This window comes from Cupriavidus gilardii, assembly GCF_017598945.1.
GTDB classification, from domain to species: domain Bacteria; phylum Pseudomonadota; class Gammaproteobacteria; order Burkholderiales; family Burkholderiaceae; genus Cupriavidus; species Cupriavidus gilardii_E.
Genome location: NZ_JAGFTW010000037.1, coordinates 1 through 53,404 on the forward strand (window position 1 = coordinate 1; position 53,404 = coordinate 53,404).

The following is a 53,404-nucleotide window of genomic DNA, read 5'->3' on the forward strand; positions in this document are numbered from 1 at the left end:
CAGAACCTTTCGCTTCTCGTCAACAGGTTTGTCAGCACTTTCTGCCGCGGCGCCAGCACCGCAGCGCCTTTGCCTTCCCTGCCAACCCCGCCGCCGTTCGGCTGCGAGGGGGCGAATATTAAGGGAGTGCGCGCCGCCTGGCAATACCTTTGTCATCTTTTTATGCAAGGCGGCGGCGCAGCTGCTTCAGCGGTGCTGGAAGTTCGGCGCGCGCTTCTCGACGAAGGCGGCCATGCCTTCCTTCTGATCCTCGGTGGCGAAGGTGGAGTGGAACAGCCGGCGCTCCAGGCGCACACCCTCGCTCAGGGACGTCTCGTACGCCGCGTTGACCGACTCCTTGATCATCATCACCACCGGTAGCGAGAAGCTGGCGATCGTTTCCGCGGTCGCGACCGCTTCGTCGACCAGCTTGTCAGCCGCCACGATGCGCGACACCAGGCCGGCGCGCTCGGCCTCGTTCGCATCCATCATCCGCGCGGTCAGGCACAGATCCATCGCCTTGGCCTTGGACACCGCGCGCGGCAACCGCTGGGTTCCACCGGCGCCAGGCATGGTGCCGAGCTTGATCTCGGGCTGGCCGAACTTCGCGGTGTCGGCGGCGATCACGATATCGCACATCATCGCCAGTTCGCAGCCGCCGCCCAGCGCGTAGCCCGCCACCGCGGCGATCACCGGCTTGCGGATGCTGCGGATCGTCTCCCAATTGCGGGTGATGTACTCGCCCTTGTAGACATCCATATAGCTGTACTTCGCCATCATGCCGATGTCCGCGCCCGCGGCGAAAGCGCGTTCGCTGCCGGTGATCACGATGCAGCCGATGCCCTCGTCCTGGTCGAAGGCCGTCAGCGCGGCGCCCAGTTCGTCCATCAGCGCGTCGTTGAGCGCGTTCAGCGCCTTCGGACGATTCAGCGTCACCAGCCCGACGCGGCCACGAGTTTCCACCAGAATGTTGTCGTACGCCATGGGTTTCCTCTGTCTCCAATGAAAAAGGGATGCCGGCAAAATGGCTGCAGCGCCGGTCAGCATCGTTGCGACCAGCAACGATACCCGGCCGTAGCAAACCGCGAAAGATTAATGCTAACATTTGCCGACCGACTGGTCGGTTAATTAAAACCGCTGTCTTAAAACCGCTCTAGCGCTTCCCTACAATGCCAGACGGAGCCGCCACCCGGCTTCGATCCAGAACAACCGTCCGGAGCGGCCACCAAAGCGTGCCGCAACCTGGATATGGCAGGAGACAAAACAATGCACGCCACGCCCACGCCGTCGCCCCGTACCGCCATCGACGCCGGCCCGGTCCTGCTGGCCTGGCACGGCGACGTCGCCGTCGTCACGCTGAACCGGCCGGACAAGCTCAACAGCTTCACCCGGGAGATGCACGCTGCGCTGGTGCAGGCACTGGACCACGCCGAAGCGGGCCACGCGCGCGTCCTGCTGCTCACCGGCGCCGGACGCGGCTTCTGCGCGGGCCAGGACTTGGCCGATCTGGATTTCACCCCGGGCCACATGACCGATCTCGGCGACCTGATCGACAGCGCCTTCAATCCGCTGGTGCGCCGGCTGCAGTCGATGCCGCTGCCGGTGATCGCCGCCGTCAACGGCACGGCCGCGGGCGCCGGCGCCAATCTCGCGCTGGCCTGCGACATCGTGCTGGCGGCCCGCTCGGCCAGCTTCATCCAGGCCTTCATCAAGATCGGACTGGTGCCCGATTCGGGCGGCACCTGGTTCCTGCCCAAGCGGCTCGGGATGGCGCGCGCGCTGGGGCTGGCGATGACCGGCGACAAGCTGTCGGCCGACGAGGCCGAGAAGTGGGGCCTGATCTGGGAGGCGATGGACGATCCGCTGCTGATGGAGCAGGCCCTGGCGCTGGCCACGCATCTGGCCGCGCAGCCGACGCGCGCGCTGGCGGCGATCAAGCGCGCGATGTACGCCAGCGCCACGCAAACGCTGGACGCCCAGCTCGACATGGAGCGCGACCTGCAGCGCGCCCTCGGCGGATCGCACGACTATGCGGAGGGCGTCAACGCCTTCCTCGAAAAGCGCGCGCCGCGCTTCACCGGCCAGTAGCCTGCCGGCCGCGGCCCTTCCCCGCCCTCCCCGACTCTTGAGCAGGAGATCCGCTTGACTCCCGATCCGCAAGCGCTGGCCGAAGCGGCCGCCGCCAGCATGTACGAGGCCGACAGCTGCAGCCGCTGGCTCGGCATGACCATCGACGCGATCGCCCCCGGCTATGCGCGGCTGTCGATGCCGGTGCGCGACGAGTTCCTGAACGGCCACGGCATCTGCCACGGCGGCCTGATGTTCACGCTGGCCGATTCGTGCTTCGCCTTCGCCTGCAACAGCCACAACATCAACACGGTGGCGGCCGGCTGCAGCATCGAATTTCTGAAGCCGGTCCGCGGCGGCGACGTGCTGACCGCCGAGGCGACCGAGCAGATCCTGTCCGGCCGGCACGGCATCTACGACATCCGCGTGACCAACCGCGACGGCGAGGTGGTGGCGATGTTCCGCGGCAAGTCGGCGCAGATCAAGGGCCATGTCGTGCCGCCGCCCGAAGCCGGCTGATCGAAGCGACACCCGCAGCAACACCCCATCGCAGGAGACAACAATGAGCACGCGCCTGACCGATCTGCCGCTGGAGCCGATCGAGACCGCCAGCCGCGACGAATTGCAGGCCTTGCAGCTGCAGCGCCTGAAGTGGTCGCTCGACCATGCCTATCGGAATTCGCCGGTCTATCGGCGCAAGTTCGACGAGGCGGGGGTGCATCCGGAGGACCTGAAATCGCTGGCCGACCTGGCGCGCTTTCCGTTCACCACCAAGCAGGACCTGCGCGACAACTACCCGTTCGGCATGTTCGCCGTGCCGCAGGACCAGGTCGCGCGCATCCATGCGTCATCGGGCACCACCGGCAAACCCACCGTGGTCGGCTACACGCTGCGCGACATCGACATCTGGGCCACGGTGATGGCGCGCTCGATCCGCGCGTCGGGGGCACGGCGCGGCGACAAGGTGCACATCAGCTACGGCTACGGCCTGTTCACCGGCGGCCTGGGCGCGCACTACGGCGTGGAGAAGGCGGGCCTGACCGCGATCCCGTTCGGCGGCGGCCAGACAGAACGCCAGGTCCAGCTGATCCAGGACTTCCGCCCCGAGATCATCATGGTGACGCCCAGCTATATGCTGGCGATCGCCGACGAATTCGAGCGTCAGGGGCTCGATCCCGCGAAGAGCTCGCTGCAGGTCGGCATCTTCGGCGCCGAACCGTGGACCCCGGAGATGCGCGTGGCCATCGAGCGGCGCATGGGCATTTCGGCGGTCGACATCTACGGCCTGTCCGAGGTGATGGGCCCCGGCGTCGCCAACGAATGCGCAGAGACCAAGGACGGGCCGACCATCTGGGAAGACCACTTCTACCCCGAGATCATCGACCCGAACACCGGCGAGGTGCTGCCCGACGGCAGCTTCGGCGAGCTGGTGTTCACCTCGCTGACCAAGGAGGCGCTGCCGATCGTCCGCTATCGCACGCGCGATCTGACCCGGCTGCTGCCGGGCACCGCGCGGCCGGCGTTCCGCCGGATGGAGAAGATCACCGGCCGCTCCGACGACATGATGATCATCCGCGGCGTCAACGTATTCCCTTCGCAGATCGAGGAACTGATCCTGAAGCACGCCGAGCTGGCGCCGCACTACCAGTGCGTGCTCGGCAAGGAAGGCCCGCTGGACACGCTGACCGTGCGCGTCGAATGCGCGCATGGCGTCGAGCCGGACACCGTGCGCCAGGCGCGCGAGACCTTGACCCACGAGATCAAGGCCTATATCGGCGTCACCGTCGCGCTCGAGATCCTGCCGTCGGGCGGGGTCGAACGCTCGGTCGGCAAGGCGCGGCGGATCGTCGATCAGCGTCCGCGCTGAGCCGCGCTCAGCTGCGCGGCATCAGCACCCACATCCGCCCGGCCTGCTTCATGCGGCCGGCGGTCTCGCCGGCGGCATCGCCCGCGCCCCAGAAGAAGTCGGCGCGCACGCCGCCCTTGATCGCGCTGCCGGTGTCCTGGGCAAAGACCAGCCGCTCGATCGGTTCGCTCGACAGCGGCCGCGTGGTGGAGAGGAAAACCGGCACGCCGAGCGGGATGGTGGCGGGATCCACCGCGATCGAACGTTCCGGCGTCAGCGGCACGCCCAGCGCGCCGATCGGGCCGTCGTTGTTGGGCGGCAGCTCGCGGAAGAACACATAGCGCGGATTGACGTTCAGCATCTCCTCGACCCGTGCCGGATTGGCACGCGCCCACGCCTTGATGCCCTGCATCGTGGCCTGCGCCGGCGTGATCTCGCCCCGGTCCAGCAGCCATTTGCCGAACGAGCGGAACGGCTGGTCGTTGGTGCCGCCGAAGCCGACCCGCATCATGGTGCCGTCGGCCAGGCGAATGCGGCCCGAGCCCTGGATCTGCAGGAAGGCGGCCTCGACCGCGTCGTCGACCCAGACCACCTCGTTGCCGCGCAGCGCCGGATCGCGCAGCAGCTCGGCACGCGGCGGCAGCGGCCGGTTGCCCCACTGCGGCGGCTTGCGGTGCAGCGGAATCTGGTAGGCGCCCTGGCGCGTGCGCGAGCCGTGCAGGATCGGCTCGTAGTAGCCGGTCACCAGTCCGCTGTCGGTACCGTCGCCGTTGACGACGCGATAGGGCTGGAAATGCTGCTCGAAGTAGCTGCGCAGCGCCTGCGGATCGCTGGCATCGACCATCAGCCCGGCCGTGCAGGGGCCGCGCCATTCGGCGCGCTTCTTCAGCGCCTGGCAGCTGGCCTGCAGCGCCGGCCACGCGGCCCGCACGTCGTCGCGCGTCCAGCCGCCGATCTCGCTCCAGCTTGCCGGCTGCAGCCGGCCCTTGCCGCCGACGCCCGTCACCGGAGGTGTCGGCTGCCCGGTCTCGATGCGCGGCGGCGGGCCGCTGACGCAACCGGCCAGCACCGCGGCCGCGCCGACGATGGCCCATAGCGCGCGGGCGCCCGGCAAGCGGCTGGCGACGGTAGTGACGCGAGTGGAAAGCAAGGGAAGACGGCGAACGGCGAAAGCGGAGTCGTGGTCAGTCATCGTTTTCGGTGGGTTGTCGCCGGGCGCGGCCGCGGCGGCAAGGACAGTGGCTCTGAGTGGCTGGCGGTGCTGGCGGTGCTGGCCGCAGCCATGACACAAGGGCCCGGCCGGCAGCCGATGCCCTACAATGCTCGGGCCGATCCGGGCGGGCTCCTCCATGCCGGATCGACGTTGGCTCGAACGCGGGAATCATCCATGAGCGAATTCTTTCAAGACCATCCCATGCTGCTGTTCGCCCTCGAGGCCGGCGTGGCGTTGTTTCTGCTGATCTTCATCGTGGTCTGGACCATGGGCACGGCGAAGAAGCATCCGCGTCCCAGCCGCGCCCCGGCGGATCACCCGTCGCGCGCGCCTTCCCAGCAGGCCGCTCAACCGAACCAAGCCGCGAGCCAGGCCGCGGGGCAGGCGCACAGCAAGGACAACGCGCCGGGCGCCTAGGTTCCGGCAGCCCTCAATGCAGCATGCGCGGCAGCACCAGCGCGAACTCCGGAATCGGCACCTCGAAGCGATGGCCGTCCTCGGCCACGCAGAAGTACTTGCCCTTCATCGAGCCGACCGGCGTGGAGATCGTCGCCCAGCTGGTGTATTCGAAGTGCTCGCCTGGCTTGAGCAGCGGCTGATGTCCGACCACGCCGAGCCCTGCCACTTCCTGCGTGGCGTTGTCGCTGTCGGTGATCTGCCAGTGCCGCGAGATCAGTTGGGCCGCGACCTCGCCGGTGTTCTGGATCGTGATGGTGTAGGCAAAGGCATGGCGTCCGTGTTCCGGGTCGGACTGATCGGGCAGATACTGCGTGCGCACGGAAACGGAAAAAGCATACTCGCTCATTGTCGGGGTGGCCGGTGGCAAGACAAGGTAGCGGCATTGTGCGGCAAGGGCAGGGGTGCGGCAAGTCGGGTTCGCGCCCCCGCCCGCCCGGCGCCCCGGCCTCGCGCGCCGCAAAGGCGGCGTAAAATGGCGCCCTTGCGCGCCGGCCGCACTGGCGGGACGCGCCCTTGCCGCATCCTTGCCACGTCACCCACGCCATCATGAGCACCCCGACCTTTCGCATCGCCCCGTCCATCCTGTCCGCCGACTTCGCCCGCCTGGGCGAGGAAGTGCGCCGCGTCACCGAGGCCGGCGCCGACTGGATCCACTTCGACGTGATGGACAACCACTACGTGCCGAACCTGACGGTCGGCCCGCTGGTCTGCGAGGCGATCCGCCCGCACGTGACCGCGCCGATCGACGTGCATCTGATGGTCCGTCCGGTCGACCGCATCATTCCGGACTTCGCCAAGGCCGGCGCCAACATCATCACGTTCCACCCCGAGGCGAGCGACCATGTCGACCGCTCGCTGGCGCTGATCCGCGATCACGGCTGCCAGGCCGGGCTGGTGTTCAACCCCGCCACGCCGCTGCACCATCTCGACCACGTGATGGACCGGCTCGACGTGATCCTGCTGATGTCGGTCAACCCGGGCTTCGGCGGCCAGGCCTTCATCCCCGAGACGCTGAACAAGCTGCGCGCGGTGCGCGAGCGCATCGATGCCTATGCCGCCCGTACCGGCCGCACGATCCTGCTCGAAGTCGACGGCGGCGTGAAGGTCGAGAACATCGCGCAGATTGCCGCGGCCGGGGCCGACACCTTCGTCGCCGGCTCGGCGGTATTCGGCAAGCCCGACGCCGACGGCGGCTATCGCGGCGTGCTGTCGGCCTTGCGCGCCGAACTGGCCAAGGTGGGCCAGTGATGGAAGGGGCGACGCTCAAGCGCACCGACTGGCGCGGCATTCGCGGCGCCATCATCGATCTGGACGGCACCATGGTCGATACCGCGGGCGACTTCCACGCGGCGGTCAACGCGATGCTGCAGGCCCTGTCGCATCTGCATCCGGCGCTTGGCGACATCGCCCCGCTGCCCCTGCCCGAGATCGTCAGCTTCGTCGGCAAGGGCTCCGAGAACCTGATCCGGCGTGTGCTGGACACCCGCCTGCCGCCCGCCGCCGCCAACGGCCTGTTCGCCGACGCGCTGGCGCTGTACAACCGCGAATACCTGCGCATCAACGGTCAGTTTTCGGCGCTCTACCCCGGCGTCGAGGCGGGGCTGGCGGCGCTGAAGGCGGCCGGCCTGCGGCTGGCCTGCGTCACCAACAAGCCGCACGACTTCACCGCGCCGCTGCTGGACAAGCTGGGTCTGGCGCCCGCTTTCGAACTGGTCTACGGCGGCGATGCCTTTCCGTTCCGCAAGCCGGACCCGCTGCCGCTGCTGAAGGTATGCGAGGCGTTCCGCCTGGAACCGGCGCAGATGGTGGCCATCGGCGACTCGGAAAACGACGCCATGGCGGCCCGCGCGGCCGGTATCGGCGTGCTGCTGGTGCCCTACGGCTACAACCATGGCAAGCCTGTACAAGGCGTCGACGCCGATGGTATAGTCGGCTCGCTTGTCAAGGCCGCTGAGGTCTTGGCAGCACACCGGTAGTCTCCGGCCACGGCCCGCCAGCCTCACCGCGCGCGCCCTGCCCAATTCCAGAGACCGCCCTCTCCGCATCCCGCGCAGACACCCGAGAACACGACCTTCATGTTCCTGAACCGCAAACGCATCTTTACTGACAGTGATCGGCAGGCCTGGCCCTGGCGTCGCTGGCGCGCCTCCCAACAGGCGTAAAGTGCGTTCGCGACTGGGCTGATCGCGTCGCGCCGATTCGATCGGCACGGCGCGTGGACCGGACCGGCGGTGCCGCCGGCCCGGTTTCCCTTCCCGGCAATCCCTGCTAGCGTTACCCGAACGCGCAATACGCCCCCTGGCTCGAGACGGAGCAACAGCGGAACGACCGATCGATCGGATCGTCCGCCTCCGTCCCACGAGCCGCCCGAACGGGGCCGGTGCTTCGGCCATCCTGCCCCTCCCAGAATCGCCCGCCGGGGACCACCTTGCCGCAGCGCCCCGGTGCGCCGTCCCAGAGGACCGTCATGACCGAACTCGAATTCAAATCGCTGGCCGACCAGGGCTACAACCGCATTCCGCTGATCGCCGAGGCCTTCGCCGATCTCGAGACGCCGCTGTCGCTGTACCTGAAGCTGGCGCAGTCGCAAACCCGCGGCGTCAACACCTTCCTGCTCGAATCGGTGGTCGGGGGCGAACGCTTCGGCCGCTATTCCTTCATCGGCCTGCATGCGCGCACGCTGCTGCGCGCCTACGGCCAGCGCACCGAGGTGGTGACCGACGGCAAGGTGGTCGAGACGCACGAGGGCAATCCGCTGGACTTCATCGCCGCCTTCGAGCGGCGCTTCAAGGTCGCGCTGCGCCCCGGCCTGCCGCGCTTCTGCGGCGGCCTGGCGGGCTACTTCGGCTACGACACGGTCCGCTATATCGAGAAGAAGCTGGCCGGCACCGAGAAACCGGACGACCTGGGCCTGCCCGATATCCAGCTGCTGCTGTGCGAGGAGCTGGCCGTGATCGACAACCTGTCGGGCAAGCTCTATCTGATCGTCTACGCCGATCCCGGCATGCCGGAAGCCTATTCGCGCGCGCGGCAGCGTCTGCGCGACCTGCGCATGAAGCTGCGCCAGCCGGTCGACGTGCCGGTCACCAGCCCGTCGGTGCAGACCGAGGTCTACCGCGAGTTCGACAAGGCCGACTATCTGGCCGCGGTGGCGAAGGCCAAGGAATACATCGTGGCGGGCGACATGATGCAGGTGCAGATCGGCCAGCGGCTGACCAAGCCCTATCGCGACGCGCCGCTGTCGCTGTACCGCGCGCTGCGCTCGCTGAACCCGTCGCCGTACATGTACTTCTACAACTTCGGCGACTTCCAGATCGTCGGCGCCTCGCCGGAGATCCTGGTGCGGCAGGAAACGCGCCGCACCAGCGAACAGGGCGAAGCGCGCTCGCGCCGCGTGGTGACGATCCGCCCGCTGGCCGGCACGCGCCCGCGCGGCAACACGCCCGAGCGCGACGCCGAGCTGGCCACCGAGCTGCTCAACGATCCGAAGGAGATTGCCGAGCACGTGATGCTGATCGACCTGGCCCGCAACGACATCGGCCGCATCGCCGAGACCGGCTCGGTCAAGGTCACGGACCAGATGGTGATCGAGAAGTACTCGCACGTGCAGCACATCGTCAGCTCGGTCGAAGGGACGCTGAAGGACGGCATCAGCAATCTGGACGTGCTGCGCGCCACCTTCCCCGCCGGCACGCTGAGCGGCGCGCCGAAGGTGCGGGCGATGGAGATCATCGACGAGCTGGAACCGCGCAAGCGCGGCATCTACGGCGGCGCGGTCGGCTATCTGTCGTTCGGCGGCGAGATGGATCTGGCGATCGCGATCCGCACCGGCATCGTCAAGGACGGCAATCTCTATGTGCAGGCCGCCGCCGGCATCGTCGCCGACTCCGATCCAGACGCCGAATGGCGCGAGACCGAGGCCAAGGCCCGCGCGGTGATCCGCGCCGCCGAGCAGGTGCAGGACGGGCTGGACTCGGACTTCGCGTAAGCCCGGCGAAAAAATCATCGTTCCCGCATCTGCGGGAACGACGGGATCAATTCACCGCAGACGTTTCCCGAGCCGGCACCTGCACCGGCTGCGGCAGATGCACGTCCGCAATGGTGCCGTCCCCCTCATGGTCGACCACCGCGACCTTGGCCTTCTGCAGCGCGCGCAGCTGCTCCCCCGACACCTTGAAGCTGCGCGCCAGTTCGTCGTCGCGCAGCGCCGGGATCGGCTTGCGCCGATCGAGGCCGGAGAAGCGGTACTGGTTGTACAGCGCCCAGGTCAGCAGCACCACGCCGTTGAACAGCCCCACCACCACGTAGATCGACAGCGTGCCCGCGGTCGGCAGCAGCGCCGACCAGAACGGCACATCAGGACCGGCGTTGGCGTGCCGCAGCACGGCCAGCAACCCGGTCACGCACAGGTAACCGAAGCCAATCCAGGCCAGCGCGGTCAGCAACGCATCGATCAGCCAGCCCACGCGGGTGCGTTTGGTGCGAATGATCATGTCATCGGGATTCATCACGACCTCATCGATTTGATGCCGCGATCCGGGCTGGTCCAACGGGCACGGCGCCGGGTCTTGAGCATGACTTTGGGGAAGGCCATCAGCGTGGTCAGCATGCCGATCATCCAGAAGGCCAGCGGATACCAGATCGTCCAGTACATCGAGCGGCCCAGCTTGGGCTCGTAGCGGCGGTCGATCGCCACGCTGATCGCGAACTGCAGCACGCAGACCACCGCCAGGACCATGCCGGTAAAGCCCGGCGGCACCAGCTTCTCGATGCGGATGTTGGCCGGCAGGTCGACGAAGTAGCCGAGCGCCCACAGGATGATCGACATCGCGAAGATGAAGGCCCAGCCCGCCGACAGGCAGTATTCGGCCATCAGCGGCCACAGCCGGCGATGGCGCCAGATCCAGATCGAGCGCACGTTCTTCAGGAACACCTCGGCGCCGCCCTGGGCCCAGCGCAGACGCTGCTTCCACAGCCCCCGCAGCGTCTCGGGCATCAGGATCCAGCACAGCGCGCGCGGCTCGTAGAAGATCGACCAGTGGTCGCGCTGCAGCTTCCAGCTGATGTCGATGTCCTCGGTGATCATGTCCAGGCTCCAGTAGCCGGCGCGATCGAGCGCGCGGCGGCGGAAGGCGGCCACCACGCCGGACACCGTGAACACCTGGCCGTAGACGCGCTGGGTGCGCTTGATCAGCCCGATGATCGACGAGAACTCGCCGACCTGGATGCGGCCGATCAGCGTCGAGCGGGTGCGGATGCGCGGGTTGCCGGTCACCGCGCCGACACGCGGGTTGTCGACCATCGGCGCGACCAGATAGGCTGCCGCATCCGGATCGAGCACCGCGTCGCCGTCGATGCAGACCAGATACTCGCCGCGCGCGGCCAGCGCCCCCATGCGCAGCGCCATCGCCTTGCCCTGGTTCTGGGCCAGGTGCACCACGCGCAGCCGGTCGTGCCTTGCCGCCATCGCATCGAGCAGCGCGCCGGTGCCGTCGCGCGAACCGTCGTTGATGGCGATCACCTCGAAGTTCGGATAGCGCTGCGCCAGCGCGGCACGCAGCGTTTCTTCACCGTTCTTCTCCTCGTTGAAGCAGGGCACCAGGATCGAGATGAAGGGCTCGCCTGCCACCTTGGGCGGCTGGCGGTCTTCGTCCCAGGACCACTTGCGTTCCCAGTGCCACCAGTAATAGACGCCGCCGGCCATCCACAGTCCCGACATGAACAGCGGATAGAAGAACACGAAGGCAAGCAGCAGGTCGCCGGTGGCGAGCACGGCCAGGCCGATCGGCATGCCGAGCGCGATGCACAGGACGATCAGGGCAAATAGACGTTCGATCATGGCGCGGGGTACCAGGCATTGGACAGCGCCGGCCGGATCACGTCGAGCCGAGGCTGGTTGTTATGGAAGTCGTCCGGGTAGTAGCCGAAATTGCGGGCGCCGCGGCGCTGCAGGCGCTGCATCCAGCCCGCCAGCACGGCACTGTCCACCGGCGGCGCATCGGCCTTGCGCCAATCGCGGCTCTGCAGCTCGAACACGGTGCGGCGCAGGGCGCCGGGCCGCCTGGCCACGGCATCGACCACAGAATCGAGCCACGCGTTTTCCTTGCCGGCCGGCACCTGCTCCATGTAGGGCATGGCCATCGGCGCTGTCCAGTCGTAGGCGCCAAGGAAATCGTCGAGGTTCTGCGCGAACCAGGCCTCGCTCTCCGGCTGCAGGATCGGCGCGGCGAAGATATTGCGCGCGGTCTTGATCGCCGGTCCGCGGATCGCGCGTACCTTGGCGGTCAGCTCGTGCGTGAAGTCGACCAGCGCACGGCTCTTGAACCGCGTCCAGCGCTGCATCGTCTCCGGATTGGCACGCAGCTCCTCGATCGCGTCGGGCAGCCCGGCCTTGCGATAGGCGGCCAGGGCCGGCGCGCTGGCATCCTCGAAGTCGCTCATCACGGCGTCGTCGTGGAACAGGATGCCGTCGAACACTGCATGGCGTGCCAGGTCCTCGTAGAGCTCGCCGATGCGCTGGCGGGCCGCCGGATCGAACGGCGACAGGCGCCGGTACTGCTTCGGATCGACGTCGACGCGGCCCGTCTTCGGATCCCAGCGGGACACGGGGGCGATCGACTTGTCGAGGTCGAGCGCGAGCACCGGCATCCACGCATAGAGCTTGACGTTGGTCCGGTTGCGCAGCTGCCAGGCGACGCGGTTGAACAGGTCGGCGCGCACCGGCAGCACGCGGTTGGGGAAGTACACCGACTTCACCAGGCCGCTGGCATCGGGGTCGGCAAACGCCTGCAGGAAGACCGTGTCGATCTGCAGGTCGTAGATGCGCTGCACCAGCTTGTCCAGATTGCGGTCGATCTGGGCGGGATCGGCGTCGTAGACATAGTCCAGGTCCACATGCGCGACGCGCATGTTCTGCTGCTGCTCCATCTCGACCACCGACTGCGCGAAGCCGCGCAGGCCCGGATCGTCGCCGATCAGCAGGCGCGCACCGGACATCAGCTTGTCCACGGTTGCCAGCCCGTCTTCCAGCGTCAGCGCCATCTGGTAGCCGTTCTCGCCGATGATGCGCAGCGCCGAGCCGCTTTCGGCGCCATACGGCCAGATCCACACGCGCACCGGCTTGCCGGTGATCCGGCGGACCTTCTCGGTGATCCGCTGCACGTCGTTGCGCACGCGCTTTTCATAGGCCGCGTCGCTCTCGTAGGTGCCAGTCTTGCTGTCGTAGGCATGCACCGCGGCCACCGGCTGCGTGTTGCCTTGCGGGTTGGCCAGCACGCCGTAGTGGTGCGCGTCGGTATGGGCGCCGATCTCGACCAGACCCGAGGCGGCGATCTCGCGCACCTGCTGCCAGGTCAGCATGCGGTCGCGCTCGGTCGGCGTGCCGCCGAAATCGACCGGCTTGTTCTCGGGCGTGTCGAGCCATACGCCGACCGGCGCCAGCACCGCTGGCCAGCGATAGGCCTTCAGGATCGGCAGCACGCGCGTATAGAAGCTGCGGTAGCCGTCGTCGAAGGTCAGCAGCACCGCGCGGTCGGGCAGCGCCGCGCCGCCGTTGCGTGCGGCGAGGATCTGGTCGACGGTGACGGGCCGATAGCCGTTCTCGCGCAGCCAGGCCAGCTGACGGATCAGCTGGTCGGTGCGTACGCTCAGATAGGCCTGGTCCGGGTCGCGGTCCTCCACGTCGTGGTACGCCAGCACCGCGACATGGTTGCGCGGCCAGGGCTGCTCGGCCTTCGGCACCGGCCGTTCGGCCGGCGGCGTGAAGCGCGGAATGTCCTTGGCGCAGGCGGCGAGCAGCAACGCCGCCACGGCGAGGAACAACATCAGAAAGGCGCGATAGGGGCGCATCAAGGTGGCTTCCATGGCATGCATCCCGTTCAGAATCGGTAGGTCAGGTCGAACACGATGCGCAGTTCGCGCTCGCGCTGGCCGTCGTACGGACGGCTGGTGCCGGTGATCGTGGCGCCGACGTCGAACACGTCGTTGGTGCGGAAGCGCTGCCCGTAGCCGATCATCATGATGGCGCCGGTACCGTAGCCGCGTTGCGCATACGCACCCGCGCCGGCGAGGAACTGCTGCTCCCAGACGGTCTCGTAGCGGCGATGCAGCGTGTGCGTCAGCCGCACCGACGGCAGCAGCGTCAGGTCCGAGCGCGGGTTGTAGTACGGCGTGTCCCGGCGCGTGTTGCGCGAGGCCCAGATGTCGACCAGCAGATCGCCCTTCAGATGCGGCGCGGTGTAGAAGCGCTGCACGCCGGCGACGCCGCCTTCGAGACGGTCGTTGCCATCGCTGAAGCGCGACGGCGCCACCGTGAACATCCACTCGCTGCGCTCGCTGGCGCGGTAGCGCGCGAATGCCGACAAGGTATCGGCGTAGATGCCCTGCTTGAGCGCGCGCAGCGGCGTGCCGGTCGAACGCAGCGCGCCCGAGGCGCCGATCTGCCAGCGATCGTCCAGGTCGTATTGCGCCGACAGCCGTCCGCCGGCACGGCCGTTGCCGCCGCCGCCATAGTCGTGCGCCGAGACTTCGCCTTCGACGGTCAGGTCGCGCACGCGGTACTGCACGCCCGTGCGTGCCCAGCGGTAGTCGACGCTGCCTTCCTGGAAACGGCCGGTGGCATAACCGATACCGCCGAAGGCGCGCCAGTCGTAGTGGATCGGCGGGGTGTACAGCACCGCCTCGATGCCGAAATTGCCGTTGCCGACCACGGCGCTGTCGTTGGCCAGACCCCGATAGCCCTCGATGCGCAGCTCGGACTTGTTATGGACCTGCCAGTCGCGATCGAGACGCCGGACCGCCAGGTCTTCGGGATAGCGCGCCATCGTGTCGTTGCGCAGCATCTCGGCCTGCCGCCATTCCTGCAGATCGAGCGCGGCATGGCCCTGCTGGACCTCCAGCGGCACGGCGCGCGGGTCCAGCGTTTCGGCCAGCTTCAGTTCGCTCTCGGCCTGACGCGGCCAGCCGCGGGCGCGATACAGCTCGGCCCTCAGCACGCGCAGCCGGGAATTGCCCGGCGCACGGCTGACCAGATCTTCGAGCCGCTGCTGCGCGTCGACGGTGTCGTCGGCCAGGCGGCGCGAACGCGCGCTGACCTCGGCGGCGTCGAGCCACAGGTCGTTCGGCTGGCGCGTCGGCTGGCCGCGCAGCCACCGCCAGCGCGGTTGCTCGGCGCTGGCCTGCTCCACCACCTCGCCGGCCGGCGGGAATTTCTCCGCCTCGGCATGCGCGTAATAGAGACCGGTCTGCGCGGCCAGCCGCGCCTCGGCGTCGGTGCCCGGCGGATACGCATCGCGGATCGCCTGGGCGTACAGCGTCTCGGCCTGTTCCGGATGGCGCAGATAGAGATAGGCCGCGGCGACGTCGGTCAGCGCGAAGGCCGGGACCTCGACGCCTTCGGCGCGCAGCGCCTCGTATTCGTCGACCAGGTCCTGCATCCGCACGCGGGCATGCAGCGCGGCGAGCCGATCGATGCGGGCGCGGCGCAGCTGGGCTTCGCCGCGCGGGCCGGTGCCGCGCAACTGCGGCAGCAGTTCCTCGTAGCGGGCCAGCGCGCGGTCGGCGATGGCGAAGCGCTCCGCTTCGGTGCGGGTCGGCATGTCGGCCATCCGCACCTGTTCGGCGGTCACATCCAGTTCCAGCTCGAGCCGGTCGGCGCGATCGAGCAGGCCCGGGTGTTCGTCGGCCACGCGCAGCGCGGCTTCGGGCAGCCCCGCATGCTCGAGCGCGCGCACGTATTCGCGCACCACGTCCTTGCGCTGCGACGCCAGGCCATGGGCCCGGTCGGCCTCGAACAGCGCCTCGTAAGGGTCGTTGGCGCGGGTGTGCGCGTAGGCCAGCGCGATGCGGGCATCGGGGTTGGACGGCTGCCGCTGGACCAGCGCCCGGCCCGCCGCGACGGCGTCGGCAGTGCGGCCGCTGTCGGCCAGCACCAGGATCTCGCCCAGCGCGAAGTCCTGCCGGGCGGGGAAGCGCTGGCGGCCTTCGCGGTACAGCGCCAGCGATGCGTCCCATTGGCGTTCGTCGCGTTGTGCGCGCGCCACCGCGGCCAGCACGTCGGCGGGCAGGTTGCCGGCGTCGACGCCCAGGGCACGATACGTGTCCAGGACCTCGGCCGGGCGGCCCGCCCAGCTGGCGATGATCATGCGGTCGTAGGCGGCGCGCCGATCGGTCGGCGCCTGCGCGAGCCGCTCGCGCAGCGCGGTCAGAGCCGGTTCGTAGTCGCCGGCCCGGGCGCGCTGGATCAGCGCATCGTATTGCTGGTCGGCCTGCGCCGGGGGCTGGTCGGCCTGCGCCGGCGCGGCGTGCGCCGGCAACGCCAGGCACGACATCGCCGCCGCCAGTCCGACGGCCAGCTGCACCGGCGTGCGCCGCCGCAACGTCGGCCCACGGCTGGCGTCGGCCACCGTACGGGCCGAAAAGCGGGCAGGAGAGCGCGAATGACGCGTCATCAATGACTCCATGGGAACTCCGCAGCCTGTCTCGCTGTGATGGTCAAGCGCCCGCGGCATGCCGCGACGGCACGCACGCGAAACGGTTTATCGGCTAGGGAAGGGCGGCACGAGGGCACGGAACCCGATCGGGTCTGTCCCGCCTGCGGAGATCGACGGGAGGAGACCTACGGGATCCGGCGGGCACCGAAGAACCGCGCCGGATGGCCATCCGCAGCAGGGATGGCGTCGTGCAACCGCAACCGATGCAGAAGCGCAAGGTGCGGAGCCGCAAAACTTCGCAAAGTGTAGTGAAGAAGCTGAAAATCGATTGTGAACGATGGAAAACGCGCCAAATTCCGCTTCCGCGGCCCCCCACCCTTGGTTGGGGATTGCGTCACGGGCCCGCCTCCGGGCGGCGCTCGCGCTCGACACCGGCATGCGAGGCAAGTTAAAGTAGCGACTTCGTTCCGGATGCGCGGTGCCCCACAAAGCGTCGCTTTCCGTGTAACCTCCGAACACACCCCCGATTCACCCGATCCTCCGATCACGCAATCGTCTGACGCAGAACCACGATGACCTTCCGGGCTCCGACCGTTTCGTCGCATCTGTCCCGTTGGTGGCGCTTCCACTAGGAAGCGGCACGTCGTTGCGTTCTTTCGCACCTTGCCGCCGTTCCGGTTGGCAAACGTGCGGTCCAACAGCTCACCGGTGCGGCGGCTCCTAAATACCCAGGAGATCTGCCGATGCCGTCGAATTCCTCCCCTCGATCTGCTCGATCCGAATACCGCCGCGCGCCCGCCTGGCCGACCACGCTCGCACGCGCCCTCGCCTTCCACCAACGCACCACCACCATTCAAGCCGGGTGAATCATGCTGCTGATGATCGACAACTACGACTCGTTCACCTACAACCTGGTGCAGTACTTCGGCGAGCTCGGCGCCGACGTGCGGACCTACCGCAACGACGAGATCACCGTCGAGGAAATCGAGGCGCTCTCGCCTGAGCGCATCTGCATCTCGCCCGGCCCGTGCAGCCCGGCCGAGGCCGGCATCTCGGTGGCCGTGCTCAAGCACTTCGCCGGCAAGCTGCCGATCCTGGGCGTATGCCTGGGCCATCAGGCGATCGGCGAAGCGTTCGGCGGCAAGGTGATCCGCGCCAAGCAGGTGATGCACGGCAAGGTCAGCCGCATCGAGACCACGCAGCAGGGCGTGTTCGCCGGCCTGCCGAAAACGTTCGACGTGACGCGCTATCATTCGCTGGCGATCGAGCGCGAGACCCTGCCCGACTGCCTCGAAGTCACCGCGTGGACGCCCGACGGCGAGATCATGGGCGTGCGGCACAAGCAGTTTGCGATCGAGGGCGTGCAGTTCCATCCCGAGTCGATCCTGTCCGAACACGGACACACGCTGCTGGACAACTTCCTGAAGGTGGCGCGATGAAACGGCTCGATGGCCCCCTCGCTCCTGCCCTTGCCCCTGCTCACGCCCCTGCTCCCTCACGCGCCCGATCGAACGAACCCCACGCCTGCGAGACCGCCATGCCCATCACGCCCCAGGAAGCGCTGACGCGCTGCATCGAACACCGCGAAATCTTTCACGACGAGATGCTGCATCTGATGCGGCAGATCATGCAGGCGCAGATCTCGCCGGTGATGGCCGCCGCGATCCTGACCGGCCTGCGCGTCAAGAAGGAGACCATCGGCGAGATCACGGCCGCCGCACAGGTGATGCGCGAATTCGCCAACAAGGTCACCGTGTCCGAGCGCGAGCATTTCGTCGACATCGTCGGCACCGGCGGTGACGGCTCGCATACGTTCAATATCTCGACCGCGTCGATGTTCGTCGCCGCCGCGGCCGGCGCACGCATCGCCAAGCACGGCAACCGCGGCGTCAGCTCGAAGTCGGGCAGCGCCGACGTGCTCGAGGCGCTCGGCGTCAACATCATGCTGACGCCCGAGCAGGTCGGCCAGTGCATCGCGCAGACCGGCATCGGCTTCATGTTCGCGCCGACCCACCACCCCGCGATGAAGAACGTCGCGCCGATCCGCAAGGAAATGGGCGTCCGCACGATCTTCAACATCCTCGGCCCGCTGACCAACCCGGCGGACGCGCCCAATATCCTGATGGGCGTGTTCCATCCCGATCTGGTCGGCATCCAGGTGCGCGTGATGCAGCGCCTGGGCGCGCGCCATGCACTGGTGGTCTACGGCAAGGACGGCATGGACGAGGTGTCGCTGGGCGCCGCCACGCTGGTGGGCGAACTGAAGGACGGCGAGGTGCGCGAGTACGAGATCCATCCGGAGGACTTCGGCCTGTCGATGATCTCCAACCGCGGCCTGAAGGTGGCCGACGCGGCCGAATCGAAGGAGATGCTGCTCGAGGCGCTGTCCAACGTGCCGGGCACCCCGCGCGAGATCGTGTCGCTGAACGCTGGCACCGCGCTGTACGCCGCCAATGTCGCCTCGTCGATCGAGGACGGCATCGCCCGCGCGCGCGAGGCGATCGCCAGCGGCGCGGCCCGCGCCAAGCTCGACGAGTTCGTGCAGGCGACGCGCCAGTTCCAGTAATCCGAGGCAAACAAGCATGTCCGACATCCTGCAGAAGATCCTTGCCGTCAAGGCCGACGAAGTCAGCGCCGCGCGCAAGCGCCGCGATTTGCCCAGCCTGCGCGCCGAAGCGGAGAGCCTGCGCGATGAGGCCGGCCTCGCCCCGCGCGGATTCGGTGCGGCGCTGCGCGCGAAGATCGATGCCGGCCACGCCGGCGTGATCGCCGAGATCAAGAAGGCCTCGCCGTCCAAGGGCGTGCTGCGCGAGCATTTCGTGCCCGAGGCGATCGCTGAAAGCTATGCCGGCCACGGCGCGGCCTGCCTGTCGGTACTGACCGACGAGCGCTTTTTCCAGGGCCATGCCGACTACCTGCGGCGCGCACGCGGCGCCTGCCCGCTGCCGGCGCTGCGCAAGGACTTCATGGTGGACCTGTACCAGGTGTACGAGGCGCGCACCTGGGGCGCCGATGCGATCCTGCTGATCGTCGCCGCGCTCGATCCGGGCCTGATGGCCGAGCTCGAGGCCTGCGCGCACGAGCTGGGCATGGACGTGCTGGTCGAAGTGCACGACGGCGCGGAGCTCGAAGCCGCACTGCGGCTGAAGACGCCGCTGGTCGGCGTCAACAACCGCAACCTGCGCACCTTCGAGGTCTCGCTGCAGAACACGCTGGACCTGCTGCCGGCGATGCCGGCGGACCGGCTGGTGGTCACCGAGTCGGGCATTCTCGGACCGGACGACGTGGCGCGGATGCGCGAGGCCAATGTGCACGCCTTCCTGGTCGGCGAAGCGTTCATGCGCGCCGACGATCCGGGCGCCGAACTGGCCCGGCTGTTCGCCTGAAGCCCTCGGCTCCCGCCCACCTGCTCCCGCCCCGACCGCTCCGATGGCCCAGGAAATCGAACTGAAACTGGCAGTACCCGATGCCGCCGCCGCGGCCACGCTGATCGCCTGGCTCGACGCCAATGCACAGGCGGTCGGCGAATCGCATCTGCTCAACGTCTATCTCGACACGCCGGCCCATGAGCTGGCGCAGGCGCGCGCTGCGCTGCGGCTGCGCCGCGACGGCGCGCGCTGGCTGCAGACGCTGAAGACCGCGGGACGCAGCGAGGCCGGGCTGGCCACGCGCAACGAATGGGAGACCGAGGTCGCGGGCGAGGCCCTGGAGCCGGCGCGGCTGCCGGCCGAGGCGCGTGCGCTGCTCGATCCGCTGGCGGGCCGGCTGCAACCGGTGTTCCGCACCGATTTCGTGCGGCGGACCTGGCGGCTGCGCTGTCCGCTGACTGGCGGTGGTGAGGGGCAGATGGAGGCGGAGATCGAAGCCGAGATCGAAGCGGCGCTGGACGCCGGCGAGATCGCCGCCGTCACGCAGGACGGCACTACGCGTACGTCCGCGCGCGAGACCATCCATGAGCTCGAACTGGAATGGCTGTCGGGCGACGCGTCGCAAGCGGCCGCGACGCTGCGCGCGCTCGGCGAGCGGCTCGGCACGGTCGCCGCGCTGACGCCGTCGGACCGCAGCAAGGCCGCGCGCGGTTATGCGCTGGCCAGCCAGGCCGGTCAAGCCGGATCGCCGGCGGGAGCCGCATGATGGGCCGCCGTTCGAGCCGAGCCGCCGGCGCCGACACCGGTCAAGGCCAGCTGTTTGCCGACGTGACGACAGGATCCGCGGCAGAAGCAGGGGCCAACGCGTCGACCGATGCCGCCACCGCTGTCCGTGCGCCGCAGCCCCAATGGACCCCGCTGGCGGCGCAGGCCGACGACCTGCCGCCCGCCTGGCGCGCGCTGCTGGCGCCCTGCCTGGCCACGCCGGCATGGCAGCGGCTGGCCGATTTCGTCGACGGCGAGCGCGCCGCCGGCAAGCCGGTGTTCCCGCGCGACGTCTTCCACGCGCTGCATCTGACGCCGCCCGAGGCGGTCAAGGTCGTGATCCTGGGGCAGGACCCGTACCACGGCGTCGGCATGGTCGACGGCGTCGAGGTGCCGCAGGCGCATGGACTGGCCTTCTCGGTGCCGGACGGCGTGCGGGTGCCGCCGAGCCTGCGCAACATCTTCAAGGAGATTGCCGCGGAATTTGGCGACCCGGCGGTGGCGCGGCCCACGGCCTCCGGCAATCTCGAAGGCTGGGCGCGCCAGGGCGTGCTGCTGCTGAACACCGTGCTGACGGTCGAGCAAGGACAGGCCGCGAGTCACGCCAAACGCGGCTGGGAAGCGGTCACCGACTGCCTGATCGCGGCGCTGGCAGCCAGCCGCCCGCATCTGGTGTTCCTGCTGTGGGGCAGCCACGCGCAGGCCAAGAAGGACCTGCTGGCCGGCGAGCACTGCATCCTGGAGGCGCCGCACCCGTCGCCGCTGTCGGCGCATCGCGGCTTTCTCGGGTGCGGACATTTCCGGCTCGCCAACGACTGGCTGGTCGGGCACCAGCGCGAGCCGATCGACTGGAGCGCGCACTAGGTTCGGCCCGCTACTACGTCGAGCACTACGTCGAGCGCCACTCGAACAGCTCGAACTCGCCCTCGCCCGGCTCGACGTCCAGCTTTTCGACCTTCGCCGCCGGCGGTCCCTGCTCCATCCATTCGCGCAACTGGGCCAGCCGCTCCGGCGGTCCGTAGGCCATCACCTCGACCGTGCCATCGTCGCGGTTGCGCACCCAGCCGCCCAGCCCGAGCTGGATCGCCAGATCCTCGCAGGCCGCGCGATAGCCGACCCCCTGCACCTTGCCGTGCGCCACCATGTGCCAGGTTTCCATCGCCGCTCCTCCTTGCGAGTCCGCACATCCGTACAACCGTAGACTAGTGCGATGACGCGGGCATGACCACCCCCGCGCGGGGCGGGAGGGTCCCTAGGCGCGCTGGCGGATCGCGCGGCCGATCGCGCCGGTGCGCAGCGCGATCTTGGCGGCGTCCGCCCGCAGCGCCCGCAGCCGCCGTTCCAGCACGGCATTGGCGGCGCGGCCGGTCGAGCTGGCGGTGCCGCCCGGTTCCGGCGCGCCGGCCGTCTGCACCAGCGTTTCCGTATGCCAGCGGTCGGCCGAATCGGCCAGCCGGGCGCGGCGTTCGGTGGCATCGGCGAGCGCGGCATCGGCTGCCGCTTCGCTAGCCGTTCCGGCCGCCACGATGGCTTCCGCGGGCTCGTTGTCGGCTTCGGCCTGCGCCGCCTCGTTCGCGTCGGCATGCCCGCCTTGTGCTTCGGCTCTCTCAACTGTCTCGGCTGTCCTTGCCTCGGCCCCGGCCGCCTGGATCGTCGCGGCAGCGCCCTGACCCGCCTCGGTGGCCGAAGCCGGCACTGGCTCCGCCTCCGGCGCCGGCGCCCGCCGGCGGATGAAACCGGCTCCCCTGCCCTCGCCGCGGTCGCCTTCGAGCAGCCGCTCGCTGGCGAGCCGCAGGCTGCGCGTCGCGGCCTCGGTGGCTTCCTCGATCGCGGCGCGGGCGGCCGGCAGGTCCAGCTCGTCGGCGTGCTGGCGCACCTGGATCCGGGCCGCCGCGACATGAGCGGCGACCAGATAGTTCTGCACGATGAAGCGGTTCAGGTTGTCGACCGCGCGGTGCCGGCTCTTCGGTTCGTCCAGCATCCGCTGGAACGAGCCGATCAGCGCCGACAGGCTGTCCATGAACTGCTTGCGCTCGACCCGATAGGCGAAGTCGTCGCGCGTCAGGCCCAGCAGCAGGTCGCGCGTGGCGGCGATATAGCGGCGGTTGGCGTTCAGCACGTTCTCGACCAGCGCCGGAATCGCGCGATATTCCCAGCTCGGCAGCACGAAACTGAAGATCGAGGCGATCACGCCGCCGATCACCGTATCGACCAGCCGCTCGCCGACCACCGTCGAGCCCGGCATCAGCAGGTTGATCTGCACCAGCACCTGCACGCAGGCCGCGATCGCGGTGTAGCGGTACTTGATGGTGACGAAGGTCGCGCTGGCCACCAGCGAGACGAACAGCACCGCCAGCAGCACCAGCGGTTCGTGCACCACGCGCAGGATCGCCAGCGCGATGATGCAGCCGATCAGCGTGCCGATCAGGCGGTCGTTGTAGCGCTGCTTGGTCATGCTGAAGTTGGGCTTCAGGATGACGACGATGGTCAGCAGGATCCAGTAGCTGTGCGAGGCATAGGGCAGATAGCCCGCGACCACCAGCCCTGCGGCCACCGCCATCGTGACCCGCAGCGAGAAGCGGAACACCGGCGCGCGCCAGTGCAGGTTGTCGCGCAGCACGCGCCATTCGTAGCGCTGGCGCGTCAGGAACGGCGTCATGTCGGGGCCGGGCAGCACCTGGCGCGGCTCGACCGGCGTGCGCGAGGCCACGTGCAGCTGCTCGACGAGCGCGATCGCGCCCTTGATCATGTCCAGCGTCTCGCCCAGCGCGGTCATCGCCGCCGGATCGATATGGTGGTGCCGCAGCATTGCGATCTCGTCGGCGACCGCGCGCAGCGCCTCGCGATAATCGACCTCGGCATACGACGGCCGGCCGCGCGTCACGTCGTAGGCGATCGCCTCGACGTCCTGGCACATCAGCCGGATCAGCCGGCGCAGCGCGTCGAGCACCGGCGTGCCGGCGAAGGTCTGGCGCAGCAGCGGGTAATCGGTATTGGTCGACAGGATGTATTCGTACAGGTCCAGCATCCGCAGATGGACCTGCACCAGCAGCCCGTCGTGCGGCGTGCGGTTGCCGCGCAGCACCAGATCGCGCGCCGCCTGCTGGCGCTCCGCGACGATGATCTGCTGCCGCACCAGCGCGTTGAACTGCTCGTCGTAGTCGTTGCCGGCATCGTAGAAGCCGGCCTTGATCTCGAGGTAGGCGGCCAGCTCGTACAGCGACTCGGCCAGGATCTGCTGCTTGGTGCGCCGCTCCATCAGCCAGCTGACCGCCATCGCGTAGGCCATGTACGCCGCGGCGCCGGCGCCGAACAGCAGCGCGTGCTCGATCGCACGCCGCACGACGAAGTCCTCGCTCAAGGTCAGCGTCATCACGAACAGCGTCGAGAACTGCAACGGCATCGTCTTGTTGCCGTAGACCGTCATCATGCCGGCCAGGAAGGTGACCAGCACCAGCACCACCGGCAGCACGCGCGGGAACGGCGTGACCAGCGCGACGATCAGCGTCACCGCCGTGCACAGCAGCACGCTGGCCAGCATCTCGTTGAACTTGTGGTTCACCGGGCTGGGCAGGTCCATCAGGCTGGTGCACAGCGCGCCCATCGACACCACCATCGCGGTCGGCAGGTCGGCCAGCTGCAGCGCGATCAGCGTCGCGCCGATGACGCCGGTCGCCGAGCGCAGGCCGCGATAGACGTAGTGCGAAAAAACGAAGGTGCGAGGATCGTGGGCGTATTGCATGCGGGCGCGGCGGACGGGCTACGGCAGACGGCGGAGGCCGGTAGCTTACTGGCCCAGCCAGCGCGCGCGCAATGGATGGCGGCCGCGCTGGCGCCGATCGTCGCCTTCCTCCAGCTGCAGCCGATATTCCGTCGCCGGCTCCGGCGCGAAGGTCACCGGCAGCACGTGCAGTTCGTCGCGGCGGAACAGGTGGCATGGTACGGTGTCGCCGGCGCGATAGCGCGCCAGCAGCTTGTCGAGCTGCCCTGCCCCATTGGGGGTGACGCGCAGCCCGTCCACCGCGGCCAGCAGATCGCCGGCCGACCAGCCGGCCGCCTGCGCCGCGCCGCCGTCGAGCACCTGCGTCACGCGCACCCAGCCGTCCTCGCTCCTGGTCTTGATGCCGAGCGCCGCGCCACGGGCGGGCTTGCGCGGTTCGGCGCGGATGCCGAAGGGCTTGAACAGGGCCGGCAGCGGCAGCTCGCCGGTGCCCTCGGTCCAGGTCCGCAGCTGCGTGGACACGCGTACGCCGGCCACCTCGTCGATCAGCGCATGCACCTCGTCCTCGGTGACGCCGCGCTGCACCGCGCCGGGCGTGTAGAAATCGCGTCCATAGCGCCGCCACAGCATCCGCATCACGTCGTCGAGCGAGCGGCGCCCATGGGTTCGGCTGCGGATGGTCAGGTCCAGCGCCAGCCCGATCAGCGAGCCCTTGGTGTAGTAGCTGACGATCGCGTTGGGCGCGTTCTCGTCCTGGCGGTAGTACTTGGTCCAGGCATCGAAGGAGCTGTCGGCCACGCTCTGCTTGGTACGCCCGCTGCCGCGCAGCACGCCGTTCCAGGTCTTGGCCAGCAGTTCGACGTATTGCTGCTCCGTGATGCAGCCGCTGCGCACCAGGATCAGATCGTCGTAATAGCTGGTGAAGCCCTCGAACAGCCACAGCAGCGGCGTATGCGTTTCGGCCTGCAGCCGGTACGGCACGAAGGCCGCCGGCTTGATCCGCTTGACGTTCCAGGTATGGAAATACTCGTGGCTGCACAGGCCAAGGAAGCCGCGATAGCCTTCGCTGCTTTCCGGATTGCCGCGCACCGGCAGATCGCCGCGCGCACACATCAGCGCGGTGCTGGCGCGATGCTCGAGCCCGCCATAGCCGTCGCCGGTGATCATCGTCATGAAGACATAGCGGCGATTGCTGTCGAGGAACGGCGCGCGTTCGCTGCGCGGCTCGAACAGCCGGATCTGCGCCTCGCAGATGCGCTTGAGGTCGCGGCAGACGCGCTCGATGTCGAGCTGCGGCACGCGGCCGGTGAAGACGACGTCGTGCTGGGCGCCGCAGGCCTTGAACGTGCCCATCGTGAACTCGCCCATCTCGACCGGGTGGTCGATCAGCTCGTCGTAGTCTGCGGCCCGATAGCGGCCGAAGCCGTAGCGCTTCGCGCCGCCGCGGCCAGGCGCCTCGGGCAGCGCCGTGGCGACGCGCCAGTTGCGATATTCCTCGCCCTGCGGCGGATGGATGTCGACGGTGCACGGCCGGTCCGCCTTGCCGTCGACGCACAGGAACACCGAGGTCCCGTTGAAGAAGCCGTGGGTCCGGTCCAGATGCGCCGCGCGTACCGACAGATCCCAGGCGTAGACCTCGTACGACAACGTCAGCGGACCGCGCGCCGGGTCGATCGGCTCGGCTTGCCAGGTGTGCTTGTCGAGCTTGGTCAGCGCCACCGGCTCGCGGTCGGCATCGCCTCCGACATCGGCTCGAATGCGCACGATGTTCCGTGCGAACTCGCGAATCATGTAGCTGCCGGGAATCCACGCCGGCAGGAAGAAACGTTGGCCGGCGGGATCGGGATCGTCCACCGTGACGGTGACCGCGAACAGATGCGCTTCGGGCTGAAGCGGGGCAATGGCGTAGTGGATCGGCTTCATGGCCACGATTGTAGCGTCACGGGCACGCGGGCCCGGCGCTGGGTCGGTGCCACGCGGTGTCGCCCCTGCGCGCGGCACCGCCTTCCACGTCAGCGATTGACGTCGACCACCACCCGTCCGCGCATGCCGCCGGCGATGATGCGCTGGCCCGCTTCGATCGCCTCTGCCAGACCGATCTCCTGCGTGATCGCCGCCAGCCGATCCGGCTCGAGGTCCTGCGCAAGGCGCGCCCACGCCTGCTCGCGGCGTGCCATCGGTGCCATCACGCTGTCGATGCCGTGCAGCGTCACGCCGCGCAGGATGAACGGCGCTACCGAGCCGGGAAAATCCATGCCCTGCGCCAATCCGCAGGCGGTGACCACGCCGCCGTAGCGGACCTGCGCGATGGCATTGACCAGCGTGTGCGAACCGACGGCGTCGACCACAGCGGCCCAGCGTTCCTTCTGCAGCGGCTTGCCGGGCGCCGACAATTCGGCGCGATCGATGACGTCGGCCGCGCCGAGCGCCTTCAGGAAGTCCGCTTCGCCGGTCTTGCCGGTCGAGGCCACCACGCGATAACCGAGTTTGCCCAGCAGCGCGATCGCGACGGTGCCCACGCCGCCCGACGCCCCGGTCACCAGCACCTCGCCCTGTTCCGGCCGCACGCCCGAGGCTTCGAGCGCCAGCACCGACAGCATCGCGGTATAGCCCGCGGTGCCGATCGCCATCGCCTGCTTCGTCGTCAACGACTCGGGCAGGCGCACCAGCCAATCGCCCTTCAGGCGCGCGCGCTGCGCCAGGCAGCCCCAGTGCGTCTCGCCGACGCCGTAGCCGTTCAGCACCACCTTGTCGCCGGCGCGCCAGCGCGGATTCGACGACTCCAGCACGGTGCCCGCGCCGTCGATGCCGGCCACCATCGGCCATTTGCGCACGACCGGACTGCGCCCGGTGATCGCCAGGCCGTCCTTGTAATTGATGGTCGAGTAATCGATCTCGACCAGCACGTCGCCGTCGGCGGGCAACTGCTCGTCCTGCAACGTCGCGATCTCCGCGTGGGTCGACGGCTTGTCGCCATCGGCCTGGGTCAGCAGCAGGGCTCGGAAGGTCATGGTGGTGTCTCCTCTCGTTATGCGTTCCTTACTTCTTCAGGCTCGACAGCTTGCGCTCCAGCGTGGCGACATCGGCCGCGCCCGGAATGCGTGTGCCGTCGGTGAAGAACACCGCCGGCGTTCCGGTGACATTGAGGCTGTGGCCGAGCGCCAGGTTCTCTTCCAGCGGCGTCTTGCAATTGCCGGCACCGCTCGGCGCCACCTTCGACAGCATCCAGTCGCGCCACGCCTTGGTCCGATCGGCCGCGCACCAGACCTGTTTGGCCTTGGCGGTCGAATCCGGCGACAGCACCGGATAGAGGAAGGTGTAGACCGTGATGTTGTCCATCTGCTGGAAGGTCTGCTCGATCTGCTTGCAATAGCCGCAGTTCGGATCCGAGAACACCGCGACCTGGCGGCTGCCGTCGCCCTTGCTCCATTTGATCGCGCGCGACAGCGGCAGGTCGGACCACTTGATGCGATTGACTTCGGCGAGCCGCTGCTCGGTCAGATTGGTGCCGCTGCGCGTGTCGAGCAGCTCGCCATTGAGGATGTAGCGCCCGCTGGCATCGGCGTAGACCAGCTGGCCGCCGATATTGACCTCGTAGAGGCCCGCGATCGGCGTCTTCTCGACGCTCTTGATCTCGGCCCGGCCGCCGAGCATCTTCTGCACGTTGGCCTTGATGCGCTCCGCGGTCGGATCGCCTGCGGCAAGCGCCGGATGCGCGAACGCGGCGGTGGCGAGCGCCAGCGTCAGCACGGCCACCGCGCGTGAGGCGCGCTGGGTCAGCACGTTGGACAGCGGGTTCGGGCGGGCGGGACGCCCGAGGGAATACGACATGTTGACTCCGGGTTCTGGTTGGCTCGGATGTGGGTGGACCGGGCGGATGGGCGGCAGTTGGGGTTGGATGCGTGGGACCGTACGATGGCGCCGGCGCTCAGCCGAGCGCCCGGCCGATCAGGAACCGCTTCAGCAGCGCCTGGCCCCCGACGGCACGCATGCCGGTATTGCGGACCATCTTTGCCAGCCCGCCCTGCAGCGAAAACAGCCGATGTAGACCATCGGTGGCGGCCATCAGCGACAGCAGATCGGTGGCGCGCGCGCGCTCGTAGCGGCGCAGCAGGCGCAGATCGCCCTCGTCGCGGAACGACTCTTTGGCGGCCATCACGCGGCCAAGTTCCGCGACATCGCGCAAGCCAAGGTTCATGCCCTGCCCGGCCAGCGGGTGCACCACGTGGGCGGCGTCGCCCACCAGCACCACATGCGGCTGCACGACGCATTCGGCATGCTGCAGCACCAGCGGGAAGGCCTGCGCGGGCGTCACGCAGCGCAGCGCGCCGAACTGGCGACCGACCGCACCGCTGGCCGCATCCATCGCCGCCTGCGCCAGCTGCTCCGGCGTCAGCGCGGTCAATTCGCGCGCATGGGCCTCGTCGGCCGACCACACCATCGACAGGTAATGGCCCGGCAGCGGGAGCATCGCCAGGATTTCGCAGTTGCACGACTCCTCGTCGGCCAGCAGCTTCGGCGGCGCGCCCAGGAACCACTGCCACGCAGTGGCGTGATGCGGCAGCTCGCAGGCGAAGTTCGCCACCACGCCCGATTGCCGGTAGCGCCGCGTGCTGACCCCGATATGGCACTGCGTACGGACCCACGACCGCGCGCCATCGGCGCCGACCACACAATTGGCGCGCACCCGCGCGCCGTCGGCCAGCGTCAGCGTGACGCCGAGCTCGTCGCGCTCGAAGCCGGTGGCGGCCTGCTGATACCAATGGACCTGATGCTGGAAGCGCAGCGCGGTATCGAGCACGCGCTCGACATGGCTCGATTCGATGATCCAGGCCAGCTCCGGCACCGCGGCCGCGTAGGCGGAGAAATGCAGATCGCCGGTCAGGCCGGCATCGTCGCGCGCGGCGGTGTCGTCGCCGAACACACGCATGTCGCGCACCGGCTGCATCCGCGCCGGGTCCAGCGCCTCCCAGATCCGCAGCCGGCTCAGCAGCGCCTGGGAACTGGCGGAGAACGCGTAGACGCGGCTGTCCCACTGGCCCTGGCCTGCCGCCGATGCGGGCGCTGACGCGGGTGCCGACGAATCGCCCGGCCGCGGCGCGATCAGCGCGACCTGCATGCCCTGCTGCGCCAGCAGCAACGCGCAAGTCTTGCCGACGATGCCGCCGCCGACCACGGCAATCTGGAAATGGGAAAACGAGGTCCGCGTGGACGCGCTGGCTCTGGTCATGGGGCGATTATAGCCAGCGGCTTTGATGGGTCACCGGCGATGCGGACGAGCCCCTTGGCGCGGGCCGTCCGGCCGGCCGGGCGGCGGGACGGCCATCCGCTAGAATACCGGCTTTGCTATCGCTTACCGCCCGGAACACCATGAGCCTCAAATGCGGCATCGTCGGCCTGCCCAACGTCGGCAAGTCCACGCTGTTCAACGCCCTGACCAAGGCCGGCATCGCCGCCGAAAACTATCCGTTCTGCACCATCGAGCCCAATGTCGGCGTGGTCGAAGTGCCGGATCCGAGGCTTAAGGCCCTCGCCGAGATCGTCAAACCCGAGCGCGTGGTGCCGGCGACGGTCGAGTTCGTCGACATCGCCGGCCTGGTGGCCGGGGCGTCCAAGGGCGAAGGCCTGGGCAACCAGTTCCTCGCCAATATCCGCGAGACCGACGCCATCACGCACGTCGTGCGCTGCTTCGAGGATCCCAACGTGATCCACGTGGCCGGCAAGGTCGATCCGCTGTCGGACATCGAGGTCATCAATACCGAACTGGCGCTGGCCGACCTCGCCACCGTCGACAAGGCGCTGGCCCGCTACGTCAAGCCGGCCCGCGCCGGCGACAAGGAAGCGCAGCGCCTGGTCGCCGTGCTGGAAAAGGCCCAGGCAGTGCTCGACCAGGCCAAGGCCGTGCGCACGCTGGACCTGGCGCCCGAGGAATGGGACGCGCTGCGCCCGTTCTGCCTGATCACCGCCAAGCCGACGATGTACGTCGCCAACGTGCGGGAAGATGGCTTCGAGAACAATCCGCACCTGGATGCCGTGCGCAAGTACGCCGAAACCACCAAGTCGCCGGTGGTCGCCGTCTGCGCCGCGATCGAGGCCGAGATCGCCGACCTCGAGGACGAGGACAAGGCCGTGTTCCTCGCCGACCTCGGCATGGAAGAACCGGGCCTGGACCGCGTGATCCGCGCCGGCTTCAGCCTGCTGGGCCTGCAGACCTACTTCACCGCGGGTGTCAAGGAAGTGCGCGCCTGGACCATCCACGTCGGCGACACCGCCCCCAAGGCGGCCGGCGTGATCCACACCGATTTCGAGCGCGGCTTCATCCGCGCCCAGACCATCGCCTTCGAGGACTTCATCGCCTTCAAGGGCGAACAGGGCGCCAAGGAAGCCGGCAAGATGCGGGCGGAAGGGAAGGAATATGTGGTCAAGGATGGGGATGTGATGAACTTCCTGTTCAACGTCTGAGGACGGCGAACGGATTCGCACATTCGCTTTCGCGACCCTGCTCGACAGCCCGGCCTTGGCCGGGCTGTCTTGTTTCGGCGTTCGCAGGAATGGTCGGCGAGGCCGCTCACGCAACCGGCTTGAACCGCCGCACATGCAGTCCATCGCGCCGCTGATCGACCTGCCACAAGTCATACGCGGCCTGATGAGCCAGCCATGATTCCGCACTCTTGCCGAAGGCCATTTCGAGCCGCACCGCCATTTCGGGCGTGATCGAAGCACGGCGGTTGACGATCTCGGACACCGTTTTCCGCGACACGTCCAGGGCGGCGGCCGCTTCGGTGATGGTCAGCTTCATCGGTTCCAGCCACAGTTGATGCAGGAGCTGGCCAGGATGCGGGGGGGTATGCATGCGCATGGTGCCTCTCGTTCAGGAATAGCCGACGGATTCGAAGCGAAGGAGCTTGCCCGAACGCGCTGCGCATCTCTTCCGAAAAACGTCCTTCAAACCCTCACCACCACCTTCCCGAACTGCTCGTTCGACTCCAGAAACCGGTGCGCCTCGACGATCTGGTCGAACGCAAATGTTCTGGCAATGATCGGCCGCAGTCCGCCCTCATCCAGTCCGCGCAGGATGAACGCCTTCGCCGCCGCGAGCCGCGCCGGATCGCCAATGGTTTCGTGCACCAGATACCCCCGCAGCGTCAGCGACTTGCTCAGCACGGTGAACAGCGGGAAAGGCGTCGGCGCCGGACTCAGGCCGCCGTACTCGATCAGCATGCCGCCGCGCGACATCGCTGCCGTCAGCGGTTCGAAGATGGGACCGCCGATCGCGTCGAGCACGACTCGCACGCCCTGCCCTCCCGCGATTTCCTTTAGTCGCGCTTCGAGGTCTTCCTCCTCCGAAGCGACCACATGCCGGGCACCGGCATCGAGCAAGGCCGCCCGCTTCGCCGACGATCGCGTGATCGCGATCGGCATGGCGCCGACCAGATTGGCGATCTGGATCGCGGCCAGGCCGACGCTGCTGGATGCCGCCGTGATTGCCACGACGTCGCCCTTGCCGAGCCCGGCGATATCGATCAGCGCGCCATAAGCGGTCAGATACGGCATCCACAGCGCGGCGGCAGCTTCCCAGGTCAACGAGCGCGGATGCTTGACGACGAGCTCGGCCGGAAAGCGGACCAACTCCCCATAGGCCGGCCACTGAACCATCGACTTCGGCGGCACGATGCTGACGGCGTCCCCCGGCGCCAAGCCCTCCACACCAGGGCCGACGGATTCGATCACGCCCGCCGCTTCGAGCCCGAGCCCCGAAGGAAAGGTCGGCGTCTCGATATAGCGGCCGGTCCGCAGCAACGCCTCGGCGCGATTCAGTCCGAGCGCCTTGACGTGAATTCGCACCTCGCCGGCACCGGGTTCCGGTACCTGGACCTGTTCGATGCGCAGGACTTCGGGCCCGCCGAACTGATGGAAACGGACGACGCGAGCGGTTTGCATGGCTGGACTCACTCCAAATGAATTGCGATGAATCCAGTATGATCCGCGGCAATAAACCGATAAATAGCCTCTTCGGCACAACGGCAGAAACCAACACTTTCGAATCATGGACCGTCTGACCAGCATGGCCGTGTTCGTCAAAGCCGTCGATCTGGGTTCCTTTGCGGCAGCCGCGGACACGCTGGGCATCACCGGTCCGATGGTCGGCAAGCACGTCCGCTTTCTGGAGGAGCGCCTCGGCACCCGGCTGCTGAACCGGACCACCCGCCGCCAGAGCCTGACCGACTTCGGGCGCGCCTATTACGAACGCTGCCGCTTGATATTGGCCGAGGCAGAGGCCGCCGATGCCTTGGCCGCAGACCAACTGGCCGAGCCGCGCGGCAAGCTGCGAGTCACGATGCCGGTGCATTTCGGCCGGCATTGCGCGATGCCGATCCTGCTTGCGGTGGCGCGGCAATATCCAGCGCTGGAGCTCGAACTGTCCTTCAGCGACCGCCTGATCGATCTCGCTGAAGACGGCTACGACCTGGCGATCCGCACCGGCAGTCTGCAGGACCGTGCGGACACTGTCGCGCGGCGGGTGGGACGTCAGCGCATGATCGTCTGCGCATCGCCTGACTACCTCGATCGACACGGCCAGCCGCGACAGATCGACGACTTGCGGCAGCATCATGCGATCGTCTATCGCCGCTCCGGGCCCGTCGCGCCATGGCTGTTTCCCCGAGAGGGAGGGCCGCCGCCAGAGCCGCCGCTCGAACTGCATCCCACGGGCCGACTGTGGCTCGACGACCTCGATGCGATTGCGGACGCGGCCACCGAGGGCATGGGAGTCGCATGGCTGCCCTACTGGCTCGTCCGCGCACGGATCCAAGCCGGCGCGCTGGTCCAGCTGTTGCCGAACGACCCGGCGTTCCTGTACGACGCCTATGCGCTATGGCTGCGCACGCCGCATCTCGCCCGCAAGGTCAGGCTTGCCGTCGACGCGCTGGCGGCGGAGCTGCCGAAGCGGATGGAATAGCGTCGGGCGGTCAGGTCCTGGCATTCCGCCCCGCGCGCGGAAACAGCGGCCACGCCATCGCCGCACACGCTCCCGCAACCAGCCAGACACCCGTCCAGCCGCTGCGGTCGAGCAGTTGCGGGATCGCCGACGGTGCCGCGAAGTACGCGACAAAGACCAGCGTATTGGCCAGGCCGAGCGCCGTGCCGGCACGCTCGGCGCCGGCCTGCGTCGCCAGTTCCGTGTAGGCGACCCCATGCCACGCGGACACGGCGATGCCAGCGAGCACGACGGCGACCATCGTCACCGCCGCCGGCACGCTGGTCCCCATCGCCGCGCAAAGCGCCAGCGGCACGAACATCAGGGCCGCGACGATCGTGCAATGACGCAGCCACGCACGGCGGTTGCCGCGCCGATCGGTATGACGGCCGCTCCAGATCCGCATTGCCATCGCGCCGACCTGCACTGCGCAGAGGGTGGCGGCGATACCGGACACGCCGACGTGCGCGGCATCGTGCAGGAATACCGAAGCAAAGCTGAGGATGGCGAATTGCGGCGCGCACAGGATGCCGATCGCTGCCGCGATGCGCCAGACCCGCATGCTGCGCAGCGGCCCGCGATCGCCTTGCGCAAGATGGCGCACGGTCGCAGGCTCGCTAGCCTGCGGCGGTTCGTGCAGCCACCTCCATGTCAGCCAGACCGACACCACACAGAAGGCCGCGAGCACCGCGTACACCCAGCGAAACCCGGCCGCGACCGCCAGCCACGGCAGTATCAGCGCCCCTAGCCCGCCGCCGAGCGGGACGGCGGTCTGGCGAATGCTCATCGCCAGGCCGCGCTCGCCCTCGGCGAACCATCGCATCACCGCGCGCCCGCTGGCGCCGTTGACGCTGCCGCCTGCCAGCCCGAGCAGCGCCATGCAGATCATCGCCAACCACAAAGGCGGCACGCGATCCGCTGCCGGTGCCAGAAACAGCGCCATCAGCGCCAGCGTCAGCGCCGTTGCGCCGAGCCCGTACAGCAGCACGCGGCGGTCGCCCCAGCGGTCGGCCGCCGCGCCCCAGGGCAATTCCGACAGGGCGGCGCCGACGCCCAACGCGCCGAGCAGCAGGCCAAGCCCTCCGTTATCGAGCCGATAAGCGCTGCGCAGCCATACCGCGGTGGCCGGCAGCCCGTTGGCTGCGGCGATGAAGCTCGCATTGGCGGCCACGCCGACGCCCAGCACTTTCCAGCGATGCGACGCGGCGAAGGTGGCAATGGGTTCGGCACCGGCGCAGGAAGGGCGGGAAGGAGGGGACAAGCAGACGGACTCGGCCACGACGGCTCTCCGATAAGGCAGTTGACGGAGCGCCAGTATTCCAACGACCATTCGTCGTGAAAATCGGAAAGTTTTGAACCGATTGTTTTGAATTTCCGGACGATTCTCATGGCGCTCAATCTCGATATCGCCGCGCTTCGCAGCCTCGTTGCGGGCATTGACCTCGGCAGCTTTGCCCGCGCCGCCGATCAGGTAGGCCGTTCCACTTCGGCCGTCAGCGCACAGATTCACAAGCTCGAGGACATGGCCGGCACGCCGCTGTTTCGCAAGGCGGGCAGGACGCTCGAGCTGACCGAGGCCGGGAATCTGCTGCTCGGCTATGCGCGCCGGATCGTCGCGCTGAACGACGAGGCGGCCGCAGCCGTGCGTGGTGTCGACCTGTCCGGCGGCGTGCGATTGGGGCTGCAGGAAGAATTCGGCGAGGCGACGCTGCCCGAGGTGTTGGGCCGGTTTGCGCGCGCATCCGAAGGTCCGCGTCGAGGCGATGGTGGCGCGCAATCACGATCTGTTCGCCCGCATCCAGGCACGGACGCTGGATCTGGCGCTGGTGTGGGGCGGTGCGAATGGCGCTGCCGCGGCAAGAGCGTCCGGCGCCGATATCACGCTGGTCGGCGAACCGCAGATGTGCTGGGTTGGGCCGGCTACGCTGCCCTGGCGCCTCGCCCCCGGCGAACCCGTACCGCTGGCCGTGTTCGACCGGCCCTGCCATTTCCACGACGCCGCTACCGCCGCGCTCGATCGCGCCGGCATTCCGTGGCGCGTCTCGTTCACCAGTCCAAACCTGGGCGGTCTATGGGCCGCCGCCGCGGCCGGTCTTGGTCTGGTCGTGCGTACACCTTACGGCTTGCCCGCATCGCTGCGTCAATTCGGCGCTGCCGATGGTCTGCCGCCCCTGGGCAAGATGCCGCTGATGCTGCTGCGCGCGCCGGGTCCCGCGTCCGAGGTATCGCAGCGGCTGGCGGACATCATGCTGGAGGCGTTGCGTCCGGTCTGAGCCCAGTGAATAGCTCATCTGCTCCTACGATGTGACCACGCGATCGGCTCGCTCGCTTCACCGACCACCGCGATGACGCGGCACTGATATCAATTCAAGGCGCGGACGCGCTAGGCCTGCAAATGCCCAACGTGTCGCTCAACTCGGCTTGCATCAATGCGCTGACCAGGTAATTCGGCCACGAGAAATGGGGCGAATTTCTACAGGACCGGACGTATTTTGCTGCATCCCAGTGTCCTCATCTCACTAAGCTTGCGGCTGGCCGACACGGGCCCTCCGGCCAATCTGCTTTCACACGCTTCCGCCATTTCGCTAGCACTCCAGACTGCACCGACCGCGCCTACGGTCAAGCCTTATGCAATGTTCGCTGGATCCCTCGTAAAGACCGGCATCGCGTGAAAAAGCACGTCCTTTTTCATCAACATCGCAAAGGTTGAGCATGAGTATTGAGCGCGATATTGCGCTAGTCGATGAGCTGCGCGCCCACACGAGCGAGACGCCGTGGCTCGAATTCAAGCGCAACAATGTCGATCCGGAAGTAATCGGGAAACTTTGTTCGGCTCTCTCCAACTCCGCGCGTATGGAAGGTAAGGACTGCGCGTTTGTGGTGTGGGGTGTCGAGAACGATGATCACACAGTGGCTGGTACGCATTTCGATCCAGAAGCGCAAACAGTCGGTGGTACAGCGCTACAACTTTGGCTTGCGAATCGCTTGCAGCCGAGCATTACGTTCACCTTCCGCGAGATTGCGCATCCCCAGGGGCGAATCGTATTGCTTGAGATTCCCGCAGCAACCGGCACTCCAGTTTGCTTCGGAAGCGTTCCGTACATTCGCATCGGAAGTGCTACGCCGAAGCTAACGGACTACCCCGGACGGTATCAAAAGCTGATCGAGTGCATGCAGCCCTATCACTGGGAGCACAGTATCGCGAAACGATATGCAAGCGGCGACGATGTGCTCGCACTCCTGGATTACGGCCAGTATTTCCGCCTAACAAAGCAGCCAATACCGGACAACCGCATAGGCATCCTCGAAAGGCTTGAATCCGAGCGAGCCATCGTCCGGGACGTCGGGGAGCGATGGAACATCACGAATCTTGGGGCGATTCTGTTCGCTACGCGCCTGAGCGACTTCTCACCCAGCCTCGCGCGCAAAGCCGTTCGATTTACCGCGTATGCGGGAAAAAACCGAGCGGCGATGGTGACGCATCGTTTCGATGGATGCAGCGGATACGCTGTCGGATTTTCACGTTTGCTCAGCTACTTGCATGACTTGATGCCGAAGAACGAACACATTGGCATCGCTCTACGAGAAGCGCATCCGCTGTTTCCCGAGGTGGCGATCCGCGAGTTGACAGCGAATGCGCTGATTCATCAGGACATGACCGTAACCGGCGCCGGCCCTCAAATCGAACTGTTCGAAGATCGCGTTGAGATCAGCAACCCCGGGGCGCCATTGGTGAAACCGGATCGCATGATCGATCTTCCCCCACGATCGCGCAATGAATGCCTGGCGGCATTGATGCGCCGCATGGGGATCTGCGAAGAGCAAGGCAGCGGACTTGATAAGGTAGTGAAAGCCGTTGAGGTCTTTCAGTTACCACCGCCGCTGTTTCGGGCGGAAGCGAATTCGACGCAAGCCGTTCTCTATGGACCTCGAAGCCTCGCGGAGATGACGCCGGACGAGCGGGTACGGGCCTGCTATTTTCATGCCGTGCTGAGGTTCTTGAGTGGCGACAAAATGAAAAACTCGACGTTATGCGAACGGCTGGGGATAGCACCGAAGAACGCCGCCCAGGCCACCACGGTAATCAATCGAACCTTGGAGGCCGGGCTGATCCGGGCCGCCGATCCCGCCCATCCTCGCGCCGGATATGTGCCTCATTGGGCATAAATTTCTTGATTGGGTTTTGATTCTGCGCAACCAAACACCCGCGCAAGCCACGTCGTCCCTTTAAAAATCAATGAGTTGGCGCTCGTAACGCCATCGAATTTTTCTTGATTGGGTTTTGATTCGAACGCCACCGCGACGCCGCAGATAGACGACGCAGAGCCTCACCCCGCCGCCCGCCGATACGCCATCCCCACCGCCACCCCACCGAGAACCGCGACCGACGCCACCACCAACCGCAACGTCACCGCCTCCCCCAACAGCACCACCCCACCCGCCGCCGCGATAACCGGCACGCTGAGCTGCACCAGTCCCGCGGTAGTCACCGCCAAACCGCGCAGCGCGACATACCAGATCGCATAGCCGAGCGCCGAGGCGATCGCGCCGGACAGCACCGCATACAGCATGCCTGCCGCATCGTGGCTCGCGCACGGCAGCGCGGCCAGATAGAGCGGCACGCAGCAGGCCGCAGCGCGCAGGAAGTTGCCGGCATTGGCGCGCACCGGATCGCGCGCGCCCTTGGCGCGGATCGAATAGATGCCCCATGCCGCGCCCGACGCCAGCATCAGCAATGCGCCGAGCAACGGCGGTGCCGACAGGCCGGGCAGCAGCATGCCGATCAGTCCTGCGACGGCAATCAGATAGCCGGCCGTCTGCACAGCATGAGGCCGTTCGCCGAGCCACAGGCCGCGGCCGATCATGGTGACCTGCACCGCGCCGAACAGCAGCAGTGCGCCGGTCGCAGCCGACAGTTGGACGTAGGCGTACGAGAAAAAAGTCGCGTAGGCGAACAGCGCCAGCGCCGAGCGCCAGTTGCCGGTCGACGCATCGGACGCCGGTTCCAAGCGGTGCAATACACGATGACGCAGCCGGATCAGCACCCACAGTGTGATGGCGCCCGACACCAGACGCACGGTCGTGAAGCTCGCCGCATCGATGGTGGTGTCCCGCAGCGCAAGCCGGCACAGCAGCGAGTTGCCCGCAAAGGCCAGCATCGACAGCGCGGTGCAACCGACCACCAGCGTGGCAGACGGCCGCGTGCTCACAGCGGATGCCCAGCCGCGTCGCGCAGTTCCACCAGCAGCGCCTGTCCGTCGGCATCGACGCGGAAGGCGCCGAATTGCGCGCCCTCGTAGCGGCGCGCCTGCCCTTCCTGGAAGAAGTAGGCGTCGGTCGAGATGCGGATCTGGTCCGTGCCCCAGCGTGACGGCCCCAACTGAAAGCGCAGCAGATGCTCGCCGACGACGAGCGGCTCGCCGCGATGCAACCGCACGAAGCTCGCCTCGCCGCGCGCATCGAGCCGGACCACCGCCGTGCGGATACGGTCGTCGGTGGTCTCGAGCGCGCGCAGGATGGGCGCGCCGATGGCGAAGTTCAGCGCCATATAGTCGCCCTGCATCAGCGAACGGGGGTCGACCGGTGCCAGCCGCAACAGCACCACGTCGCCGCGCGCAAGCAGCCTTTCCTTGCCGACCACGCCAGCGCCAGCGACCGCCAGCGTCAGCGCCCAAGCAATCAGGGTCCAGCGTTTCATCGGCCGCCCTCCTCTGCGATGTCGGCCACACCGAGCGCGGATCGCGGCCGCGACAGCCACGCGCGTGCCGCCAGCACGACGATGCCGGCCAATACCAACGTTGCGGACTTGATCGCCAGCGTCCAGTGCAGCGCGCTGTAGTACCAGATGAAACCCAGACCGATCGCGGTCAGGCCCAGCCCGAGCCAGGCAAGCGAGGCGCGCCGCAAGGCCAGTCCGGCCGCGAGCGCGCCGGCCACGACCGCGGGGGCGCCGATCATCGATGCAGCGCATACCGCGAGCACCGTTGCAAGCGCGGCACGCAAGCGAAAGGAAAGGCCGAGCCGGGCCGCTTCGACGATGCCAAAGCCGACCAGCAGCACCGCGAACAACGTGCCTGCGAGCCAATGCGGGACGCCCTGCAATGCCGGCTCTGCGACGGGTCCGAGCGGATGGCCGATGCCCGTCACGATCAAGGCGCCAAGCAGCCCGCAGAACAACAAGGCGTCCGCAGCCGGGCCTGGCCAGTGATGGCGTCCGAGTGCGGCGAGCCGTCCCTCGACTCCGGCGAACAGCGCGGCCTTCGCCAAGGCGATGGGCGCCAGCCAGGCCAGCGCCCAGCCCACCGCCTGCCAAGGCTTGGCCGGCCCCATCGCGATGGCGATGATCAAGGCGATCGCGACGGACACCATCGCCGCGAGGGCCGACAACAAGCGATGCAGCCGGTTGCCGATCGCCGCATAGACCAGCATCTCGCAGGCCGCGACCCCGCACCAGAATGCCGCGGTCTCGACCGCGCGGGCGCGGCCGAGCAGATCGGCAGCGGCATAGAACGCGAGCCCTTGTCCGGTCAGGCTGCTGGCCAGCGCGAATTGCTCGAAGCCGGTATGGCCGGCGCGCCGCCGGTAGAGCAGCGCGGCCAGCGCGATCAATGCCAGGCCGCAGCCGAGGATGGCGACGCTGTTCTCGCGCGCCGCCACAAAGACGGTGCCGAGCAGGAACAACTGGAAGAACACCGCGCCGAGCCAACCGGCCAAGCCGGTCAACAGGCGCACGGACCATGGCGTTTCGGTCTCGGCGGGCGGCGGCTGGCCTTCGACCGAGCCCTCGTCAGCCAGCTTGTGCCACAGCGTCTGCACCGCCGCCACCGGGCTCGCCGTCTCGATCCGCTGACGCGGCAGCGGCCCCTCGGCGGACGTGTCGGCAGACGTGTCGGCATGACCGCGATGCAGGCGCATCAACCACGCCGCAAACACTGCCGACAGGCCGAGGGTCAGCAGGCCCAGCAGCAGAAAGCCGCCGAATTCTGCGCCCGCCTTGAAGAGCAGGCGTCCGAGTCCCGCGACGATCAGCGCGATCAGGGACAGCGCAGTCAGGCTCAATACGAGCAGATCGACGTTGCGCCGCAGGAACCACGCGCCGAGTCCGAGCACGGCGGCCAGCGCGACGATCAGCATCGCGCCATCGAAGCGGTCGCCGAACAAGGCGCCAAGGCCAAGCCAGACCGCATGCGCGCAAGCCAGCGTCGCCAGCAGCCGCACGCCGCCCTGGCCACGCACGCCAAGGCGGGGCGCGCGAGCGGAAAGCCACAGCCACAGGGCCAACTGCAGCAAGGCGGCGGCAAGCAGCCACAGGCCCACCAGCTTGCCGGCCTCCATGCCGAACAGCAGCGTGAACGGCAGGCCGGCGCCAAGTTCGACGCTGAAGAAGCGCAACAGCGCGACATTGGCCAGCACCACGACCAGCCACCAATGCGGCGGAGCGTGCGCGGCCAGCGCCCAGGGCACGGCGAGAACCGTCCACCAGGCAAACAGTTGCCACGGGTCGGCGCCGGTCTGATAGACCTGTCCGATCACGGCCAGCAGCGCGCCCGTGACCATTTGCGCGCCGAACAACGCCGCGCGGCCGGGCGCGTCGCCGTCGGGCCGCCGCCAGGCGAAGGCCGCCAATGCGGTGATCAGCAAGGCCAGCACGCCGAAGCGGGTGAACTTGTGCAGGGCCTGCCAGTTGAAGGCGAAAAAGACGATCACGCCGGAGCCAAGCAGCGCCACGCCAAGCGCCAGCAGCGCCCGGTCCAGCCAGCGATGCCAATCGGCGAGCCCGGGCTCGGTAGCGGCCCAGGCCCGCCGCGCGGGCTGCGCCGCCAATCGCCCTTGCGTGCACCAGTCCGCCAGGGCGCGACGCTGTGCTTGCCGGAGGGTCAGACGAAAAGCTTGGCGATCAGTGGGCATGGAAGGGACGGCGCTCCGGAAAGGCGTTGGCTGCACTCTAGCAAAGCACCGTGGCGACCGCACGGCCAAAGGCGGCGCAACACGAAGCAGCGCGCCCCCGTGGCGCTGCCGGTATGCTGTCGGCGTTTCCGGCTCAGGCCGGCCCGTTGTCCATCCCGTTTCGATACCGCACGCCATGACTCTCGGCATCCTCGCCGCCCTGCACGACGAAATCGATGGCCTGATCGCCGCCATGCGCCACGACGACGCGCGTGCCACCGTCCACCGGATCGGCATGCGCGACTACTACGTCGGCGAGCTGTACGGCCAGCGCTGCGTGGTGGTGCTGGCGCGGGTCGGCAAGGTCGCGGCGGCGGCAACCACGGTGACGCTGATCCGCGAATTCGCGGTCGATGGCATCGTCTTCACCGGCCTGGCGGGCGGCATCGGCGCAGGCGTACAGGTTGGCGATCTGGTGATTGCCGACCGCACCGTGCAGCACGATATGGACGCGCGCCCGCTGTTTCCGCGCCATCAGGTGCCGCTGCTGGGCCTCGAAGCATTCCCGACCGATCGGGCGCTGACGGCCGCGCTGCGCGAGGCGGCACAGGCCTTCCTGACAGAGGATCTCGCCAGCGCGGTGCCGGCGCCGGTGCGCGCCCGCTTCGGCGTCACGGCACCGAATCTGCATCTGGGCATGATCGCCAGCGGCGACCAGTTCATCGGCGCGCCGACCACGGTGGCGGAACTGCGGGCGCGTCTTCCGGGGCTACTGGCGGTGGAAATGGAAGGCGCGGCGGTCGGGCAGGTCTGTCACGAATACGGCGTGCCGCACGCGGTCATGCGGACCGTGTCGGACCGGGCGGACGACAGCGCCCATGTCGATTTCCCGGCGTTCCTGGCCGACGTGGCCAGCCACTATTCGGAAGGGGTGATTCGGCGCTTTCTGGCGGCCCAGCGCTGAAGGCGGGGCGAGTTGCCGGCTCAGCGCCCGCGGCGCGCGAACAGCCCGGCCACCCCTACCAGCAGCGCGGCGCCCAGAATCGCGGCGGTCCAGCCGCTGAGCTGGCCGTCGATGAACCAGCGCAGCGCGCGCCCCAGATAGAAGCTGGCCAGCGCGCCGACGGCGCCCAGCAGCAGCGCCATCGGCACGGTCAGCATCGGCCCGCGCGGGTGCATCGCCCGCGCCACCAGTCCGACCACCATGCCCACCAAGAACGTCCCCAGCATCGCCCGCTTCCGTTGTCAGATTGCCGCGCTTGCCTGCCGCGCAGCGGCGTAACGATAACTCAACTCGGACCGGACGCGCACAAGCACAAGGCCCGGCCGGGCCGCGAACGCAAGGATCGCGCCCGGGCGGTATAATGCAAGCCGTCCCGGCGGCGCCCGGCACGGCCTGAACAGCCGGTGTGCGCGCCGCCATGCCCAGTGCAGGCAACGCTGCCGTGAGGCCGGAATGGCCCGCCAGCCGGACAGCGAAAGTCCCCAAACCATGCAACTGCTCGCGATCGGAATCAATCACAACACGGCACCCGTCTCGCTTCGCGAACGGGTGGCGTTTCCGCTCGAGCAGATCAAGCCGGCGCTGGGGGCGCTGCGCACCCAACTGGCCGGCAAGCGCGGTACCGAGGCGGCGATCCTGTCGACCTGCAACCGGACCGAGATCTACTGCGCCACCGACCTGGTGCTGTCCGGCTCCGAGGGCTTCGAACACACGCTGCGCTGGCTGGCGCAGCACCACAACATCCCGGCCGGCGAACTGGCCCCGCACCTGTACGCGCTGCCGCAATCCGAGGCGGTGCGCCATGCCTTCCGCGTCGCCAGCGGCCTCGATTCGATGGTGCTGGGCGAGACCCAGATCCTGGGCCAGATGAAGGACGCGGTGCGCACCGCCGGCGAGGCCGGCACGCTGGGCACCTATCTGAACCAGCTGTTCCAGCGCACCTTCGCCGTGGCCAAGGAAGTGCGCGGCCAGACCGAGATCGGCGCGCATTCGGTGTCGATGGCGGCGGCGGCGGTACGGCTGGGGCAACGGATCTTCGAAAGCATCTCGGGCCAGCGCGTGCTGTTCATCGGCGCCGGCGAGATGATCGAACTTTGCGCGACGCATTTCGCCGCGCAAAGCCCGCGCCAGATCGTCGTCGCGAACCGCACGGTAGAGCGCGGCGAGAAGCTGGCGGAGCAACTGGCCGCGCAGGGGCTCAATACCGAAGCGATCCGCCTGTCCGACCTGGGCTCGCGGCTGCACGAATTCGACATCGTCGTCTCCAGCACCGCCAGCTCGCTGCCGATCATCGGGCTGGGCGCGGTCGAACGGGCGGTCAAGCAGCGCAAGCACCGGCCGATCATGATGGTCGACCTCGCCGTGCCGCGCGATGTCGAGCCTGAAGTGGCGCGGCTCGACGACGTCTTCCTCTATACCGTCGACGACCTCGGCGCGATCGTGCGCGAAGGCAACGCGATGCGGCAGGCCGCGGTCGCGCAGGCCGAAGCGATCATCGAAACGCGGGTCCAGCATTTCATGCACTGGCTGGAAACGCGCAGCGTGGTGCCGGTGATTCGCGAACTGCAGGCCAACGGTGAGGCGATGCGCCAGGCCGAGCTCGAACGCGCGCGCAAGATGCTGGCGCGCGGCGACGATCCCGAGGCCGTGCTCGAGGCGCTGTCCGGCGCGCTGACCCGCAAGTTCCTGCACGGCCCGACCCATGCGCTGAACCACACGCAGGGCGAAGACCGCGAGGCGCTGCTGCGCCTGGTCCCCGGCCTGTTCCGCCACAGCAGCCACTCGGAGCGTTAGCCGCGCTCGCGGCGAGCGCCGGCGCCCCGCGCCGTCTGCAGCTCCGCTCCATCGCCGCCGCCTCGCCCGCGGCATCCGCCTCACAGGCGACGCTCCACCGACGGCCCCCCCCCGACGCCTCACCCGGATTCCCATGAAAGCCAGCATGCAAGCCAAGCTCGACCAACTGGCCGAGCGCCTCGACGAAGTCAACGCCCTGCTCGCGCGCGAAGACGCCACCGCGAACATGGAGCAGTACCGCAAGCTGACGCGCGAGCATGCCGAGCTGTCGCCCGTGGCCGAGCAATATGCGCTTTATCGTCAGGCACAGGACGATCTGGCCACCGCACAGGCTCTGCTCGACGATCCCGAGATGAAAGCCTTTGCCAGCGACGAGATCGACGCCGCTCGCGCCCAGCTGGAAGAACTCGAAGCCAGCCTGCAGACGTTGCTGCTGCCGAAGGACCCCAACGACGACCGCAACCTGATCCTCGAAATCCGCGCCGGCACCGGCGGCGAGGAAAGCGCGCTGTTCGCCGGCGATCTGCTGCGCATGTACACACGCTATGCGGAACGGCAGCGCTGGCAGGTCGAGGTCATGAGCGAATCGCCGTCGGACCTGGGCGGCTACAAGGAAGTGATCGTGCGCATTGCCGGCGATGCGGCGTTCTCGAAGCTGAAGTTCGAATCGGGCGGCCATCGCGTGCAGCGCGTGCCCGCCACCGAGGCGCAGGGCCGCATCCATACCTCGGCCTGCACGGTCGCCGTGATGCCCGAGGCCGACGAACTGGGCGAGATCGAGATCAATGCGGGCGATCTGCGCGTGGACACCTTCCGCGCCTCGGGCGCCGGCGGCCAGCACATCAACAAGACCGACTCGGCGGTGCGGCTGACTCACCTGCCGACCGGCATCGTGGTCGAATGCCAGGACGATCGCAGCCAGCACCGCAACAAGGACAAGGCGATGAAGGTGCTGGCCGCGCGGCTCAAGGACATGCAGCTGCGCGCGGCGCAGGCGAAGGAAGCCCACACGCGCCGCAATCTGATCGGCTCCGGGGATCGCAGCGACCGCATTCGCACGTACAACTTTCCGCAGGGCCGGGTCACCGACCACCGCATCAATCTGACGCTATACAAGATCGACATGATCATGGATGGCGATCTCGATGAATTGATCGGCGCGCTTTCGGCCGAACATCAGGCCGACCAATTGGCCGCGCTGGGCGACGACGTGTAAATGGCGGGCGAGATATTCGCTACGGTTGTTTTCCGCGGGCAAAATACTTGTATTTCTTGTAAATGCCTGAAACAGCCATGGTAACGACATGGTTGGTCGCTATAATCGGAAACGGCTAACCCGGCACAAATACCGGGCAAGTCTTTTCTCGATAACGGACAAAAGGACGAAATCATGAAGAAACTGCTTGCGTTGTTGATGGTCACCGCTGCAGTGGCTGCTTGCGGCAAGAAGGATGAAGCCCCCGCCTCGTCGAACGTCGAAAGCGCGATGGCCAGCGCGGCCGAATCGGCCAAGTCGGCGGCCAGCGACGCCGCCGCGGCTGCGGAATCCGCTGCCGACGCCGCCAAGGCCGCGGCCAGCAACGCAGCTTCGGACGTGTCCGCCGCCGCCGAGCGCGCCAAGGACGAAGCCGCCTCGGCCATGGCAAACGCCAAGGACGCCGCCAGCAACGCGGTCAACGAGACCGCCGACAAGGCCAAGGAAGCGACCAAGAACTAAGCCGTCGCCCGCGCCGTACCGAGCCCCGCCACGGCAGTGTGCCGGCGGGGCTTTTTCATGGCGCGGCGGTCATTCCCCGCTCGCCCGACCTTTCTCAGTTCCGATGACCGATTCCCCGTCCTCCGCACCGCTGCCGCGCGACACACTGCCGGCGCAGGCGACGCTGCGCGAGGCGCTCGCAGCGATGGCCCGGGCCGGACTGCCGGCCCTCGAAGCGCGCATGCTGCTGACGCATGTGACGGGCCTCACCCGCACGCAGCTGATCACGCGCGATACGCAGCCGCTCGATGCTGCCCAGCATGGCGCGCTGCTGACGCTGATGAACCGGCGACTGGCCGGCGAACCGATGGCCTATCTGCTCGGCGAGCGCGAGTTCTACGGCCGTCCGTTCCGCGTCAGTCCGGCGGTGCTGATCCCGCGCCCGGACACCGAGATCGCGGTGCAGGCCGCGCTGGCCCGATTGACGGGCACGCAGGCGCCGCGGGTGCTGGACCTCGGCACCGGCTCCGGCATCCTCGCGGTCACGCTGGCCTGCGAACGGCCCGATGCGCAGGTGTGGGCCACCGACATCTCGCCGGCCGCGCTCGACATTGCGCGCGCCAACGCGGCGGCGCTGGGCGCCGACAACGTTCGCTTCCTGGAATCCGACTGGTATGCGGCGGTGCCGGCCGAGGCCCGCTTCACGCTGATCGTCAGCAACCCGCCCTACATCGCAGCCGGCGATCCGCATCTGTCCAGCGGCGACCTGCGCTTCGAACCGGTCGACGCGTTGACCGACCATGGCGACGGACTGTCCGACCTCGCCACCATCGTTGCCGGCGCCGCTGCGCATCTCGAAGCGGGCGGATGGCTGCTGATGGAACACGGCTTCGACCAGGGCGAGGCGGCCCGGCGGCTGCTGCGCGAGGCGGGCTTTGCCGAGGTCTTCACCGAGCGCGACCTGGGCGGCAACGAGCGCTGCAGCGGCGGGCGCTGGCCGGGCGGCAGCGCCGGCGTATCGCCCCCGCAGCCCCGGTCCGAGGCCTGAAGCGGCGGCCCGAATCCGGTAGAATCGACCCGTTCCCGCGCGCCGCCCCTTCGGTTTTTCACACCATCGGCCGGCGCGCGTCTCCGACTCCATGGCGCGCGGTTCGCCTCAGCGCCAATCTTCCGAAGCGAAAATCATGAGTGACGTGCAACAAAAGATCGACCAGATCGTCAAGGGCCATCCCGTCGTGCTGTTCATGAAGGGCACGGCACAGTTTCCGATGTGCGGTTTCTCCGGCCGCGCGATCCAGATCCTGAAGGCCTGCGGCGTCGACGCGCCGATGACGGTCAACGTGCTGGAAGACGACGGCATTCGCCAGGGCATCAAGGAATACGCCAACTGGCCGACCATCCCGCAGCTCTACGTCAACGGCGAATTCGTCGGCGGCTCGGACATCATGATGGAGATGTACCAGAGCGGCGAACTGCAAACCCTGCTGAAGGGCTGAGGTTCTGGAGCCCGCGATGACCGCCGGGCCCGCCGCCGCGCCGCGGCGCGTGATCGTCGCGATCACCGGCGCCACCGGCGCCGTCTATGGCGTGCGGCTGCTGCAGGTATTGGGCGCGGTTCCGGACGTCGAGACGCATCTGCTGATCTCGCCGGCGGGCGTGATGAACCTGCAGCACGAGCTGGAGATCGGCAAGGCCGAGACCGAGGCGCTGGCCGATGTGGTGCACAACGTGCGCGATATCGGCGCCACGATCGCCAGCGGTTCGTTCCGCGCGCATGCGATGGTGATCGCGCCGTGCTCGATGCGCACGCTCGCCGCGATCGCACATGGCCTGTCCGACAACCTGATCACCCGCGCGGCCGACGTCACGCTGAAGGAGCGCCGCCGGCTGGTGCTGATGGTGCGCGAGACGCCGTTGAACCTGGCGCATCTGCGCAATATGACGGCCGTCACCGAAATGGGCGGCATCGTCTTTCCGCCGGTACCCGGCTTCTATCAGAAGCCCGATACCATCGCGCAGCTGGTCGACCATACGATCGGCCGCGTGCTCGACCTGATCGACGTGCCGCAGACGCTGGCGCCGAGCTGGGCCGGCCTGAACGGGCAGATCTGAGCCGCCCGCATCGCGGCGCCCGGCCCGCCACGGCGGCCACCCTTACGCTTCCAACGCTTCCCGGATCAGCGCCAGTGACCGCGCCCGTGGCCATGGCCGCGACCATGCCAGTGGCCATGCCCGCCGCGGTAGTAGCCGCCGTGATAGCCGCGATACGGATAGCCGTAGTAGTAAGGCCGCGGCGCGACATAGACCGGCGCCCCCACTCCGACCGTGACGCCGGCATCGACCGGCGCCGGATAGACCGCGCAGCCGGACAAGCCTGCCGCCGCCACTGCCCCCAGACCCGCCAACCACGCTTTCATTTTTTTGCCCCTGTTATACGGAATCGATGACGCCGTTATACGGGGCGGCTCGGTAATACGGGGTCAGGGCCCTGTAACCCGCGTTACCGTTCCCTACAAGCCGGGCGGCCGGCTCGCCTTTGCCGGCCTTTGCGCGCCTTGGCTCGTCTTACAGATCGAAGCGAATCCCCTGCGCCAACGGCAAAGCGTCGCCGTAGTTGATCGTATTGGTCGCGCGCCGCATATAACCCTTCCACGCATCCGAGCCCGATTCGCGCCCCCCGCCCGTCGCCTTTTCTCCGCCGAACGCCCCGCCGATCTCGGCGCCGCTGGTGCCGATATTGACGTTGGCGATGCCGCAGTCGCTGCCGGCCGACGACAGAAAGCGCTCGGCCTCGCGCAGCGACTCGGTGAAGATGCACGACGACAGCCCGTGCGCCGCGGCATTGTTCAGCGCGATGGCCTCCTCCAGCGAGGTGTACGGCATCAGGTACAGAATCGGCGCGAAGGTCTCGGTCAGCATGGTGTCGTGCTGCGTATCGGTGACGACCAGCGCCGGCCGCATATAGCAGGCCCGCGGATAGCGGTCGGCCAGCAGCCGTTCGCCGCCATGCACGGCATTGCCCTGGGCGCGGCAGCTGGCCAGCGCATTGGCCATGTTGTCGCCGGCCGCGCGATCGATCAGCGGGCCGACCAGCGTGCCCGCCTCGAGCGGATCGCCGACCGGCAGGCGCGCGAAGATCTGCGTCAGCTGCGCGCGCACCGTGTCGAACAGATCGACATGGACGAAGGCGCGGCGCAGCGTGGTGCAGCGCTGGCCGGCGGTGCCCGCCGCGGCGAACGTCATCGCGCGCAGCGCCAACGACAGATCGGCCGACGGCGCGACGATGGCGGCGTTGTTGCCGCCGAGTTCGAGGATGCTGCGCTTGAACTGCCCGGCGCACGCGATGCCGACCTCGCGCCCCATCCGCGTCGAACCGGTCGCGCTGACCAGCCGCACGTCGGGATGCGCGACCAGCCGTTCGCCCAGTTGCCGGCCGCCGCACAGCACGGTGGCGATGCCGGCGTGCTCGGGCGCCACGGCTTCGATCACGCGATCGAGCAACGCCTGCACCGCCAGTGCGCATTGCGGCGTCTTTTCCGACGGCTTCCATACCACCGCGTTGCCGCACACCAGCGCCAGCGCGGCGTTCCACGCCCATACCGCGACCGGGAAGTTGAACGCCGAGATCACGCCGCAGACGCCGAACGGATGCCAGGTCTCGCGCATCGCATGCTGGGGCCGCTCGCTGGCGATCGTCAGCCCATGCAGCTGGCGCGACAGGCCGACCGCGAAGTCGCAGATGTCGATCATCTCCTGCACCTCGCCCAGCCCCTCCTGCAGGATCTTGCCGGTCTCCAGCGACACCAGTTCGCCGAGCGCGCTGCGATGTTCCCGCAGCACCTCGCCGAAGCGCCGCACCACCTCGCCGCGCACCGGCGCGGGCACCAATGCCCAGCCGCTCTGGGCCGCGTGCGCCTCGGCGATGCGGGCTTCCGCCTCGTCGGCACTGCAGGCGGCGATATGGCCGAACACCTCGCCGTCGATCGGCGAGCGTGCCGGCAGCGCACCGGGTCCGCCGGCACCGTCGCGCCAGGGAATCGGCTGACCAATGGCGCGCCAGCAGCGCGCGAATGCGTCGGCTTTCATGCGAGGGCCTCCTGTAGCGGATGGCAGGTGTAATGCCTGCCGAAGCGGTTGGCGAGGAAGGCGTCGAGCCGCATGTCCTCCTGGCGGACGAAGCCCCGTTGCGGCAGCTGGTCGGCGATCACCATGTCGAGCGCGGCGCAGACGCCCGCGGCGGTGGTCAGCTGGATCGCGTTGAGATGGCCGTGCTCGCCCTCGGCGCCGCCGATGCGGGCGGAGAACGAAGCCTGCGTCAGCGGCCCCAGCCGTCCGTCCTCGCCGGCCGTGCGCCCCGTGGCGCTGGCGAACACGACCACCACGTCCTGCTCGGTCAGCGGAATCGCGCTGTCGAAGATCTCGCGCAGCCAGTCGCGCCGTTCGCGCAGCCGCAGATCGTCGAGCAGCAGCTTGATCACCGCGCAATGGCCGGGATAGCGGATCGATTTGTAGTCGACGTGGCGCGCACGTCCGGCCAGCGTTTCGGGCAGCGTACCAAGCCCGCCCGAGGTATGGAAGGCCTCGTACTCGATGCCGTCCAGCGCGAAGCTCTCCAACCCTTCCAGCGCCGGCACCTCGACGCGGCGGCCGTCGACGATGGCCTCGCAGGGATTGCAGTACTCGTTGATCAGCCCCTCGGTGCTCCAGGTCAGGTTGTACTTCAGCGCATTGTTCGGATAGCGCGGCAGCGCGCCGACGCGCATGCGCAGGTCAAGCAGCTGGCCGCCGCCGCGCAGGAAGCGCTGCGCCAGGTCGTGTCCGACCACGCCGATGAAGCCCGGCGCGAGCCCGCACTGCGGCATCAGCACCGCACGCGCGTCGGCCGCCAGCGCGCGGATCGCACGGGTGGCGGCAACGTCCTCGGTCAGATCGAAGTAGTGCACGCCCAGCTCTGCTGCGACGGTCGCGACCGGCACCGCCGCATGGAACGGCAGCGCGTTGATCACGGCGGCCGCACCGGCCAGCGCCTCCATGCAGGCCTGCCGCTCGGAGGGATCCGCCACGCGGGTCGATACGCCGGGGGGCAGCGCGTCCAGCGCGTCGCGGTAGCGATCGACGACGGTTACCGCATAGTCGCCGCTGTCTTGCAGCATGCCGGCGATGGTCCGGCCGATCTTGCCGGCACCGAGCACGGTCACGGGCAGCGCCGCACCGGCACGCCTGGCCGAAGGGAAGGAAAAGTTGTTGTTCATGACGGTCCTCCGACGCGGGTAAGGGGGGCTCGCAAGCGCTCGAGTGCCAGCTCTGCGAACGCGCGGGTGTCTCGCGCGGCATGGCTGCACACGGAGGCGCCACGCCATCCCGTGACTGAAGTATGGTGTGCGGCGCCGTCGAATTGAACAGACAACATCGACGAAAACCCGCCATAATCCGTCGATCTGACGACACATCTCGACGAACTGACGAGATGCCGGGACCTCACCGCACGGAGATTGCATTGACCGACCTGGACCAGACCGACCGTCACCTGCTGTCGCTGTTGCAAGCCAACGCGCGCGACAGTGCCGCCAACCTGGCGCGCAAGCTCGGCATCGCCCGCACCACCGTGGTGGCCCGGATCGCGAGGCTGGAGCGGCTGGGCGTGATCGCCGGCTATGGCGTGCGGCTGGGCCAGCAGATGGAGGAAGACGCGATCCTCGCCTTCTGCGGGCTGTCGGTGCAGCCCAAGACCGCGCCCGCGGTATGGCGGGCGCTGCAGCGCTTCCCCGAGGTGGTGGAGCTCGATTCGGTCAGCGGGCCGGTCGACTATATGGCGGTGATCCGCTGCGATACGCATGCGCGTCTGGACAAGCTGCTTGACGAGATCGGCGCGCTCGACGGCGTGAACCACACCAGCACGTCGATCGTGCTGGCGCGCAAGATCGATCGGCGGCGGCCGGTCGGGTGACACGCATTGGCCGGTCCATTTCGGCCAGTCCTACCGCCTTGCGCGCCCGCCTGCGCACATCGCGCAAACGCGGCAAACTGGCGGGCCGTTCGCGTCAATGCAGCAACGCAGGAACGCGACATCGCCATATCGCAGCATTCGAACTGGAGGAATTTGCCGATGACCACACCAATCCGTGTCGCCGTGGGCGGCGTGACCGGCTGGGCCGGCGGCGAACTGGCGCGCGGCGTCGCGCATGCCGATGACATGACGCTGGTGGCCGGGCTGTCGCGCGGCGCGGCCGGCCAGACGCTGGCGCAGCTGACCGGCCACGCCGGCACGCCGGGCAAGGCGGTCGCCAGCATCGCCGAGCTCGCTGGCACGCCGTACGACGTCTACGTCGAATACACCAGGCCGGACATCGCCAAGCACAACATCCTGCAGGCGCTGGCGCAAGGCGCGCACGTGGTGGTCGGCACCTCGGGGCTGTCCGACGAGGACTATGCCGAGATCGACGCCGCCGCGCGCGCGGCCGACCGCGGCGTGCTGGCCTGCGGCAATTTCGCGATCACGGTGGTGCTGCTGCAGAAGTTCGCCGAGATGGCGGCGCGCCATCTGGACCAGTGGGAAATCATCGACTACGCGAAGGCCGGCAAGGTCGATGTGCCGTCAGGCACCGTGCGCGAGCTGGCGTACCGGCTCGGACAGGTCAAGGCGGCCACGCAGACGGTGCCGCTGGACCAGGTCAAGGGACCGGTAGAGACGCGCGGCGCGACGATGTCCGGTACGCAGGTGCATGCCGTGCGGCTGCCGGGCTATCAGCTGGGCGTCGAGGTGATCTTCGGCGCCGACGGCCAGCGGCTGCATCTGAAGCACGAGGCCGGCGACGGGTCGAAGCCCTATGTGTCCGGCGCGCTGCTGGCGATCCGCAAGGTACATACCCTGCGCGGCGTGGTGCGGGGGTTGGACAAGGTGATGGAAGGGCTGTAAGTGTTGTGGCCCCCGCGAACTGGGGGGCCCAGCGTCTTCGCTTGGGCGATTGGAGCCGCCGGGTTCCCGCGTGCGCGGGAACGACAGCAATGTCGACGCTTACCAGCTGCCGGGCTTGCCGTCGCCGTCGCCCTTCTTCGGCTTCTGCACCACGGCCTTGGGCGCGCTCGGTGCCGAGGCGGCGCCCGGGTTCAGTTGCTGCGCGATGGCCGCATCCTTCTGCGCCATCACGGTGCGGGCGCGCGGCAGCAACAGCTCGATGCTGCCGGTGTCGGGGTCATCGGGAATCGAATAGACCTCGACCGTCAGCGGCGCCTGCATCCATCCGGCGTGGACGCTGTTGACGGTCTTGCCGTCCTTGTCGAGCAGCGCGACCTGCTCTTCGCGGAACGGCTTGCCATAGCGCGCGGTCAGCGTGCGCAGCGTGGACTGTTCCGAGCGCACGCCGTCGGTCGGTACGATCAGGCCGACCAGCGCATTGCGATCGACCACCGCCAGCGCATGGGGGCCATCCATGAAGGCGGGCCGCTGCTTGCGCGGCACGCCGACCTGGCGCATCGCGCCATCGCCGCGCACTTCGACGCAGAACGCGGTCACGTCGGTGCCGTCGGGCGTCCGCTTGTCGGCGCAATCGGGCAGGTCGGGCATCGGATTGCCGATCTTCAGCGCGGCCAGCATCGGTGCCAGCAGATCGGCTTCGGACGGCGAGGAGGGATTCTGAGCAGGCTTGGCGGCGTTGGCGGCCGAAGCCGAGGGAGCGGAGGCCGCACTGGCCGCATGCACTGCAGGCGCCGCGGAAAGCACACCGGCGGCGGTAAAACCGGCCACAGCCAGGCCGGCAAGATGGAATCGCATTCAAGCTCCTGATTTTAGGGTCGGGCGTTGGAGCGGCCCGGCCGCCCGTTGTTCCGGATGTGACGCCGCCGCGGGCGATCGGCAGGGCGAGGTGCGCCCGGGGTGTCGACGGAGGCTGACATTGAGCGCGCGTGCGATCGGGGGCTCGGAAAATGTGGCGCTCCGGCGCGGCGCCCGCGCGGCTGACGCGGGACAACGGCGCACAACTATACCTGCTTCGGGGCATCGGCCCGGCGACGCACGGTCGGGCGGCGTCCGGCGTGCAAGCGCCCGTGCCCTCTCCCCCGCCCCTCTCCCGCGCGCTGTATGGACCGGGGACATAGGTAACACATGTGCCAGGACATGGGTAACAGTCCAAGGTCCAGGTTAGTCAGCCTGGTGTAGGTCGATCGTGGCGACCTTTTGATGGCAGAAGTAGACATCAAAGG

Annotated in this window: 48 protein-coding genes and 1 pseudogene; 25 read left to right on the forward strand and 24 right to left on the reverse strand. The window is 68.2% G+C overall.

Features of this window, described 5'->3' with window-relative positions:
* Positions 1–186: 186 nt before the first annotated feature.
* The gene (locus J5T34_RS13465) at positions 187–963 is read right to left on the reverse strand and encodes an enoyl-CoA hydratase (protein ID WP_208580191.1); all 777 of its coding nucleotides are present in this window, start codon (positions 961–963) and stop codon (positions 187–189) included.
* A 282-nt stretch (positions 964–1,245) separates the two neighbouring features.
* Between J5T34_RS13465 and paaG the strand changes: the two genes are divergently transcribed.
* The 3 genes from paaG to paaK are packed head-to-tail and all read left to right on the forward strand — an operon-like array spanning position 1,246 to position 3,913.
* On the forward strand, positions 1,246–2,067 hold the full coding sequence (paaG, locus tag J5T34_RS13470) for a 2-(1,2-epoxy-1,2-dihydrophenyl)acetyl-CoA isomerase PaaG (RefSeq protein ID WP_208580192.1): 822 nt from the start codon (positions 1,246–1,248) through the stop codon (positions 2,065–2,067).
* Between the two features lie 54 nt (positions 2,068–2,121).
* Positions 2,122–2,565 (forward strand): hydroxyphenylacetyl-CoA thioesterase PaaI, encoded by a 444-nt coding sequence (gene paaI, locus J5T34_RS13475; RefSeq protein WP_208580193.1) that lies wholly within the window; start codon positions 2,122–2,124, stop codon positions 2,563–2,565.
* Positions 2,566–2,608: 43 nt separating this feature from the next.
* On the forward strand, positions 2,609–3,913 hold the full coding sequence (paaK, locus tag J5T34_RS13480; protein ID WP_208580194.1) for a phenylacetate--CoA ligase PaaK: 1,305 nt from the start codon (positions 2,609–2,611) through the stop codon (positions 3,911–3,913).
* Positions 3,914–3,920: 7 nt separating this feature from the next.
* Here the strand turns inward: paaK and mltA are convergent, their stop codons facing one another.
* Entirely contained in the window at positions 3,921–5,084 is a 1,164-nt protein-coding gene (gene mltA, locus J5T34_RS13485; RefSeq protein WP_208580195.1) for a murein transglycosylase A, read from the reverse strand.
* 195 nt (positions 5,085–5,279) lie between these two features.
* On the opposite strand from mltA, the gene J5T34_RS13490 reads away from it, so the two are divergent.
* Positions 5,280–5,522, forward strand: a complete 243-nt coding sequence (locus tag J5T34_RS13490) for a hypothetical protein (protein ID WP_208580196.1) — start codon at positions 5,280–5,282, stop codon at positions 5,520–5,522.
* A 13-nt stretch (positions 5,523–5,535) separates the two neighbouring features.
* Here the strand turns inward: J5T34_RS13490 and apaG are convergent, their stop codons facing one another.
* Entirely contained in the window at positions 5,536–5,910 is a 375-nt protein-coding gene (apaG, locus tag J5T34_RS13495) for a Co2+/Mg2+ efflux protein ApaG (RefSeq protein ID WP_006579374.1), read from the reverse strand.
* A gap of 200 nt (positions 5,911–6,110) precedes the next feature.
* Between apaG and rpe the strand changes: the two genes are divergently transcribed.
* From rpe to trpE, 3 genes are all read left to right on the forward strand, one after another.
* On the forward strand, positions 6,111–6,812 hold the full coding sequence (rpe, locus tag J5T34_RS13500) for a ribulose-phosphate 3-epimerase (protein ID WP_208580197.1): 702 nt from the start codon (positions 6,111–6,113) through the stop codon (positions 6,810–6,812).
* Positions 6,812–7,540, forward strand: a complete 729-nt coding sequence (gene gph, locus J5T34_RS13505; RefSeq protein WP_208580198.1) for a phosphoglycolate phosphatase — start codon at positions 6,812–6,814, stop codon at positions 7,538–7,540. The genes rpe and gph overlap by 1 nt, the downstream gene beginning before the upstream one ends.
* Positions 7,541–8,031: 491 nt before the next feature.
* Positions 8,032–9,552 carry an anthranilate synthase component I gene (gene trpE, locus J5T34_RS13510; protein WP_208580199.1) on the forward strand — a complete coding sequence of 507 codons (1,521 nt, stop codon included), beginning with the start codon at positions 8,032–8,034 and terminating at the stop codon, positions 9,550–9,552.
* Between the two features lie 46 nt (positions 9,553–9,598).
* Here the strand turns inward: trpE and pgaD are convergent, their stop codons facing one another.
* Genes pgaD through pgaA form a run of 4 tightly spaced genes read right to left on the reverse strand, consistent with a single transcriptional unit; the run spans position 9,599 to position 16,012 of the window.
* Positions 9,599–10,072: a poly-beta-1,6-N-acetyl-D-glucosamine biosynthesis protein PgaD gene (gene pgaD / locus J5T34_RS13515; protein WP_208580200.1), complete on the reverse strand. Its 474-nt coding sequence runs from the start codon at positions 10,070–10,072 to the stop codon at positions 9,599–9,601.
* On the reverse strand, positions 10,072–11,403 hold the full coding sequence (gene pgaC / locus J5T34_RS13520) for a poly-beta-1,6-N-acetyl-D-glucosamine synthase (protein WP_208580201.1): 1,332 nt from the start codon (positions 11,401–11,403) through the stop codon (positions 10,072–10,074). The genes pgaD and pgaC overlap by 1 nt, the downstream gene beginning before the upstream one ends.
* Positions 11,400–13,427: a poly-beta-1,6-N-acetyl-D-glucosamine N-deacetylase PgaB gene (pgaB, locus tag J5T34_RS13525; protein ID WP_208580202.1), complete on the reverse strand. Its 2,028-nt coding sequence runs from the start codon at positions 13,425–13,427 to the stop codon at positions 11,400–11,402. The genes pgaC and pgaB overlap by 4 nt, the downstream gene beginning before the upstream one ends.
* Positions 13,428–13,441: 14 nt before the next feature.
* On the reverse strand, positions 13,442–16,012 hold the full coding sequence (gene pgaA / locus J5T34_RS13530) for a poly-beta-1,6 N-acetyl-D-glucosamine export porin PgaA (protein ID WP_244258895.1): 2,571 nt from the start codon (positions 16,010–16,012) through the stop codon (positions 13,442–13,444).
* Positions 16,013–16,863: 851 nt separating this feature from the next.
* On the opposite strand from pgaA, the gene J5T34_RS13535 reads away from it, so the two are divergent.
* The 5 genes from J5T34_RS13535 to J5T34_RS13555 all read left to right on the forward strand — a co-directional run bounded on the left by J5T34_RS13535 (position 16,864) and on the right by J5T34_RS13555 (position 20,991).
* On the forward strand, positions 16,864–17,433 hold the full coding sequence (locus J5T34_RS13535) for an aminodeoxychorismate/anthranilate synthase component II (RefSeq protein ID WP_208580203.1): 570 nt from the start codon (positions 16,864–16,866) through the stop codon (positions 17,431–17,433).
* Positions 17,434–17,531: 98 nt separating this feature from the next.
* The gene (trpD, locus tag J5T34_RS13540; RefSeq protein WP_064576979.1) at positions 17,532–18,560 is read left to right on the forward strand and encodes an anthranilate phosphoribosyltransferase; all 1,029 of its coding nucleotides are present in this window, start codon (positions 17,532–17,534) and stop codon (positions 18,558–18,560) included.
* 16 nt (positions 18,561–18,576) lie between these two features.
* Positions 18,577–19,380, forward strand: a complete 804-nt coding sequence (gene trpC, locus J5T34_RS13545) for an indole-3-glycerol phosphate synthase TrpC (protein ID WP_208580204.1) — start codon at positions 18,577–18,579, stop codon at positions 19,378–19,380.
* 43 nt (positions 19,381–19,423) lie between these two features.
* Complete coding sequence (locus J5T34_RS13550; RefSeq protein WP_208580205.1) at positions 19,424–20,128, forward strand: CYTH domain-containing protein; 705 nt, start codon at positions 19,424–19,426, stop codon at positions 20,126–20,128.
* The gene (locus tag J5T34_RS13555) at positions 20,125–20,991 is read left to right on the forward strand and encodes a uracil-DNA glycosylase (protein WP_244258896.1); all 867 of its coding nucleotides are present in this window, start codon (positions 20,125–20,127) and stop codon (positions 20,989–20,991) included. Before J5T34_RS13550 ends, J5T34_RS13555 begins: the two co-directional genes overlap by 4 nt.
* Before the next feature lie 25 nt (positions 20,992–21,016).
* On the opposite strand, the gene J5T34_RS13560 is transcribed toward J5T34_RS13555, so the two are convergent.
* The 6 genes from J5T34_RS13560 to J5T34_RS13585 all read right to left on the reverse strand — a co-directional run bounded on the left by J5T34_RS13560 (position 21,017) and on the right by J5T34_RS13585 (position 29,078).
* Complete coding sequence (locus tag J5T34_RS13560; RefSeq protein WP_208580206.1) at positions 21,017–21,286, reverse strand: acylphosphatase; 270 nt, start codon at positions 21,284–21,286, stop codon at positions 21,017–21,019.
* A 93-nt stretch (positions 21,287–21,379) separates the two neighbouring features.
* Positions 21,380–23,869: an FUSC family protein gene (locus tag J5T34_RS13565; RefSeq protein WP_208580207.1), complete on the reverse strand. Its 2,490-nt coding sequence runs from the start codon at positions 23,867–23,869 to the stop codon at positions 21,380–21,382.
* Between the two features lie 45 nt (positions 23,870–23,914).
* Positions 23,915–25,771 (reverse strand): M61 family metallopeptidase, encoded by a 1,857-nt coding sequence (locus J5T34_RS13570; protein WP_208580208.1) that lies wholly within the window; start codon positions 25,769–25,771, stop codon positions 23,915–23,917.
* Positions 25,772–25,860: 89 nt separating this feature from the next.
* Positions 25,861–26,859, reverse strand: a complete 999-nt coding sequence (locus J5T34_RS13575) for an MDR family oxidoreductase (RefSeq protein WP_208580209.1) — start codon at positions 26,857–26,859, stop codon at positions 25,861–25,863.
* Between the two features lie 28 nt (positions 26,860–26,887).
* Positions 26,888–27,679: a DsbC family protein gene (locus J5T34_RS13580; RefSeq protein ID WP_208580210.1), complete on the reverse strand. Its 792-nt coding sequence runs from the start codon at positions 27,677–27,679 to the stop codon at positions 26,888–26,890.
* A gap of 97 nt (positions 27,680–27,776) precedes the next feature.
* Positions 27,777–29,078, reverse strand: coding sequence for a UbiH/UbiF family hydroxylase (locus tag J5T34_RS13585; protein WP_208580211.1), 1,302 nt, complete (start codon positions 29,076–29,078; stop codon positions 27,777–27,779).
* Between the two features lie 140 nt (positions 29,079–29,218).
* On the opposite strand from J5T34_RS13585, the gene ychF reads away from it, so the two are divergent.
* Complete coding sequence (gene ychF, locus J5T34_RS13590) at positions 29,219–30,310, forward strand: redox-regulated ATPase YchF (protein ID WP_150082573.1); 1,092 nt, start codon at positions 29,219–29,221, stop codon at positions 30,308–30,310.
* A 106-nt stretch (positions 30,311–30,416) separates the two neighbouring features.
* On the opposite strand, the gene J5T34_RS13595 is transcribed toward ychF, so the two are convergent.
* Entirely contained in the window at positions 30,417–30,707 is a 291-nt protein-coding gene (locus J5T34_RS13595; RefSeq protein ID WP_208580212.1) for a HigA family addiction module antitoxin, read from the reverse strand.
* Between the two features lie 86 nt (positions 30,708–30,793).
* A complete protein-coding gene (locus tag J5T34_RS13600; protein WP_208580228.1) occupies positions 30,794–31,789 on the reverse strand; it encodes a zinc-dependent alcohol dehydrogenase family protein in 996 nt (331 codons plus the stop codon).
* Positions 31,790–31,895: 106 nt separating this feature from the next.
* Here J5T34_RS13600 and J5T34_RS13605 point away from each other — a divergent pair, with 106 nt between their 5' ends.
* Positions 31,896–32,807 carry a LysR family transcriptional regulator gene (locus J5T34_RS13605; protein ID WP_208580213.1) on the forward strand — a complete coding sequence of 304 codons (912 nt, stop codon included), beginning with the start codon at positions 31,896–31,898 and terminating at the stop codon, positions 32,805–32,807.
* Positions 32,808–32,817: 10 nt separating this feature from the next.
* Here the strand turns inward: J5T34_RS13605 and J5T34_RS13610 are convergent, their stop codons facing one another.
* Positions 32,818–34,104, reverse strand: a complete 1,287-nt coding sequence (locus tag J5T34_RS13610) for an MFS transporter (protein WP_432207669.1) — start codon at positions 34,102–34,104, stop codon at positions 32,818–32,820.
* Between the two features lie 108 nt (positions 34,105–34,212).
* On the opposite strand from J5T34_RS13610, the pseudogene J5T34_RS13615 reads away from it, so the two are divergent.
* Both J5T34_RS13615 and J5T34_RS13620 read left to right on the forward strand, forming a co-directional pair.
* Positions 34,213–35,098: pseudogene (locus tag J5T34_RS13615) on the forward strand (LysR substrate-binding domain-containing protein).
* A gap of 439 nt (positions 35,099–35,537) precedes the next feature.
* The gene (locus J5T34_RS13620) at positions 35,538–36,992 is read left to right on the forward strand and encodes an ATP-binding protein (RefSeq protein ID WP_208580214.1); all 1,455 of its coding nucleotides are present in this window, start codon (positions 35,538–35,540) and stop codon (positions 36,990–36,992) included.
* Between the two features lie 161 nt (positions 36,993–37,153).
* Here J5T34_RS13620 and J5T34_RS13625 read toward each other — a convergent pair whose 3' ends face one another.
* From J5T34_RS13625 to J5T34_RS24120, 3 genes are read right to left on the reverse strand one after another with little or no spacing between them, the layout of a single operon-like run.
* Entirely contained in the window at positions 37,154–38,035 is an 882-nt protein-coding gene (locus J5T34_RS13625; RefSeq protein WP_347880652.1) for a DMT family transporter, read from the reverse strand.
* The gene (locus tag J5T34_RS13630; protein WP_208580215.1) at positions 38,032–38,523 is read right to left on the reverse strand and encodes a GDYXXLXY domain-containing protein; all 492 of its coding nucleotides are present in this window, start codon (positions 38,521–38,523) and stop codon (positions 38,032–38,034) included. Before J5T34_RS13630 ends, J5T34_RS13625 begins: the two co-directional genes overlap by 4 nt.
* Positions 38,520–41,009, reverse strand: coding sequence for a DUF4401 domain-containing protein (locus tag J5T34_RS24120; RefSeq protein WP_347880653.1), 2,490 nt, complete (start codon positions 41,007–41,009; stop codon positions 38,520–38,522). Before J5T34_RS24120 ends, J5T34_RS13630 begins: the two co-directional genes overlap by 4 nt.
* Here J5T34_RS24120 and J5T34_RS13645 point away from each other — a divergent pair.
* Positions 40,909–41,676: a 5'-methylthioadenosine/adenosylhomocysteine nucleosidase gene (locus J5T34_RS13645; RefSeq protein WP_208580216.1), complete on the forward strand. Its 768-nt coding sequence runs from the start codon at positions 40,909–40,911 to the stop codon at positions 41,674–41,676. The two genes, J5T34_RS24120 and J5T34_RS13645, sit on opposite strands and share 101 nt — an antisense overlap.
* Before the next feature lie 20 nt (positions 41,677–41,696).
* Here the strand turns inward: J5T34_RS13645 and J5T34_RS13650 are convergent, their stop codons facing one another.
* Entirely contained in the window at positions 41,697–41,942 is a 246-nt protein-coding gene (locus tag J5T34_RS13650; protein ID WP_208580217.1) for a hypothetical protein, read from the reverse strand.
* A 262-nt stretch (positions 41,943–42,204) separates the two neighbouring features.
* Between J5T34_RS13650 and hemA the strand changes: the two genes are divergently transcribed.
* The 6 genes from hemA (at position 42,205) to J5T34_RS13680 (ending at position 47,317) form a co-directional block, all read left to right on the forward strand.
* Entirely contained in the window at positions 42,205–43,509 is a 1,305-nt protein-coding gene (hemA, locus tag J5T34_RS13655) for a glutamyl-tRNA reductase (protein WP_174109033.1), read from the forward strand.
* A 133-nt stretch (positions 43,510–43,642) separates the two neighbouring features.
* A complete protein-coding gene (gene prfA, locus J5T34_RS13660; protein ID WP_208580218.1) occupies positions 43,643–44,725 on the forward strand; it encodes a peptide chain release factor 1 in 1,083 nt (360 codons plus the stop codon).
* A gap of 174 nt (positions 44,726–44,899) precedes the next feature.
* Positions 44,900–45,226, forward strand: coding sequence for a hypothetical protein (locus J5T34_RS13665; protein WP_174109031.1), 327 nt, complete (start codon positions 44,900–44,902; stop codon positions 45,224–45,226).
* Positions 45,227–45,329: 103 nt separating this feature from the next.
* The gene (gene prmC, locus J5T34_RS13670; RefSeq protein ID WP_208580219.1) at positions 45,330–46,253 is read left to right on the forward strand and encodes a peptide chain release factor N(5)-glutamine methyltransferase; all 924 of its coding nucleotides are present in this window, start codon (positions 45,330–45,332) and stop codon (positions 46,251–46,253) included.
* A 136-nt stretch (positions 46,254–46,389) separates the two neighbouring features.
* Complete coding sequence (gene grxD / locus J5T34_RS13675) at positions 46,390–46,701, forward strand: Grx4 family monothiol glutaredoxin (RefSeq protein WP_006577774.1); 312 nt, start codon at positions 46,390–46,392, stop codon at positions 46,699–46,701.
* A 16-nt stretch (positions 46,702–46,717) separates the two neighbouring features.
* Positions 46,718–47,317: a UbiX family flavin prenyltransferase gene (locus J5T34_RS13680; protein ID WP_208580220.1), complete on the forward strand. Its 600-nt coding sequence runs from the start codon at positions 46,718–46,720 to the stop codon at positions 47,315–47,317.
* Positions 47,318–47,382: 65 nt separating this feature from the next.
* Here J5T34_RS13680 and J5T34_RS13685 read toward each other — a convergent pair whose 3' ends face one another.
* The 3 genes from J5T34_RS13685 to J5T34_RS13695 all read right to left on the reverse strand — a co-directional run bounded on the left by J5T34_RS13685 (position 47,383) and on the right by J5T34_RS13695 (position 50,457).
* A complete protein-coding gene (locus J5T34_RS13685; protein WP_208580221.1) occupies positions 47,383–47,622 on the reverse strand; it encodes a virulence protein in 240 nt (79 codons plus the stop codon).
* A gap of 148 nt (positions 47,623–47,770) precedes the next feature.
* Positions 47,771–49,291: an L-piperidine-6-carboxylate dehydrogenase gene (gene amaB / locus J5T34_RS13690; protein WP_208580222.1), complete on the reverse strand. Its 1,521-nt coding sequence runs from the start codon at positions 49,289–49,291 to the stop codon at positions 47,771–47,773.
* Positions 49,288–50,457 carry a saccharopine dehydrogenase family protein gene (locus tag J5T34_RS13695; RefSeq protein WP_208580223.1) on the reverse strand — a complete coding sequence of 390 codons (1,170 nt, stop codon included), beginning with the start codon at positions 50,455–50,457 and terminating at the stop codon, positions 49,288–49,290. Before J5T34_RS13695 ends, amaB begins: the two co-directional genes overlap by 4 nt.
* Positions 50,458–50,702: 245 nt before the next feature.
* Between J5T34_RS13695 and J5T34_RS13700 the strand changes: the two genes are divergently transcribed.
* The gene (locus J5T34_RS13700) at positions 50,703–51,152 is read left to right on the forward strand and encodes an Lrp/AsnC family transcriptional regulator (RefSeq protein ID WP_208580224.1); all 450 of its coding nucleotides are present in this window, start codon (positions 50,703–50,705) and stop codon (positions 51,150–51,152) included.
* A 159-nt stretch (positions 51,153–51,311) separates the two neighbouring features.
* The gene (gene dapB / locus J5T34_RS13705) at positions 51,312–52,121 is read left to right on the forward strand and encodes a 4-hydroxy-tetrahydrodipicolinate reductase (protein ID WP_208580225.1); all 810 of its coding nucleotides are present in this window, start codon (positions 51,312–51,314) and stop codon (positions 52,119–52,121) included.
* A 99-nt stretch (positions 52,122–52,220) separates the two neighbouring features.
* On the opposite strand, the gene J5T34_RS13710 is transcribed toward dapB, so the two are convergent.
* Entirely contained in the window at positions 52,221–52,976 is a 756-nt protein-coding gene (locus J5T34_RS13710) for a hypothetical protein (protein WP_244258897.1), read from the reverse strand.
* Positions 52,977–53,404 lie beyond the last annotated feature (428 nt).

Excerpts from the sequence above, each read along its gene's own strand:
- J5T34_RS13630 (WP_208580215.1), bottom strand. The coding sequence starts at position 38,523 with ATGAAACGCTGGACCCTGATTGCTTGGGCGCTGACGCTGGCGGTCGCT.
- J5T34_RS13645 (WP_208580216.1), top strand. The coding sequence starts at position 40,909 with ATGACTCTCGGCATCCTCGCCGCCCTGCACGACGAAATCGATGGCCTG.
- apaG (WP_006579374.1), bottom strand. The coding sequence starts at position 5,910 with ATGAGCGAGTATGCTTTTTCCGTTTCCGTGCGCACGCAGTATCTGCCC.
- J5T34_RS13585 (WP_208580211.1), bottom strand. The coding sequence starts at position 29,078 with ATGACCAGAGCCAGCGCGTCCACGCGGACCTCGTTTTCCCATTTCCAG.
- J5T34_RS13600 (WP_208580228.1), bottom strand. The coding sequence starts at position 31,789 with ATGCAAACCGCTCGCGTCGTCCGTTTCCATCAGTTCGGCGGGCCCGAA.
- J5T34_RS13570 (WP_208580208.1), bottom strand. The coding sequence starts at position 25,771 with ATGAAGCCGATCCACTACGCCATTGCCCCGCTTCAGCCCGAAGCGCAT.
- J5T34_RS13565 (WP_208580207.1), bottom strand. The coding sequence starts at position 23,869 with ATGCAATACGCCCACGATCCTCGCACCTTCGTTTTTTCGCACTACGTC.
- J5T34_RS13465 (WP_208580191.1), bottom strand. The coding sequence starts at position 963 with ATGGCGTACGACAACATTCTGGTGGAAACTCGTGGCCGCGTCGGGCTG.
- J5T34_RS13680 (WP_208580220.1), top strand. The coding sequence starts at position 46,718 with ATGACCGCCGGGCCCGCCGCCGCGCCGCGGCGCGTGATCGTCGCGATC.
- hemA (WP_174109033.1), top strand. The coding sequence starts at position 42,205 with ATGCAACTGCTCGCGATCGGAATCAATCACAACACGGCACCCGTCTCG.
- J5T34_RS13595 (WP_208580212.1), bottom strand. The coding sequence starts at position 30,707 with ATGCGCATGCATACCCCCCCGCATCCTGGCCAGCTCCTGCATCAACTG.
- J5T34_RS13580 (WP_208580210.1), bottom strand. The coding sequence starts at position 27,679 with ATGTCGTATTCCCTCGGGCGTCCCGCCCGCCCGAACCCGCTGTCCAAC.
- J5T34_RS13550 (WP_208580205.1), top strand. The coding sequence starts at position 19,424 with ATGGCCCAGGAAATCGAACTGAAACTGGCAGTACCCGATGCCGCCGCC.
- trpE (WP_208580199.1), top strand. The coding sequence starts at position 8,032 with ATGACCGAACTCGAATTCAAATCGCTGGCCGACCAGGGCTACAACCGC.
- J5T34_RS13555 (WP_244258896.1), top strand. The coding sequence starts at position 20,125 with ATGATGGGCCGCCGTTCGAGCCGAGCCGCCGGCGCCGACACCGGTCAA.
- J5T34_RS13535 (WP_208580203.1), top strand. The coding sequence starts at position 16,864 with ATGCTGCTGATGATCGACAACTACGACTCGTTCACCTACAACCTGGTG.
- J5T34_RS13665 (WP_174109031.1), top strand. The coding sequence starts at position 44,900 with ATGAAGAAACTGCTTGCGTTGTTGATGGTCACCGCTGCAGTGGCTGCT.
- pgaB (WP_208580202.1), bottom strand. The coding sequence starts at position 13,427 with ATGGAAGCCACCTTGATGCGCCCCTATCGCGCCTTTCTGATGTTGTTC.
- J5T34_RS13605 (WP_208580213.1), top strand. The coding sequence starts at position 31,896 with ATGGACCGTCTGACCAGCATGGCCGTGTTCGTCAAAGCCGTCGATCTG.
- mltA (WP_208580195.1), bottom strand. The coding sequence starts at position 5,084 with ATGACTGACCACGACTCCGCTTTCGCCGTTCGCCGTCTTCCCTTGCTT.
- ychF (WP_150082573.1), top strand. The coding sequence starts at position 29,219 with ATGAGCCTCAAATGCGGCATCGTCGGCCTGCCCAACGTCGGCAAGTCC.
- J5T34_RS13695 (WP_208580223.1), bottom strand. The coding sequence starts at position 50,457 with ATGAACAACAACTTTTCCTTCCCTTCGGCCAGGCGTGCCGGTGCGGCG.
- dapB (WP_208580225.1), top strand. The coding sequence starts at position 51,312 with ATGACCACACCAATCCGTGTCGCCGTGGGCGGCGTGACCGGCTGGGCC.
- rpe (WP_208580197.1), top strand. The coding sequence starts at position 6,111 with ATGAGCACCCCGACCTTTCGCATCGCCCCGTCCATCCTGTCCGCCGAC.
- J5T34_RS13575 (WP_208580209.1), bottom strand. The coding sequence starts at position 26,859 with ATGACCTTCCGAGCCCTGCTGCTGACCCAGGCCGATGGCGACAAGCCG.
- gph (WP_208580198.1), top strand. The coding sequence starts at position 6,812 with ATGGAAGGGGCGACGCTCAAGCGCACCGACTGGCGCGGCATTCGCGGC.
- pgaC (WP_208580201.1), bottom strand. The coding sequence starts at position 11,403 with ATGATCGAACGTCTATTTGCCCTGATCGTCCTGTGCATCGCGCTCGGC.
- J5T34_RS13685 (WP_208580221.1), bottom strand. The coding sequence starts at position 47,622 with ATGAAAGCGTGGTTGGCGGGTCTGGGGGCAGTGGCGGCGGCAGGCTTG.
- J5T34_RS13560 (WP_208580206.1), bottom strand. The coding sequence starts at position 21,286 with ATGGAAACCTGGCACATGGTGGCGCACGGCAAGGTGCAGGGGGTCGGC.
- prfA (WP_208580218.1), top strand. The coding sequence starts at position 43,643 with ATGAAAGCCAGCATGCAAGCCAAGCTCGACCAACTGGCCGAGCGCCTC.
- J5T34_RS13620 (WP_208580214.1), top strand. The coding sequence starts at position 35,538 with ATGAGTATTGAGCGCGATATTGCGCTAGTCGATGAGCTGCGCGCCCAC.
- prmC (WP_208580219.1), top strand. The coding sequence starts at position 45,330 with ATGACCGATTCCCCGTCCTCCGCACCGCTGCCGCGCGACACACTGCCG.
- grxD (WP_006577774.1), top strand. The coding sequence starts at position 46,390 with ATGAGTGACGTGCAACAAAAGATCGACCAGATCGTCAAGGGCCATCCC.
- paaG (WP_208580192.1), top strand. The coding sequence starts at position 1,246 with ATGCACGCCACGCCCACGCCGTCGCCCCGTACCGCCATCGACGCCGGC.
- trpD (WP_064576979.1), top strand. The coding sequence starts at position 17,532 with ATGCCCATCACGCCCCAGGAAGCGCTGACGCGCTGCATCGAACACCGC.
- J5T34_RS13710 (WP_244258897.1), bottom strand. The coding sequence starts at position 52,976 with ATGCGATTCCATCTTGCCGGCCTGGCTGTGGCCGGTTTTACCGCCGCC.
- paaK (WP_208580194.1), top strand. The coding sequence starts at position 2,609 with ATGAGCACGCGCCTGACCGATCTGCCGCTGGAGCCGATCGAGACCGCC.
- amaB (WP_208580222.1), bottom strand. The coding sequence starts at position 49,291 with ATGAAAGCCGACGCATTCGCGCGCTGCTGGCGCGCCATTGGTCAGCCG.
- pgaA (WP_244258895.1), bottom strand. The coding sequence starts at position 16,012 with ATGACGCGTCATTCGCGCTCTCCTGCCCGCTTTTCGGCCCGTACGGTG.
- J5T34_RS13490 (WP_208580196.1), top strand. The coding sequence starts at position 5,280 with ATGAGCGAATTCTTTCAAGACCATCCCATGCTGCTGTTCGCCCTCGAG.
- trpC (WP_208580204.1), top strand. The coding sequence starts at position 18,577 with ATGTCCGACATCCTGCAGAAGATCCTTGCCGTCAAGGCCGACGAAGTC.
- pgaD (WP_208580200.1), bottom strand. The coding sequence starts at position 10,072 with ATGAATCCCGATGACATGATCATTCGCACCAAACGCACCCGCGTGGGC.
- J5T34_RS24120 (WP_347880653.1), bottom strand. The coding sequence starts at position 41,009 with ATGCCGATCCGGTGGACGGTGGCACGCGCGTCGTCGTGGCGCATGGCG.
- J5T34_RS13650 (WP_208580217.1), bottom strand. The coding sequence starts at position 41,942 with ATGCTGGGGACGTTCTTGGTGGGCATGGTGGTCGGACTGGTGGCGCGG.